Here is a 57671-nt window from a genome sequence, read left to right on the forward strand (position 1 = left end):
AGTTGATCCGGCGACGCGCCCGCTGATTTGCATCATGGACTTCAATGCGCGAGACAACATCTGACAGGAGGCAACATGCCACCGGAACACATGTTTCCGCGTTCTTTTTGCTGCTGCGCCATCAGCGTAAGGCGGCTCGCAGTTACTCGTCTTTCTGCAAGTCATGACATTGCCGAGGCATTTTCGGTCCGAATCAGCATGGCGCCAATCAACGAATCGCTAAAGAAAATTCGCGTTTTACCGAAATCCAATAAGAACGTTTTTTATCGATGCGGAAATTCATGAACTTGCGATTGAAATCCTGGCTACTGGCCCTCGCACTGAGCGCTGCCTGTGCCGGTATCGTGGCCTACGTCAATCTCATGCTCGTCAACCCAGGGCATGCCCAGCCGCTATGGCTGATGCAGCTGCATATAGTTTGTGCGTTCGTCGGGGCACTAACCGGTACCCGTTTCGTGCAAGGGGCGCCAGCCGCACTGCAGGGACCCACCTCGCGAGCCACGATCGCGCAGGGCGTCGTCGCCGATAACAGAACAGTTACCGTGAATTTCATCGTCCCCGGAAAGAGTGCCTTCTTCTCGACGGGCCGCTGCTTCATGATTCTCTGCTTTGTACTGTGCTTCATGGTGCAGTTCGTCACCGTCGGTGAGCCGTCCGACGACGCGCTGCGCTCGCCGACCGCCCCGGGTCAGCAAATGCGGAAGCTGAGCACGTGAGGCCGATTGGTAAGCCGCGCGAGGAATTGCCGGCGGCAACGGCGGACGTTCCCCGCAGGTCCCGGCTTCAAACGCTCGCTGTCTCCTTGCTCGCATTGGGCATCGCGTCGATCTGCTTCGGACTCTTCGGCCTGATCCAGGCGTTCGACGTTTTTGACGTTGCGATTGCGTTCAAGGTGTGGTTTTTGCGCGCCGTTGTCGCGCTTGTAATCGGCGTGATTGCCGTGCATTTCGGCGGTAAGTGTGTGGAAGCGCTTTAGGGGTGAGCTTAGCGAGCCGCTAGTTCTACTACGTTGAACGACTAGAACACCGCCAAGTCATCCGGTCGAAGTTTGCTCCGTTCTCGGAGTTGGAAAGAGACTCCAACGTTGAGCGATGTACTCCTGGCCGCCACCACTCCCGCAAACACTACCTACCGGCAATTCCAACTCCCCACACGCCATCCACTCACCTCGCCCGCAACGCATCCACAACATTCATCCGGGACGCGCGCAACGCGGGCAAAAAGCCGCCGACCAACCCCATCGTCACCGAGAACGCCAATGTCTTCCCGACAATCGCGGGCGTCAGGATGAAGCGGAACGACAGGTCCGCGAAGGTCTGGAAGTTGGTTGTCGAGAACGACGCGAACTGCATGAACGCTGCGCAGCCAAGCCCCGCGAGGCCGCCGACGAGCCCCAGTAGCATCGCTTCGATGAGGAACGCCGCGAGCACGTTCGCGCGCTTGAAGCCGAGCGCGCGCAACGTGCCGATCTCCGCCACGCGATTCGCCACGGACGCATACATCGTGATCATCGCGCCGATCATCGCGGCAATCGAAAAAATGGCCGACAGCGTGAAGCCGAGTATGTTGAGGAACGTCGACAGCGCCTTCGACTGGTCGCTGTAAAAAGTTCGCTCGCGTTTCGCGTCGTCGGCGAGGCGCGGGTCGACGTCGATATCGCTCCTGAAGCGCTCGAACTGATCGCTCTCTGAAAGCCGCACGACCATCGACGAATAACTCGTCCGGCGAAACGCCTGCATCAGCTGATCGGCATCGCCCCAGATCTCCGAATCGAAGCCGCTGCCGCCTGCGTCGAAGGTGCCGACCACGGTCCACTCGCGCTGCGCGAAACGCAAGTGCTCGCCGGGCTGCGTGCGCGCGAAGCCCTTCGCAATGCTGCTGCCGACCACGATCTCCGACGATCCCGGCGTGAAGAAGCGCCCCGATGCGAGCCGCACCTGCGGCCGCAAGCCGATGCCCGCCTGCGACACACCGCGTATCACCACGTTCGACGGTTTGCCCGAGCCGATTTTCGCGAGCGAGATCAGCACGACCGACTCTTTCGACGCGAGCCTTCGTCCGTCGCCGCCGATCGCGACGGCCGGATGCATCTCGATCACGTTGGCCTGATTGCGGTCGATCGCGCTCTGCACTTCCGTCTCCGCGCCCTTGCGGATCACGACGACGTTGTCCTCTTCGCCCGTCGAGACGAGCGTTTTCTTCAGGCCCGCGTCGAGCATCAGCACCGTCGAGAACACAAATACGACGAGCGCGAGTCCGCCCGCCGTGAGCGCCGTCGTCAGCCGGCGGGTCCACAGGTTGCGAGCGATATATGAAAGCGGAATGGCCACGATGCGCTACCCGATCGCCCGCAGGCCTTCGACGATCCGCACGCGCGCCGCCTGGATCGCCGGAATGATCGCCGCCGCCACGCCGACGACACCCGCACACGCCGCCTGCAACAGCACGGTGTCACGTGACACGTGGAAGACGGGGAATACACCGCCCGTCGCCTGCCGGAAGATACTGGCGGCGGGCGGCGTCAGCAGCATGCCGAGCCCGCCGCCCGCGATGCACAGCGTCAACGACTCGCCGAACATCAGCAGCGCGAGAAAGCCCGGTCCGAAACCGAGCGCCTTCAGCGTCGCGTATTCGACGGTGCGCTCGCGAGCGCTCATCGCCATCGCATTCGCCATCACGGCCATGATGATGACGATCACCACATACGACACGACGCGGATCGCCGCGATGATCTGATTCGACATCGCGACGAAGCCGAGCTGGAACGCCTGCTCCGTTTCGGTCAGCGTTTCTGCGAGGGAGTTTTTGAACACGTCGTCGACGTTGCGCGAGATCGCGGCGGCCTCCTCGGGAACAGCAATGCCCAGCACGTAGACACCGACCTGATCCGCGCGCCGCCCCGGCATTTTGCGCACCGATTCGTTCAGATAGTCCCAATGAAAAATGAGTTGCCGCGTGATCGTCGATTCGTCGCGGCCATCCATGATGCCGCGCACGACAAACTCCCAGGTGCCCGGATAGATCGTGCCTTTGATCGGGATGACGTCGCCGACCTTGAAGCCGAACTGCGTCGCGAGTTGCCGGCCGACGAGACAGCCCTTGCGGTCGCGTACGTAATCGCTGCGCTGTTGAGCGGGCACGATCAACTCGGGATAGAGGTCCAGATAGTTGTCCGACACGGCGAACTGCGCGAAGAAGTTCTTCGGCTCGCGATACACGCCGCCGAACCAGCTCGAGCGCGCAACCAGCGTCACGCCTTCCACGCCGCGAATGCGGTTCTCGTAGCTGAGCGGCAGCGAGAACGTCAGCGAAATGGCATTGCGCGTGACGAGGCGCGCGTTCGATGCGGCCGCGGCGCCCGCATACCACGCATCGACTACCGTATTGAGGAGCCCGTATGCGAGCACCGCGATGGTGAGCCCGAGCACCGTCAACGCAGTGCGCAGCTTGTGGCGCAGCGCGTTGCGCGTAATCAGCTTCAGCGCGTGCATGACAGGCTGCCGTCGCGCCGATCAGCGTGTGTCGCCATCGGTCAGCTCCCCTTTGTCCAGATGCACGAGCGCATTCGCGGCGCCTGCGGCATGCGCGTCGTGCGTGACCATGATGATGGTCTTGCCCAGTTCGCGGTTCAGACGTTGCAGCATCGCGAGGACTTCTTCCGCCGATGTGCGATCGAGGTCGCCGGTTGGTTCGTCGGCGACGATCAGCGTCGGATCGGTGATGACTGCGCGGGCAATCGCGACGCGCTGCTGCTGTCCGCCCGACAGCTCCGACGGATAGTGATGCGCGCGGTTCGCGAGATTGACCATCTCGAGCACCAGCTCGACGCGCTCGCGCCGCTCCTTGCGCGTGAGTCTCGTGAGCATCAGCGGCAACTCGATGTTCTCGAACGCCGTCAGCACCGGCATCAGGTTGTAGAACTGGAAGATAAAGCCGACGTTGGCCGCGCGCCAGTCGGCCAGCGCCGCTTCCGACAGTTGCGTGATATCGAGCCCGCCCACGCGCAGCACGCCGCCATCGGGCCGGTCGATGCCCGCAATCAGGTTGAGCAGCGTGCTCTTGCCTGAGCCCGACGGCCCCATCAATGCGATGAAGTCGCCTTCTTCGATCGAAAGCGTGATGTTCGACAGCACCGGCACCGTCTGCACGCCGCGCCGGTACGACTTCACGAGTTGCGATATCTCGACGAGCGGCGCAGCGCCATTCGCTCGGTTCATAGCTGGCTGCCCGCTCATGTTATGGCTTCGCCACGTTGACTTTCGCGCCGTCCGTCAACTGCGCGTCGGGCGCACGCACCAGCACGTCTCCTGCACGCACGCCGTCGAGCGCGATCAGATCGCCGAGTTTCGCGCCCGTCGTGACGGGCACCTGATGCACGGTCTCGTCCTTGATGACGAAGACGATGCTGCGTCCGTCGCGCTGAACGACGGCAGCCGGCTGCGCGGCGACGACGGGCCGCCGGTCCTGCGGCGGCACCGGCTTTGACAGGAAAGCGATCTTTGCGCTCATGTCCGGCAGCACGCGTGGGTCGCGATCGACGAAGCGCACCTTGACGAGCACCGTCGCCTTCGAGCGGTCGACGGTCGGCACGATGCGCGATACGCGGCCTGCGAGACGCAGTTCGGGGAGCGCGTCGAGCTGGATCTCGCAAGGCGCGTCGACGGCGATCTTCGCGATGTTCGATTCCGCGACATCCGCCTCGACTTCGAGCGTGTCCATGTCGGCGATGGTGACGACGGCCCCTTTGCTGTCGGACGCCTGAGAAAACGGCGTGATGTTGTCGCCGACGTTCGCATGCTTCTCGATCACCACGCCGTTGAACGGCGCGCGAATCACCGTCTGATCGACAGCAACCTGTGCGGCCTGCGCGTTCGCCTGCGCCGACACGATGGCCGCGCGGCTGTTGTCGATAGACGCCTGCGCCTTGTCGTAGCGCGCGAGATCGGCGTCGTACTGCGTCGCGGGCATCGCGCCGCTCGGCACCAGAATCTTAGAGCGGCGCAGGTTGAGTTCAGCGTTTTTCAGTTCGGCGACCTGCAGCGCGAGGTTCGCTTGCGCGACCTTCACCTGCGCCCTCGCCTGCGCCAGCGACGCCTCGACGTCCGCACTTTCCAGCCTGGCGATGACTTCGTCCTTTTTCACATGCGTGCCTTCGAGCACCCCGAGCCATTCGAGCCGCCCTTGTGCCTTCGACGCCAGGGCCGCCTTGCGTTGCGGCACGACGTAGCCCGTCGCGTTCAGCAAGGTGTAGCTCTGCGACGGATAAGCGGAGACGACCGACGTGGTTTGCACGGTGCGCGGGCTGGCGAAGCGCAAGCCCACGACGAGCGCGCCCACGACGATAAGCGCGGCCACCCCGTAGCCGGTCCAGTTGCGCCGACGGCGCGCAGTCACCGGCGCGCGGTCGATTTTGAGTCGTTTGAGATCGTGTTCAGCCAATTTTTTATCGGTTCGCCGGGCAGCGCTCGTGCTGCCCCGGCTACTCGCGCTATGGACGGGGAGTCAGTATAGCGCTGCGTCTGGCGTGGAAGCCTGCGGGTGGGGGACGGCGGCTCAAAACGACGATGCGCTGCGCGGCGGAGAAAGACTACGCGCCGCATTTCCCCTTCGGATGGCCGCTGCCTATCATTCTTTAGAAGGCCGAAGTGGCGGCATTGCCTCGCGGATAACGTCGGAAGAATCTGCGCCCGATGCAGGCTCTCACGCGCCGCATCCTGCGGCGCCTGCTGCGATGACGGCTTGCCACTGGCCGGCATCGTCGCGAGTCAAGTGGAGGTCCGCAATGAAATTCATTGTGCAGTGGAAGGGGCTACCGACGGCACAGCAATCGGCGATCGAACGTTTCATGAAGACGGGAGGCGCGCTGCCGCCCGATGGCATCACGATGCTCGGCCGTTGGCACGCAATCGGCGAGTTGAGCGGGTGCGCGATCGTCGAGGCCGACAGCACGGCCCCCCTGGCGGCGTGGGTGCTGCAGTTTGGCGATATCTTTACGTTCACCATTTCGCCCGCTGTCACCGACGAGGAACTCGGGAAGGCGTTGGCGGCGTTTCAGGCGGGGAGGTAAGGCCGGCAGACAGGGGCGTTAATCAGAATACCGATGCGCTTCTGTTTTTGTGTTCCAGGCTAGGGTCGGGCGCTGCCGATCGTCGTGCCCTCCACTCCACTCGGCCGTAGAATTGCTTAGCCCCTGCAGCGAGGGGTGCAAGGCGCTGATTTGGGCCGACTTGACCCAGTCACGCAAAGCCGCTGCTCATCCAGCACGCATCGACAGTGACCAGTCACCCTGTGCAATGTCTCCCCCAACCAAACTTCCACCGCTAACCGTCGGCTACCGAACGACACTTTCCCGCTCTCCGCACTGGCATACAACCCCACGCAGCCGCCGATAAAGGCACACCGTTCCATGGCACGGTCGATGCATAAACGACGCGGTCAAGAGTCGTCTATTGACCAACATCGGGCCGTACGAGGTGCGTCATGTCCAGTGCTCAGCAACAAGCCAGTCGCGGAACCCACCACGGCTTGCACGTCTTCTCCTGGCTGCGCGCCTTAAGGCTGATTTTCGGCGCGCCCAAAGCGTATTTGCCTTACGTGCTTCCGTGGCTGCTGGGAAGTCTCACTGTCGCGTTCTGCTATCTCGTCGTGCAAGGCGTGCTCAGGCAACAACTGCTGGTGCCGCCCGTGGCCACGCCGCCGTCTCTCGCCGAACGCGGCTACACATCCAGTTTCCTCGCCGAAAAGATCATGTCCGAGATGCGGGTGATCGGGCGCGATGCCGGTTCCATTCCCCACGACGCGCTGACCGCGAGCGAAGCGCAGCCCGACATCCAGATTCCCGGTCAGGACCTGTCCTATGCGACGACCGTGCGCTTTCTAAAAGAGGTCGTCGACCGGAAGGATGTGGTCGTTCATATCGGCATCACAAAGCTCGGCGATGCCGCGGATTCCTACATGGCTCACGTGCAGATCGAAGGCGGCGTGTTTCAGTCGCGCCAGGCCGAGGTGACGTTCGCGGGACGCGACATCGACAGGTTTGTGCGCGATATTGCCACTCAGGCGATGCGGCTTGCCGAGCCGAACATACTGGCCAGCCATCTGTTCACCGAAGTGCAGAAAACGAAATGCTCGCTTGCGCAATGCAATTACAGCGAGATCGTCGGCATCTACGATGAAGTGCTTGGGCTGCCCGCTTCGAAGCAGAGCGAATGGGCGGAGGCCGGCAAGGCGTGGCTGCTCGTGAGCCAGGGCCTCGCGAAAGACGCCGAAGCGCAGAGCCGCGAGGCGCTGCGCCGCTATGAAGGCTCGGCGATTCTGCGGGCCAGTCTTGGGATTGCGCTCGAGCAGCAGCACCGAATCGACGACGCGCTGGAACAACTCCAGGCCGGCGCAAAGAAATCATCGCGCACCGCCGAGAACTTGCGTCTCTTGGGCGACGTCATGTTGCACGCGCATCGTTATCCGGAAGCACTGAAGGCTTTCAGGGAAGCCGATCGTATGCAGCCGGACTCGGTCAACACATTGCACGACTGGGGTGAGGCGCTTATCGCGGTCGGGCGTCACAACGATGCGATTGCGAAGTTCTCTCAGGCCGTATCGCTTCGGCCGGATCTCGCGCCGTCGTATGCGGGATGGGGCCGTGCGCTCGAGCTAAGTGGCGAGATGAGCGAAGCGGCGCGCCGGTATGCGCAGGCATCGAAACTCGACAAGGATGTGCTCTCGCCGCACGAAGACCGTATCGCGCGGCTTAGCAAGGAGTATCAGGCGATCACGCGTTCCGACACGCCGGCTCCGGATGCGACGAGCCGCCCACGTTTAAATCAGCCCGCAAGACGTCAGCTCGAGGCAACGCAAAACCCGATCGCGATGCTGACGGCTTAGTGCAAAGGCATCCTCTTCAGCAATATCACGTAGCAGGCACGGAGACAGTAGATGAACAGCTTCGACGATGCGTTCAGGGCTCTGATCGGAAGCGAAGGAGGATATTCCTTCCATCCCGCGGACCCGGGCGGCGAAACGATGTGGGGCGTGACGGCACGCGTGGCGCGTAGCTCCGGTTATGCCGGCGCGATGAAGGACCTGCCGCTTGAAACCGCCAGGCAGATCGCCAAGGAAAAATACTGGGACCCGCTGCATCTGGATGAACTCGATCCACGGGTCGCCTTCCAGATATTCGATGCGAACTATAACGGCGGTCTCGTCGTGTTGTTGATGCAGAAGGCGTCCGGCGCTCAGGAAGACGGCAAGTTCGGCCCGGACACGCTGGACGCCGTCAAGAGCGCGGACCCGATGAGGTTTGTCCTGCGATTCGTGGCGTATCGGCTGCGGTATCTGCGAAACCTGCATACGTGGCCCACTTTCAGCCGCGGATGGACGGACCGTATGGCAACCAACCTTCTCCTTGGAGCAGCATGATGGACTGGTCAGAAGTAGCGTCGAGCATCGGCAGCACGGCCCCTTTGCTTGCGGGCCTGATAGGCGGCCCGAGAGGGTTGGGCGTGACTGCCGCCGCCGCCATCATCTCGCATACGCTTGGCATACCCAACGATCCGCACGCGATCGAAACCGCGCTAAACGACCCGACGGCACTCGACAAGCTCAGACAGGCCGAGCGCGCCAACGCGGTGCAGTTGCAGCAGTTGATGGTGACTGCGGCGCAGGCTCATCTTGCGCATGAGACCGACATGGCACGCATCCAGGCCGGCGATCGGGCCGACGCGCGCGCGATGGGCATTGCCAACAAGGATTGGGTGCCCAAGGCGCTCGCGATGGTGGTGACCGGCGGCTTCTTCGGCATCCTGCTGCTGATGGCCTTGAGGGAATTGCCTCACGAAAACCGCGATCTGGTGAACGTGGTGATCGGCGCGCTCGGCACGGCGTGGATCAGCATCATCGGCTATTACTTCGGTACGTCGGCGGGTTCGATGAGAAAGACCGAACTGCTCGCGAAGCCGAGTGTGCCAATCACCGCGGATAGTGCTGTTATGTTGAGGGAACCGGCGGCGGCGCCTCATCCGCATGCTGGGGGGAGTGCGCGGCATGTCGAGATGTTTCCGGCGTTTGTGCCGGGGGGACAGGGGCCGGTTTTTACTGGTGGAGCGTGAGGCGAAGGTGCGATGGTTGGTGTGTGCGGTTAGGAGTTGCGCTGGCGCGTGCGGTGAGACGGGAGTTGATATTCGCGGTTATCGCGATGTGCGAATGGCGGGCAAGCAATGTGTAGGCGGCTGGCTAACGACAATGCGCGGATGTGGGCAAAGGCAAAGATGGTGCCGGCCGCCGTGGGTTCATCGGTGCACGGCAGTTGAAGTTTGGAAGCCGCCGTTGATGTGCTGCGGGGTCCAACGGAGGTTGAGGAGCGTACGGAGCAGAGCGCGTTCGACGCAGGTCGGCCATCAAGCGACGTTCGCCCGCATCGGCACTTGGACATTCAGACGTCGAATCCGCCCTGCAAGCGGCCATTCAGCGCGCGGTCACACCTTGCTCCATCGGCGGTTGCGGTCATTTGTGGTGAGCGGCGAGGTCTACTTCCACGGCAGTAGCGACCGGGGTTAGACTTCGGTGCGCATTTATCGTGATTACTCTCGGGGAGCCTTGGTGGACCTACTGACTTTCACGCGGTGAGATCTGGTACCACGCAGACCAGCTGTCTGCGGCCGAAGCGAAGGCAATGGGTACTGAGCACGGTGCCGCCACGTAGCGACTTATATGTTCGGTGGCCCGGGATGTTCCCTGTGAAAGCGTATATGCTCTGCGCCGCTCATCTTGGGGTTCCCTTCCTTAAAGAATTTCCAAAGCGACTCGCAGGTATGCCCGGGCCACAGAAAATTGATCAAATGGATGTGGGGGCCACCTACCCGGAAGTGGTTTTCAAAAGGTGTGAGATCCCGGTTGTCGAAATAGAAGAAGTGCCAGTTTGAATGGTCCGCCGTATAGAACATATGGCCTACGAGGTAACGCCGATCCTGCAAGAGTTGGTGCCACTTCCGCCATGCTTTCATCGCAATTCGTGTCAGTGGACCTACAGTCGTGTGTCCAAGCGACTGACTATCTTCGTCGGTGTATTTGAGATTTGGCGGAAGAAAATCGCGATACGAGATCTGATGCCGCCACGGCAACTGACCAGCATCGCACGACGAAATAAGTGCGCCGAGTGCGTCCTCTGTGATGATCGCTGCTTTGCACAGCTTGCTCAAATCGCTTCTTTTATTGGCAACCAGGATTGCTAGGAGAGGCTCGATCTCCGTCATCGTCTGCTTTTGAAGGTCCATAACCCGCATCCAAAAACGCAATGCGTGCATTTTCGCATGGGCAGCATCGTCATCAGCATCGGACCGTGATCGGCCAGGAAGATACGTTGGACGGACCCGGAAGGATTATCGACAATCCACTCTCGCCTGCGGCGGCTACCATATGAATAGCCAAATCAGTCGCAATGATTGTTGAACGAAGGACAAATAGATGGCGCAATCTCACTCGACCACATACCCGCACGTAATTGAAATGAAGAACCTCACGCGGGATATTGATGGCCATTGGGAAACCATTGAGCCGCAGATTCAACAGTTTTGGCACAAGGTCCCAAAGGAATTGCGCCGTCGCGAATATGAACACGACGGATGCTCCGTTAGTGTGGATATCAATTGGCAACCGTTGGCGACCCGTCTTCGTCGTGATAACGAGCTTGTGCGGCCATTGAGAGAGAACCGGCCGCCAGTCAAAGATTGGCAGAAGAAGTTGTTACAGCCGACCCGGATCCGTGCAGAAGTCACCGTGAGCGGTGCCAACAAGGTTTGCTCCCACGATTGGTATCCAACTTTCTTTCTGGACACGTTCGTCCACGAAATATTCCTCATCGCTAATCTTTCCGTGCCCGGCTCGGCAGACTTTTACAGCGCGTCAATTGCTCGGCCGAACCAGCGCCATTCAACGGAAGTAAGACTGTCGGCGTTCGCATTTGATTGCGGCTGGACCGACTCACTGGATGGCGAGTGGCCCAGCCTGCAGGCGTTGCCACGCGAAGACGTCTGCAGATGGTTTGAAGCTTTGAACATCGGGTATAAGCAGCGAGCGGAAACGGGAATCGAAAGGGCGCTCTACGTGCTACTCCATTTGGCCCGCGACGATACACGAATCGACTCTGTGACGTGGCTCTTTCACGGACTTGAAGCATTAGTGTCAACAAAGGTTGGGGAAAGCGTCTCCGGGTTAGTGAGGCGCCTTGCAGCAGTTCTCGATCTCGACGAACTCAGCCAAAAGCGACTGAACAAGCGGTTACGCCAACTGTACGACTGGCGCAGTTCTTTCGTACACGGTGGTTACGCAGTGCCACATCCAGCCAGCAGCGAAGTGATTGACCGACGTCTGGACGCTCATCTGATGGAACTTCACAATCTCAGGCAGTTCGGTGCGTCTTTGCTCATCGCAACGCTTCAGGCTTTGATAAAAAAACGGATCGTTGAATTGCGTTTCGATGAACAGCTCGTGACCACGACCATTGGGGCTCGGATGGACGACAGATCAAAAACTTGATTTTGGATCCCGTCGGATTTGCTACAAAGTTAGGAGCCACTGGTTGACGAGCATCCCAGAGCGAAGAAAGCCCGCTTTTCTGTACGGCTAACTGCTTTCATAAGTGAACAAGACATCCGGAGCGTGGTGCATCCTCCTCGGTGAACGACCGCTTTTGAAAGATATGAGCATCTGCTCCGGGTCGATCTCGCCCCCTCACTGCCCCCCCATTTAACATTCCGAAGCATTCCCCCAACTCCCCCAAATTCAAGACAGTCCCACTCCCCTATAATCACCAAGTCGCCGGGAGACACCCAGCGACCAGGTTTAGCAGCCTGACGTTCCAACCGCACATCCGCCCAGGCGGGTGTGCGTCTACTGCTGCACGTCTATACTTTCTATGGGCGGGCTGTGGTGGGGGAGCCGCGAGGCTCGCCGGATTGTTGGAACGCCGGTCTGCTAACCCCGCCACGTGCCCGCTCACCCTTCCTCAAAAAAGCGCGTGTCCGGGCGATCCAAAGCAGCATCAGGGAGATCGCACCATGACCAAGCCCATCAAGAATCCCAAGCCTTCGCGCCCACCCGTCGACGCACTCCAGTACGAAAAACTCGCTCTATCCGCGTTCGATCTCTGCGACCGGCAGGTAGCGCAACTGGACACCTTGATCACACTTGCGTCGTCGATAGTTAGAAATCCTGCCGTTTCACGCGACGAAAGGCACCGCCGTCAAAAGCTCATCGAACTGTTGCTCGACACAGCAGAGCAGTATCAGCAGGAACTCGAATGCGACCGCGAGTTGTTCCAGGTGATCGCACTCGATGCGAAGGGCGTCCCGCGCAGCCGCATCACCGCGCAGCATGCGACGAAGCTGCTCACCGAAGCATCGCAGAGAGCAAAAGCCTCTTCGACCGCCGCGGACGGAAGCGCATCGCGCGGAAAAAAGGCGTCCACGAAACGCGCCGCCTCCGTGACCGCAAACATCACGCAACCACCCGCAGCCGCACCACACTAAGTAACGGCCGCAACCCGCGCAAACTACAAACCAACCGCACAAGCAACAAAAAGCAAAATGCCAAAAAAATGGCCGCAGCACCCGCTGCGGCCATCATCCAAAAACCCAAAACCCAACTCAAACAATATTCATAGCCAACGCACTTTCCCGATAATGCAGGCTCGCCTTCTCCGCATCGCCAAGCTGCTCATGCAAGCGAGCCAACGCGCGATGCGACCGGATCTTCAGCGTCTCGTTATCGGCCAGCTTCAGCGCGCGCTCCAGGAACGACTGCGCCTTGCCCCACAACTGCTGATGCAGACACAAGCGCCCCAACGCGAACAACAAGTCGGCATCGTCGGGACGATCCTTCTGCCAGCCCTCGGCCTTCTGAATCAGCGGCAACGCGTCGCCGCCCGCCGTATCCGGATAACGACGCAACAAGCGCGCGTCCCAATTCTGCGCGAGCGCTTCCTCGACAATCTTGCGCGCTTCCTGCGGACGATTCAGCGCCACCAGCAGTTCGGCGGCGAGATCGGCGAGACGCGGCGAATGGCGCTCGGTCGGCGTCAGCGAATTCCATAGTTCGAGCAGCGCATCGGCGTTATGCCGACGATCGCGCAGCAGATTCTCCGCCGCGAGTTGCCGCAAACGGACGGCCACCGCCGGATGAATCGCCTCGCGCTTTTCCAGCGTCTTGACGAGCTTGAGCACTTCGCCCCAGTTCTTCAATTGCTGTTGCGCGCGCAACATGATCTGCTGCGCGTGAATGCGCCGCCCGCCCTGCGATTGCATTTCCTTGAGCGCGGCCAACGCGCCGTCGGCGTCGCGGCCGTCGGCGCGCATGTCGGCGGTGGCCATCAGACGCGCGTCCTGCCAGTCGGCCTCGTCGATCTGCGCGAGCCATTCGTCGCGCCGCGCATATTCATGCATGCGATGCGCCGCCGCCGCCGCGATCAGGCCAGCCGCGCCCTTGTTGTCGCCATTCGCGAGCGCGTCTTTCGCGGCCTTTTCCGCGCGCGAAAAACGCCCCGCGTACAGATTGCCGATCGCGTCACGCAGCGCGGCGTGCGCCTTCGCGACACGCGAGCGCGCGCGATACGCGGCCACGCGCTGCGGCATGCGCCAGATATTGCGCACGATGCGCAACAACGCATACAGCAGAATGAACAGCACCACGAGCCCGACCACGAACAGATTCAGCGACATGTCGACGCGGTACGGCGGATACACCAGCAGCACCTGTCCCATGTCGAAGCGTCCGACCACCGCCAGCACGACCGCGATGGTGAACAGCAACGCGAGCCATAGAAGTCCCCGGATCGCCATGATTAACCTCGGCTCCGGTATTGATTGACCGCCTGCAGGCTCGTATTCAGATTCGGCAATTCGACGGCGGCCGAACCGGCTTCCACCTGCTTGACGAGATCGGCCACGTTTTGCGTTTTCTTCGACGACGCATCGAAGTAGCGCGTCAGCGCCGTTTGCGCCGCCTGCAGGTCGGACTTGAGCGTGGTCTGGTTGCGCGACAACAGCGCGAGCCGCGCGGACAACAGACGCAGCTTCACGTTCTCACGCACGAAGTAGCCTTGATCGGGCGCGACCATCATCGCGTCCGCGTTGTCGATGCGGCGCACCTGCACGAGACTCGTCAACTGCTGGCCGATGCCGGTCGTCACCTCGCGCCACCACACTTTCCAGCGCGGCTCGCCAGTGGCCGCCGCGACCTTTGCCGTGTCGGCCCACGTCGCCGCTTGCGGCGTCGCGTGCGCGATCGGCGCCTCGCCCGAAAGCGGCAGACTGTCGATCTGATCGACCGCGTTGTCGAGCTTGATCGCGAGACCCGTGAGGTCGGTGGAAGGCGCGGCCTTCAGCTTGTCGATGTCCTGCGCAATCGCCTTGCGCACCGCAACCGCCTGCGTGCTGTCCGACGCGGCGAGCCGCGTGTCGGCGCTTTGCAGCGCGAAGAGCGCAAGCTGCGTGTTGCCGGTCAACTGCAACTGCTGACTCGCGGCCGACAGCATCTGACCCACTTCGGCGAGCGTCCAGTCGTCGCGATTGCGCGCGAGATCCGCGTATTGCTGTTGCAGCGCCTGCTGCCCGGCCTGCGCGTCGGCGAGCTTGCCTTCGAGCTGCGCGACCTGCGAGTCGGACTGGCGCACCGTGGCGAGCGCCTGCTCGGTCTTGATGCGCAATTCGTTGGCTTGCGTGTCGTTCGCCTGCTGACGTTGCGTAAGCTGCTGCTCGGTGCGCTCCAGCTTGCGGTTGAGCGCATAGCCGCCCACGCCCGCGGCGCAAGCCAGAATCACGACGACAAACCACAACAGCGGTCCGCTCGCGCTGCGGCGCTTTTGCGCTTCGTAGGGCGTGAAGGGTTGGTTCGGCGGCAAGCTTGCGGTCGCGGCCGGCTGGGGTGAAGCGTTCGTGGATGCGTTCGTTTCAGTCATGCGTGATTGAGCCGGTGAATGAGCCGGATTGGACGATACCGGTTGAACTACGGTCGGCAGGGCGGCGAGCAAGGCTTGGGCGATGCGCTCGTCGCCCGCGCCGGACACCGTAATCCTATCAAAACCCAATGCCCGCGCGGTCTGCGCGATACGGGGATGCGGCGCGACGATCGGCGCGCGCTTGAGCTGCGCGATTTCGTCGGCGGTGAGATGTTCTTGCGCGAGTTCGTGCAGGTTGCGCACGCCTTCGGAACTCGTCAGAAGCCATGCGTGCGGTTCGCCCGCCAGCAGTCGATGCACGCGCGCCCACGCCGCGATGGACGGCTCGGGCACGAGGCGCCGATACGCGGCGACCGTTTCGACTTCGGCACCGGCTTCGCGCAGGCGGTCGGCGAGCCATTCGCGGCCGCCGTCGCCGCGCACGATCAGCACGCGCTTGCCTTCGAGATTCGCCTCGCCGAGCGCCGCGTCGATCGCGGCGAAGAGGCCTTCGGAATCAAAGCGGCCGTTGTCTTCGTCGGCGTCCGACGCCGGGCTGATGACCTGGTGCGCCGGCGCATTCACGCCGTGACGCGCGAGCGCGCGCACGCTGCCGGGCCCGACCACGCCGACCGGCAATGCATGCGGCCAGATCGCGCCGCTCTGGGCGAACGCGTGATCGATTGCGTTCGGCGACACGAATACGACGAGCGCATAACGTTCGAGCGAGCCGAGCGCGGCGCGCAACGGCGCATCGTCGTCGACGGGGGCGATGTCGATCAGCGGAAAGTCGAGCGTGACGGCACCGGCCGCGGCAAGCCGCTCAATCAGTTCGTTCGACTGACCGGCCGGTCGCGTAATGACGACCGTGAACGCCGCCTTGCCGGCAGCCGGCGATAATGCCGACGCGTTGCCCGATGTGTCGGTATGGGCGGCCATCAGTCGCCGGATACCGCGCTGTTCGCCGCGCCGTTGCCGGACGATGCCGCGGCGCCATCCATGGCGCTCGCCGTACTCAACGCGCGGACGATGTCCATCGCGCCTTGCTGTTCGAGCGCGCTCGCCACTTCGCGGCCCAATGCGATGGCGCGCTCGGTGGTCGGCGCGGGGGCCGACGCCTGCGCACTCAGCACGCGTTGACCGTCGGGCGTGGCGACGATGCCGCGCAGATGCAGCGCGCCGTCATGCCATGTCGCGTACGCAGCGAGCGGCACTTCGCAACTGCCGCCGAGCACGCGCGACACCATGCGCTCCGCCTCGACGGCCGCCGCCGTATGTTCGTGATGCAGCGGCGCGAGCCACGCCGCGAGTTCCGCGCGGTCGGCGCGAATCTCGATGCCGAGTGCGCCCTGCCCGGCGGCGGGCAAGCTGTCTTCCGGATCGAGCAGCGCACGGATGCGGCCTTCGAGACCGAGGCGCTTCAACCCCGCCGCCGCGAGAATGATCGCCGCGTAATCGCCGCGGTCGAGCTTGGCGAGACGCGTGTCCAGATTGCCGCGCAGCGGCCGCACTTCGAGATGCGGATAGCGCATGCGCAACATCGCTTCGCGGCGCAGGCTCGAGGTGCCGACCACGGCGCCGGCCGGCAGCGCGGCGAGCGAGTCGTAATCGTTCGAGACGAGCGCATCGCGCGGGTCTTCACGCTCCATGATCGTGGATAGTGCAAAGCCCGCGGGCAATTCCATCGGCACGTCTTTCAGCGAATGCACGGCGAGGTCGGCGCGGCCATCGGCGAGCGCGGCTTCCAGTTCCTTGACGAAGAGACCCTTACCACCCACCTTCGACAGCGTACGATCGAGAATCTGATCGCCACGTGTCGTCATTCCGAGGATTTTTACGTCGCAAGATGGATATAATTTGTGCAGCGCACATCGCACATGCTCCGCCTGCCACATCGCAAGGCGGCTCTCTCGCGAAGCAATCACAAGCGTGTGGGGTGGCGCGGCAAACGTCTCGGTGTTCATTAGCTTGTCGATTGAATGACGGGATGGAATAACAAGGAATGTTAGCACGCGCTCCTGCGTTCTCCCCCTCGGTTCGCCCGCCTGCCGCCCTTACGGATCAAGGCTCGAGTAGAGGTCGAAGGGGCGCCGTGCCGACGCGGTATCGATGGAGGAGACGGGCGTCGCGCCATGCGCGGCTGCCCAGGACGTTGTGCGTGCGAAATACGGGCGACTTGCGGCTGTGGTGCGTTTGACTTTGCAGCAAGCTCTTCACGCACGGTCGTTCGCGCATCGCGGCGCCGCATGCGCGATGATTCAATGCGGCGCAACATGCGCCGTATGCGGACCTCGTCACGCGCGGCCATCCTCTCCGGCGTATCGCCATCGGTGCATACCGCTTCATGCAGTTCACGTTGCCGTTTCAGTGCAGTTCGAGTTCCGCAGTAGCAGTTCATCACTTAACAGACCCTGGCTTCCCTGAGGAAACCCATCGTGACGTCTTCCGGATCGGCGCGCTCCGCCCGCCGCAACACTGCATCGCCCAACGCTTCCACTGCCGACGTCGACGCGTCGACGGCTTCCGCCTCGTCCGCCGCGGACGCACACGCCACGCAGCCGGCCAAAGCCAAACGCGCGACGGCTGGCGCGAAGCCTGCGAAAGCCGCGAAGGCCGCCACCGCCGCGAACGCCGCCAAAGCCATCAAGGCCGAGAAAACCTCCGTGCCCGTCAAAGCGGAAAAGACCGTGAAGACATCGAAGGCGGGCAAAGCGAGCGAGGCCGCCTCCGCGATGAAGAACGGCAAAGCGAACGCGAAGGCGAAGACGAAGAGCAAAGCCGAAGACAACGCGGCGAACCTGCAAGCCGTGTCCTCGGAAAGCATCGTCATCGCCGCGCCCAAAACGAACGGCCGCACGCGCGACGACAAGGATCATCCGCTCTTCCAGGACATCCGCTATCTCGGCCGCCTGCTCGGCGACGTGCTGCGCGAACAGGAAGGCGACGCGGTGTTCGACGTCGTCGAAACGATCCGGCAGACGGCCGTGCGTTTTCGTCGCGAGGACGACAACGCCGCCGCGCAAACGCTCGACAAGAAACTGCGCTCGCTGAGCCCTGAGCAAACGGTGAGCGTGGTGCGCGCGTTCAGCTACTTCTCGCACCTCGCGAATATCGCCGAGGACCGTCACCGCAACCGCCGCCATCGTATTCACGCGCTGGCGGGCTCGGCTCCGCAGCCGGGCAGCATCGCCTATGCGCTGGAGCGGCTCGTCGAAGCGGGCGCCGCGGCAACGCCGGTGTTGCAGCAGTTTTTCAACAACGCGCTGATCGTGCCCGTGCTCACCGCGCACCCGACTGAAGTGCAGCGCAAGAGCATTCTCGATGCGGAGCACGACGTCGCGCGCCTGCTCGCCGAACGCGACCAGCAGTTGACCGACCGCGAACGCGCGCAGAACGAAACGATGTTGCGCGCGCGCGTCACGTCGCTGTGGCAAACGCGCATGCTGCGCGACTCGCGGCTGACCGTCGCGGACGAAATCGAGAACGCGCTGTCGTACTACCGCGCGACCTTCCTCGAGGAAATTCCCGCGCTCTACGCCGATGTCGAAGAAGCGCTGAAGGAGCACGGTCTCGAAGCGCGCCTGCCGCCGTTCTTCCAGATGGGTAGCTGGATCGGCGGCGACCGCGACGGCAATCCGAACGTCACCGCCGAAACGCTCGAGCACGCGATCTCGCGCCAGGCCGAGGTCATCTTCGAACACTATCTGGAGCAGGTGCACAAGCTAGGCGCGGAATTGTCGGTGTCGAATCTGCTGGCCGGCGCAAGCGATGAACTCAAAGCGCTGGCGGAAAGCTCGCCGGACCGTTCGCCGCATCGCACGGACGAACCGTACCGGCGCGCGCTGATCGGCATGTACACGCGGCTCGCGGCAAGCGCGCGCGTGCGTCTCGGCGAAGGCAGCGTGCCGCTGCGCAGCGCGGGACGCGGCGCGGCGCCGATTCGCGCCACGCCTTATGATGACGCCGCCGAATTCGCGCGCGACCTGCATGTGCTGATCGATTCGCTCGCCGAACATCACGGTGCGCCGCTCGCCGCGCCGCGTCTCGCGCCGCTGGCGCGCGCGGCCGAAGTGTTCGGCTTCCACCTTGCGAGCATCGACTTGCGTCAGAGTTCGGACATCCACGAAGCAGTGATCGCGGAGCTGTTCAAGCGCGCGGGCGTCCACGACGACTACGCGGCGCTCGAAGAAAGCGAGAAGCTCGACGTGCTGCTCGCCGAACTCGCGCAGCCGCGTCCGTTGCGCCTGCCGTATGCCGACTACTCGGACCTCGTGAAAAGCGAACTCGGCGTGCTGGAGCAAGCCCGCGTCACGCGCGAGAAATTCGGCGCGCGCGCGGTGCGCAACTACATCATTTCGCACACGGAGACGGTCAGCGATCTCGTCGAAGTGATGCTGCTGCAAAAAGAAACCGGCCTGCTGCAAGGGCGGCTCGGTGACGCGAACGATCCGGCCAAAGCGGCGCTGATGGTGATTCCGCTCTTCGAGACGATTCCCGACTTGCGCAACGCGCCGCACATCATGCGCGATCTGCTTGCGCTGCCGGGCGTCGATTCGATCATCGAACATCAGGGCAACGAGCAGGAAGTGATGCTCGGCTATTCGGACAGCAACAAGGACGGCGGCTTTCTCACGTCGAACTGGGAGTTGTACCGCGCCGAACTCGCGCTCGTGTCGCTCTTTAACGAACGCGGCATCACGCTGCGCCTTTTCCACGGACGCGGCGGCACCGTCGGCCGCGGCGGCGGCCCGACCTATCAGGCGATTCTGTCGCAGCCGCCTGGCACCGTCGACGGCCAGATCCGTTTGACGGAGCAAGGCGAAGTGATCGCGAGCAAGTTCGGCAACCCGGACATCGGCCGGCGCAATCTGGAAACGGTAGTGGCGGCGACGCTCGAAGCGTCGCTGCTGCCGCACGGCAATGCGCCCGCCGAACTGCCTGCATTCGAGCAAACGATGCAGCAGTTGTCCGACGCGGCGATGGCGTCGTATCGTGCGCTCGTGTACGAAACGCCCGGCTTCAAGGAGTATTTCTTCGAGTCGACGCCGATCTCGGAGATCGCGGAGCTGAACATCGGCAGCCGTCCGGCGTCGCGCAAATTGCAAGACCCGAAGCAACGCAAGATCGAAGATTTGCGCGCGATTCCGTGGGGGTTTTCGTGGGGCCAATGCCGGCTGCTGCTGACGGGCTGGTACGGCTTCGGCAGCGCGGTCGCCGCCTTTCTCGACGGCGCGCCGAGCGACGCCGAACGTGGGCGCCGTCTTGCGCTGCTCAAGAAGATGCACAAGAGCTGGCCGTTCTTCTCGACGCTGCTGTCGAACATGGACATGGTGCTCGCCAAGACCGACCTCGCGGTGGCCTCGCGCTACGCGGCGCTCGTCTCCGACAAGAAGCTGCGCAAGCACGTGTTCGAGCGGATCGTCGCGGAATGGGAGCGCACCTCGAAGGTGTTGTCGGAGATCACCGGCAAGAGCGAGCGGCTCGCGGAAAATCCGCTGCTCGCGCGCTCGATCAAGAACCGTTTTCCGTATCTCGATCCGCTCAATCACTTGCAGGTGGAATTGCTCAAACGCCATCGCTCGGGCGATACCAACGCGCGCGTGCGGCGCGGGATTCATTTGACGATCAACGGGATTGCGGCGGGCTTGCGGAATACGGGTTAACGGTGTGCGGCGGCGTTTGAGAATTGGGAACGTTGCTGCCGTGCGGTTGAAATAAAGCCGGGCGTCGGCCGATTGCGGTCGCGTCCGGCTTTAGTTTTTTCAGCAAGCGGTCGTGCCGCGTTTAACTCGCGTCGATCATCAACGCGTCGAGCTTGAACGACCCATCTTCCTTCACGTCGAAATACTGCCGCACCTCATCCGGCGAACCGCGCCACAGCGACTGAATCGCCACGACGCGCGGCTCCGGCGTGCGCATGCGCGCGATCCACGAACTGAATTCGAGGTCGATACGCCAGCGCTCGCGAATCGACGCCTTGAAGCCCGCGGCTTCGAACATCGCGATCCATTCGTCCGCACGGTAATCGCGAATGTGCGAACCGTCGCGCAACAGTTCGATTGCCTGAATGTGCGTATCGAGCAGCGGATGATCGATGCCCGCAATGTCGATGAACAGCACCCTGCCGCCCGGCTTCAGCACGCGCCGCACTTCGGCAAGCGCGGGCGCCACGTCGTGCCAGTGATGCGCGCTCATGCGGCTCACGACCCAGTCGAAGGTGTGATCGCCGAACGGCAGTTTTTCGGCGGCGCCTTGCTGCGTGCGGATATTCGCGAGGCCGCGCTCCTTCGCCGCGCTTTCGACGATGGCGAGCATCGGCGCGGCAATGTCATACGCGACCACCTCTTGCGCATGCGGCGCGACGGCGAAGCTCGCGTGGCCCGCGCCGCAACCCATGTCCAGCACCGTCGCGCCCGGCGTCGCGGCGACCGCTTCGGCCAGCGTGCGCAGATCGGCGCCGGTGGCATGCGTCGGACTCGTCAAATAAGCGGCGGCGGTCGAGCCAAAGGCGTCGGCGACCTGATCGTGATGCTTCATGGATAGCTCCGTTGTCAGCGTGGGATGTCGTGTCGTGTGAATCCGCATGTAGCGCGCGGGCAGCGCGGCCTGCCGTTCGAGTCGCTACGCCGCTACAATAGAGCCCGCCGTGTACCGGTACAAGTTAAGCAATTATTCTGGTATCTATAACACCACCCCGCCACCCTCCTCACGCTCAGCAAGAACCGAATGACCCCGCCCTCTTCCGCCGACCAGCCGCCGCCGCTCGACGCCACGCCCGCCCGCGCGCTCGGCGACTTTATCCGCGCGCATCGCGAACGGCTGTCGCCGCAAGCGGTCGGCCTGCCGCCCGGCCCGCGCCGCCGCACGCCGGGCTTGCGCCGCGAGGAAGTCGCGCAACTGTGCGGCGTGAGTCCGACCTGGTACACGTGGATCGAGCAAGGCCGTCCGGTTTCCGCTTCCGCCGATGCGCTCGCGCGCATCGCCGTCGCGTTGCAACTGTCGCGCGCCGAGCGCGCGTATCTGTTCGAACTGGCGGCGCAGCGCGATCCGGCCGAACCCGATCCGGCCGCCGCCGACGCGCCCGCCACGCTGCTCGAAACCGTGCAACTGGTAAACGCGCCGGCCTACGTGCTGGACCGTCAATGGAATGCGCTGGCCTGGAACGAGCATGCGGCGGGGCTTTTTGTCGGCTGGCTCGACGGCGCGCACGACCGCAATCTGCTGCGCTACACGTTCACGGAAGCGGCGGCGCGCGAGCTGATCGTCGATTGGGAAACGCGCGCGCGGCGGCTTGCGGCTGAGTTTCGAGCGGATTCGATCCGTCATCTGAACGATGCGCCCACGCGCGCGCTGATCGATTCGCTGACCGCCGCAAGCGACGCGTTCGCGCGCTTCTGGGCGTCGCAGGACGTCGGCGGCCGCGAAGGTGGACGGCGCGAATTCAACCATCCGCGCGACGGGCGGCTCGTCTACGATCAGATCACGTTCAAGCCTGCGCATCGTGAGGATTTGAAGCTGGTGGTGCTGGTGCGGGAGTGAGCGGTTGTGGTTGCGTCGCGTTGCGTTGCGGGAGCTTCCGCTCGGATGAAATGGCAAGCGCCCGGCCGTTCGATCGTCGGCCAGGCCTCGCGCCAGTGTTAAAATCGCTGTCTTTCTTCGCTTCGGCGACGCTGCGCGCGGTCATGCCGCGTGCACTGCGCCGTCAGCCTTATCGCCGCTCGCTCAACCGCCAGGTAAGCCCCGACTAAGCGCCACTTTAACCGCCGCATAACTGCCCAACACCATGACGTCCCAACTGCACAAAAAAGGCGAAGCCTGGTCGGCTCGCTTCTCGGAGCCGATGTCGGAGCTCGTCAAACGCTACACGTCGTCGGTTTTCTTCGACAAGCGTCTGGCGCTCGTCGACATCGAAGGGTCGCTTGCGCACGCCTCGATGCTGGCCGCGCAAAAGATCATCGCCGCCGACGACCTCGCCGCGATCCAACGCGGCATGGCGCAGATCAAGGGCGAAATCGAGCGCGGCGAGTTCGAGTGGCAACTCGACCTGGAAGACGTCCACCTGAACATCGAGGCGCGTCTGACCGCTCTCATCGGCGACGCCGGCAAGCGCCTGCACACGGGCCGCTCGCGTAACGACCAGGTCGCGACCGACATCCGCCTGTGGCTGCGCGGCGAGATCGACCGCATCGGCGGATTGCTGACGGAACTGCGCACCGCGCTGCTCGACATGGCGGAGAAGAACGCGTCGACCATCATGCCCGGCTTCACGCACTTGCAGGTCGCGCAGCCGGTCACGTTCGGCCATCATCTGCTCGCCTACGTCGAAATGTTTTCGCGCGACGCCGAGCGCATGCTCGACTGCCGCAAGCGCGTGAACCGCCTGCCGCTCGGCGCGGCGGCGCTCGCGGGCACGAGCTATCCGATCGACCGTCACGCGGTCGCGAAAACGCTCGGCTTCGACGGCATCTGCGCGAACTCGCTCGACGCCGTCTCCGACCGCGACTTCGCGATCGAATTCACGGCGGCGTCGGCGCTCGTGATGACGCACATTTCGCGCTTCTCAGAAGAACTCGTGCTGTGGATGAGCCCGCGCGTCGGCTTCATCGATCTGGCCGACCGCTTCTGCACCGGTTCGTCGATCATGCCGCAGAAGAAGAACCCGGACGTCCCCGAACTCGCGCGCGGCAAGACCGGCCGCGTGAACGGCCATCTGATGGCGCTGCTCACGCTGATGAAAGGCCAGCCGCTCGCGTACAACAAGGACAATCAGGAAGACAAGGAACCGCTGTTCGATACCGTCGACACAGTGGCCGACACGCTGCGCATCTTCGCTGAAATGGTCGCGGGCATTTCAGTGAAGCCGCAAGCGATGCGCGACGCCGCGTTGCAAGGCTTCTCGACGGCAACCGATCTGGCCGACTATCTGGTCAAGCGCGGCCTGGCGTTTCGCGACGCGCACGAAGCCGTTGCGCTCGCCGTGCGGATCTGCGCGGATCGCGGCATCGACCTCGCAGACCTGACGCTCGATGAAATGCGCGCGGAGCTGCCGAACGTCGCGCATCTGATCGGCGACGACGTGTTCTCGTATCTCACGCTCGAAGGCTCGGTCGCGAGCCGCAATCATCCGGGCGGCACGGCGCCCGACCAGGTGCTGGTGGCGGTTCAGGCGGCACGGCAAGCGTTGAAGTAAAACGCGGAGCGCGCCGTTCTCCGGCGTGCAAATGCATGGCAGATCGCGAAGGCGAACTCGTTAGCGAGTTCGCCTTTTTTATGCGCGCGCGTGCGTGCTCAGCAAGGGCGAACGCGGATTGAAACCGCGCGGTTTTTGACTACCATCGAAACAGGTTCCGCTCTCTTTCGTGGTTCATCATGCTTACCCGCACGCGCTTCCTTCATCTTCTGACTGAATGCGGCGCTTGCCGCGGTTCGTCATCATGGCCAACGCGGCGCGGCACGGCGCTCGCGGCGTTGCTCGCGCTCGCCGCCGCCGGCTGCACGATCACGCCGCCGCCCCGCGCGGTCGTCCCGACGCCGCCCGCCGCGGTCAACAGCGCGACGCTCGATCAATACCGCGAGGCCGTCGCGCGGCGCATCGTCGAGCGCAATCCTTCGTATGTGCTGCGCGGCAAGCCTCAGGCGATGCTGCGCTCGCTCGTCGTGGTGTCGTTCACGGTCGACCGCAATGGACATGTGGTGGACTCGTCGGTGTATCGCACGAATGGCGACGACGAAGCCGAAGGCACCGCGCTCGCCAGCTTGCGGCGCGCGTCGCCGCTGCCCTTGCCGCCGGGCAAGCTGCTGAACGGCCGCGGCCAGCTCGAACTGTTCGAAGACTGGCTTTTCAACGACGACGGCAAGTTCCAGTTGCGCGAGCTCGCCTCGCCGCAGGCGCTGACCATCGACTGAACGCGGCCTGGCCGATCGGCCAGCCGCCTTGCTGCGCAAGCGCCGCGCTCGCTATAATTTTCCGATTCCCGCGCCGGAGCACTCCGGCACGGCTCAGGCCGCCTGCTCATCCGCGGGCGTGCTAGCTGCCGATCCTGGCGGCGCCGCGCCATCCGCGCGCGCCGTGCAAGCGCTTTGTGCTTGATGTCGTGGCGTGCTGTGGCGTGTGTTGCACGCGGCGCGGCGCGAGCCTCTATCATCGACACGAGCGCGCCACCACCTCAACAAAGATGCCGACTGATCTTGCCGCTGTCCGCGACTGACCGCGGTCGACCGCGCCGCTACCAGGCGCACGCAAGCCGGCATCACGAAACATGGAGACCCTGCATGTCCACATCGCCGATTTCCGCGGCCAAGCCCAATGCGGCCGGGCAGACCAACAGCGCGCGGATCATCTTCGCGAGCTTCATCGGCACCGCGATCGAGTTCTACGATTTCTATGTCTATGCGACCGCCGCGGCGCTCGTCATCGGCCCGGTGTTTTTCCCGCACGGCTCGGCGACGGCGCAGGCGTTGTCCGCCTTCGTCACGTTCGGCATTGCCTTCGTCGCGAGGCCAATCGGCTCGTTCCTGTTCGGGCATTTCGGCGACCGCATCGGCCGCAAGTCGACGCTCGTCGCCTCGCTGCTCGTGATGGGCGTGTCCACGACGCTGATCGGCTTCGTGCCGGGCTACGACTCGATCGGCAGCCTTGCGCCGATCCTGCTGTGCATCTTGCGCTTTGGCCAGGGCATCGGCCTCGGCGGAGAATGGGGCGGCGCGGCGCTGCTCGCCACCGAAAACGCGCCGGCCGGCAAGCGCGGCTGGTTCGGCATGTTCCCGCAACTCGGGCCGTCGATCGGCTTTCTCGCGTCCAATGGCCTCTTCTTCGCGCTCGCGATGTCGCTCACCGACGAGCAGTTCCGTAGCTGGGGCTGGCGCGTGCCGTTCCTCGTCAGCGCGGTGCTGGTCGCGCTCGGCCTTTACGTGCGTCTGAAGATCGCCGAGACGCCGGCCTTCCAGGCCGCCATCGAACGGCAGGAGCGCGTGAAGGTGCCGATCGCCACGCTGCTGTCGCGGCATTGGCTGCCCACGTTGCTCGGCGCGCTCGCGATGGTGGTCTGCTACACGCTGTTCTACAACGCGACGACGTTCTCGCTGTCGTATGGCGTGTCGGTGCTGCACATTCCGCGGCAGACGTTCCTCGGGCTGCTGTGCGTCGCCGTCGTGTTCATGGCGCTCGCCACGCCGCTGTCGGCATGGGCAAGCGACCGCTATGGCCGCAAGCCGGTGCTGATCGTCGGCATCGTCGCGGCTGTGCTGTCGGGCTTTACGATGGCGCCGCTTCTCGGCAGCGGACAAACGTCGCTCGTGCTGCTGTTCCTCGTGATCGAACTGTTCCTGATGGGCGTGACCTTCGCGCCGATGGGCGCGCTCCTGCCCGAGCTTTTCCCGACCAACGTGCGTTATACCGGCGCGGGCGTGTCGTATAACCTCGGCGGGATTCTGGGCGCGTCGGTGGCGCCGTATATCGCGCAAATGCTGGCCGCGCGCGGCGGCTTGCCGTGGGTCGGCGCGTATGTGTCGATTGCCGCGGCCGTCAGCATGATCGGCGTGCTGTGCATGCGCGAAACGCGCGACTCCCGGATGATGTGACGCGAGCGGTCCGCGAAGCGGCGCGCTTGAGCGGCTGATCGCTCAGGCGGCTGCCTCGCGGCGCTTTGCCTCGCTTCGCTGGGTGGTTCCTCTGTCTTGCGCGTCTTTTTGACTTGCCTATACTCGAATTCAAATAACTCCATCGCAAGCAGGGAGGCCCGCATGAATTTCCATCTTCACAATGCGGATGTCGTGATGATCATCGCGCTCGCGCTTCTGTGTTCGTTGCTGCTCGCGCTGCGCTTCAAGCCGGCCAGTTGGAAAGGCATTGTCGTCGAGGCGCTGGCGGCGAACGCGGCTGCCATTACGGCCGTGCTCGCGTTCGAAATGCTAATTGCCTGACGGTCCGCCGCGCTCTTGCCTGAGGGTGCTTCGCGACGGGCCGCCCGTTGAGTCGGCTCAACTGTCTTAGCGGTAGTAATAGCCGTGATGGTGGTAATAGCCGCCACCGCCACCACCACCGCCGTAGTAATAGCCCGGCGCCGGAGCGACGATGCAGCCGCCCAGCATGCTTGCGAGCACGGTGCCGGCGATCAGGGTGAGGATCAAGCGTTTCATGTCGTTCTCCGTCGAATCAGATTATTCGAGCTCAAGCCCCGAATGACTCGATTGAACACGACGCGCGCCTGCTTGAACGTTGCCAGTTGTAAGGGAAGATCACGCCGGTGTTACAGGTTCGCCGACGCCGGCGGGCTTTGCGAAGCGCTTTCCACCAAGCGCCGACATTCTCGAAACAACCGACGAAAACACCGCCTATACTGACTTGCATGTGCCAAGCGCCGACGCCGCCTTGCAGGCGTTGCGCCGCGGCGTGGCAAAGATGAGAGCGAGCCCGCCGCCACACGGCTGGCAACCGGCCCATGTGGGCGCATTGGTGGCACAAACCGGCACGAACCGGCGCGAGCCCCACGCGCAACCGGCGTGACGGCCAACGAAAAGCGACAGATTTAACAACCGTGTAATGCGGCAACACGGCGTGTAATCCGCATCCTCTTCGCCCGACGTTCCCCGACGCGGGCGTTTCAGGGCGTCACGTGACAGGGCCGGTTCGCATAGGCACTCTGCGCGTGACGCCCTTTTCTTTTGAGCAAACGATTGCGCGGCCAAAGCCAACCGCGCTCAAGCCGCCGCCGAGCCCTGCTGTGCGGCGAGAGTCTGCGTTGGCCGCGAATGGAATAGTCTTTGCTGAACCGGGGAAAGGCCGTCCAGCGGATTAACAACGGCGTCCTGCAGCGCTCGCCTTACAACATGCCTTTTCACTCTATTTCAGCAGGCTTTCATACGTTTTAGAGCCATCCGCGGGCTTTATACTTTCCCCTTTGCTTCCCAGATACTCATGCCACGAGCGCAACCTTTTCTTTCTTCCGGGATTCTGCGTCGAGGCAAGCGCCTTTGGCGTCAATACGGCATTTTCTGGCTCGGCGCGATCGCGGTCGGATTCGTCGCGGTGCTTTACGCGCGGCTGATCGACTGGGGTTATGACGAATTCCGCGCGGTGCAGCGCGAGCATGTGTGGGCGCCGCTCATCATCACGCCCGCCGTGGCCGCGCTCGCCGTGTGGCTGACGCGCAAGTTTTTCCGCGGCGCCGAGGGTAGCGGCATCCCGCAGGTGATCGCCACGCTTCATGCGAAGCCCGGCGAATATGGCGCGCGGCTGCTGTCGTTTCGCATCCTGCTCGGCAAGATCGCCGTGTCGTTTCTGGCGATTCTCGGCGGCTTCACGATCGGCCGCGAAGGTCCGACGGTGCAAGTGGGCGCGGCGCTCATGTTCAATCTGCGCAGGCTTTATCCGCGCTCGAATGCGCTGATCGAGCGGCAACTGGTGCTGGCCGGCGCGGCAGCGGGTTTGTCGGCGGCTTTCAACACGCCGCTTGCGGGCATCGTGTTCGCCATCGAGGAACTGACGCGCAGTTTCGAAGCGCGCGCGAGCGGCGTGCTGATTACGGCGATCATCATCGCCGGCGTGATCGCGCTCGGCCTGAACGGCAACTACACGTACTTCGGCACGATTCAGATCGGCGCGCACTTTCCGAATCTGCTCGCGCTCGCGGTGCTGCTGACGGCCATCGTCACCGGCATTGCGGGCGGCGTGTTCGGCTGGCTGCTGCTGAACACCGCGCGCTGGATTCCCGCGCCGCTGCGCCGGCTGCACGGCGAGCGGCCCGTCGTGTTTGCGGCGTTGTGCGGCCTGGTAATAGCGGTGGTCGGCATCGTGTCGGGCGGCACCACGTTCGGCAGCGGCTACGCGGAAGCGCGCGGCCTGCTCGACGGACATGAACAGCTCTCCGTGTTCTATCCGTTTCTCAAGATGATCTCGATGGTCGGCTCGTACCTGCCCGGCATCCCGGGCGGGATCTTCGCGCCGTCGCTGTCGATCGGCGCGGGCTTCGGCAATCTGCTGCACATGGTGTTCGGCTCGATGCAACTGCCGATGCTGATCGCGCTTGCGATGGTCGGCTATCTCGCGGCCGTCACGCAATCGCCGATCACGTCGTTTGTCATCGTGATGGAGATGATCAACGGTCACGCGCTCGTGATTTCGCTGATGGCGACCGCGCTGATCGCGAGCCGCGTGTCGCGCATGTTCGCCCCAGCGCTTTACGAAGCGCTCTCCGAGCGCTATCTGGCGCCGCTGCCACGTCCGGCGCCCGCTCCGGTGCCGGAAGTGCCGGAAGTCGATGCGCCGGAGGCGGCGGAGGCGAGCGCTGCTGAATCTTCCGGTGAGGCGCCGGGGAATGCGCCGGCTGATGTGTCGGCTGATGCGTCGACTAATGCACCCAGTGAGGCGCCCGGCAAACACACCCACTAAAGACGGCTCGGCCACGAATCGTCGGTAAGCGGCGTTCGCGCGTCGCTTCATTCGCGACGCGCGTCGACATGCGCGCCGCCAGAAAATCCTGTCACGCCACGCAAAGACCGACGACCCGATCGGCCCCCCGCACCACGCGTCTGCCGCCAGGAATTCAGCGATCCCGAGATTGACGCCACCGCCGCGCCCTACCACCTTCGCGCAATCTCCATCTTGATCCAGAGCAACCAAAGTCTGTCGCCAGCTAACAAGCTGACGTCGCGTCCTCACGTCCGCTCGTCAGAAACACGACCCCTTAGACGCCCGCTTGCAAGTTTGCAAACTATGCACTGACTTTTAGGACTGGTCCGATAAATCAGTCTACCTAATTACTTAATAATCTGTCCGCCCTTACGGGAAGCTTAGCGACTCAACCTCGGGATTCGGCAGCCAAGACCGAAAAATCGCCGGCGCCGGCGCGTGTTCCGGTTCGGTGCGCTATGTGTCGTTCATCAACCTACCTCGGTCAACACCCTGGAGTACATCTCAATGAAAAAAATCGCATTCCCCCTGATCGTCGCGGCAATGGGTCTCGTTGCTTCAGCAGCGCACGCTGCACCTGCCAGCAACGGCGGCGTCCTGACCATCACCGGCCAGTTGACGGCGAACACCTGCACGGTGAGCGGCAATGGTCAGGGCAACAACTTCGCGGTCACGCTGCCGACGCTGTCTGCCGCGACGCTGTCCGCCGCGGGTTCGACGGCAGGCTCGACGGGTTTTAACATCGCTCTGAGCGCCTGCACGCCGTCGACGGGCACCGTCCACACGTTCTGGGAATACGGCGCGAACACGCTGGCCGACGGCAACCTGCGCAACAACGGCACCGCCGCGAACGTGGAAGTGCAACTGGTCGACTACAACGGCACGCAAAAGGTCCTCGACGTCAGCAAGGCCGACGGCGCGCAGAACGCACAAACCGCCACGATCACGGGCGGCAGCGCAAACCTGCAATATGCGGCGCAATACGTGTCCCCGGCCGGCGGCGCCACCGCTGGCAGCGTGACGACCAATGTCACGTACTCGATGATCTATCAGTAATCAACATGCTCTGAACGACAACTTCGCGTTACGTCGTTTTTTAGTATGACTAAGCACATGCGGCGTTATCCGCGCCGCGTGTCGCTACAGCCGATGAGGCCTGTATGCGATTGCTTATCTGTCCTTTCAGGCATTGACTCGCTGTGGGAGCGCCGATGTCCTGGCGCGCGGCGCCGCGCAATCTTCGCGGCGCCATTTCACCGAAGTCCGTTTTTCAGGTTGAGCGTTATGAATATCCGCAAACTCCTTGGCAGCGCAATGACCGCTAGCGTGCTCGCACTGGGCGCACTGCTGCCCTTCTCGGCGCATGCTTCTGTCGTCATTGCCGGTACGCGTGTCGTCTATAACGCGACGGACAGCGAAGTCACGCTGAAGCTCTCGAATGTCGGTAAGTCCCCCGCCCTTGCGCAGGTGTGGCTCGACAAGGGCGACCCGAAAGTCGACCCGAGCAAACTCGACCTCCCGTTCGTGCTGACGCCGCCGCTGGCTCGCATCGATCCGGACAAGTCGCAGACCCTCCGCATTGCCTATACCGGTGAAGCGATGCCTAGCGACCGCGAAACCCTTCTGTGGTTCAACTTGCTGGAAGTCCCACCCAAGCCCGCAGCGGCAGAGGTTGGAGCGAACTATGTGCAGCTCGCGTTCCGTTCGCGCCTGAAATTCTTCTTCCGGCCGGCCGGCCTGCAAGGCAAGGCCGACGACGCACCGGCCAAGCTCGTATGGCGCCTCGGCACGCATGACGGCAAGCCGGCCCTGCTGGTCTCGAATCCCACGCCGTTTCACGTCACGATCATCGAGGCCCTCGTCGGCGAAGGCCCGAATCCGGCGAAGTTCGACGAAGGCGGCATGGTCGATCCTGGCGGCGAGCTTGCACTGCCGCTGTCGGCTACCCCTGCTGCCGGCAAGGTCTCATTCACGACGCTCAACGACTACGGCGGTCCCATGAAACACGAGGCGACGCTGCAATAAAGCCGTGGCCTGCCAGAGCGCGGGTGAAACGGATCGACGCTGCGAAGGAATCCGAACTTTCGTCAGCCGGACGGGGTGCGTCGGGTCGAAATGACCCTGGCGCGCAAACAGGATCAATTGTCGCGGTCAGCGGGTGCGTGCCGATGTGTTGACAGTCGGCCGGGCGCCCTGTTGCCCGCGATTCCGGCACCACCATGAACAATAGCAATTCGAAATCCAGTTCCCGGCGCGCTCAGGCCGAGCCGTTATCCTTGAGCCGGGCTAGCATGGCCGTTCTGCTGGCATTCACCGCCGCACGCGCGCATGCCGATGGCCTGTCAATCGGAAAGACCCCTCCGTCGATGGCGTCCCTGCTTCCCGCGGAAGCCGGGCGCACGCCGCAATCGCTGCCCGACCCCACGATGACTCCCGCGCCGGACTCCGCGGATGCCGCAGCGAGCGCCGTGAACGTCGCGCAAGCCGGGGCATCGTCGGACATGCAGGCGGGCCGTCACCCCGCTTCGCCCGATAGCCAGGCCGTCAACACCGCGCATGCGGCGATGGCCTCGCGGCTCGCGCCCAGCGAGATCACCGCTTCCACTTCCACTTCCGCCGCCGCGCCCCAGACCGTCGAGTTCAACTCGCAGTTCCTGACCGGCAGCGGCGCGGCGAACGTCGATATTTCGCGGTTCGACCAGGGCAACGTCGCCTTGCCGGGACACTACCGGGCGGCGCTCTATGTGAACGGCGTCTGGATTGGCGTAGCGGATGTTAACCTGCGTGAACTGAACGGCCAGAAGCGCAACGTCCAGCCGACGTTCGACCGCGACCTGCTTACGCGCGCGGGCGTGGACCTGACGCGTCTCACCGACGCTGCACGCGCGAAGCTCGACAGCGCAGCGAATCAAGGCGCCGCGGCGCTGCTGCCGGACCTCATCCCGCAAGCGACGGCGAGTTTCGACGCGGGCGAGCAGCGCCTCGACGTGACCATTCCGCAGGCCATGATGAGCCGCAACGCACGCGGCTGGGTCGACCCCAAGTTCTGGGACGACGGCGTGCCGGCCGCGACGCTTCAGTACAACGCCAACCTGTATCACACGAACGGCAGCGGCCTGTCGACCACGCAGGGCTACCTCGGCATCAACGCGGGCGTGAACGTCGGCGCGTGGCGCTTCCGCTATAACGGCAACGTCACGAGCGGCAACATGTCGGGCACGCATCTGCAAAGCATGCAGACGTACCTGCAACGCTCGTTCGAACCCATCAAGAGCCAGTTGACGATCGGCGATTCGTACACCGACGGTACGATCTTCGACAGCTTCGGTGTGCGCGGCGTCCAGCTCACCACCGACGACCGCATGTATCCCGAGTCGCAGCGCGGCTATGCGCCGACTGTGCGCGGCATCGCGAACAGCAATGCGAAGGTCGAGGTCAAGCAGAACGGCAACATCATCTACACGACCACGGTCGCGCCGGGGCCGTTCGAGATCAACGATCTTTATCCCACTGGCTATGGCGGCGACCTCCAGGTCGTCGTGACGGAAGCCGATGGCAGCCAGCATGCGTCGGCAGTTCCGTATGCGGCGCCGGTGAACGCGCTGCGCGAGGGTCGCTGGCGCTATAGCACGGCGCTCGGACAGTACCGCAACACGAGTCTGCGGAACCATCCGGTTGTGTTCGAGGCCGGTGTGCAGCATGGCCTGAACAATTTCGTCACGTTGTATGGCGGGACGATCGTCGCGGAGAATTACGTCTCCGGCGCGATTGGTGCGGCACTGGATACGCCGATCGGCGCGTTCGCGGCCGACCTGACCCAGGCCAACTCGAACTTCAGGAACATTCCGGGCCGCAACGGACAAAGTTTGCGGATTTCGTATTCGCGCGTCATCGCGCCTACGGACACGAGCGTCACGCTCGCCGCTTATCGCTACTCGACCAACGGCTTCCTGAGCGTGCAGGACGCGATGAATCTGCGCGACCTGGCGCTGCGCGGCATCCCCAATACGAACGGCGGCATCCAGAAAGGACGGCTTCAGCTCACGCTGAACCAGAACCTGAAGTCCTGGGGCTCCATCTACGCTTCCGGCTTCACGCAGAACTACTGGAACAAGCCGAATCGCGATACGTCGTTCCAGGTTGGCTACAACACGAACGTCGGGCGGGTGGGCGTGGGCGTGTCGGCGTCGCGGGAACTCGACATCAACACCACGCGCTGGAACAACCGCGTGATGCTGAACCTCAACATTCCGCTCGACATCGGTTCGAAAGTAGCCAACACGACGACGAGCTTCGCCCACGACTCGCGCGACAACAGCAATCAGATTCAGGAAGCGTTCACGGGCGCAGCCGGCGTCGACAACGAGTTCAATTATGGCGTCTCGACGGGCTACGACTCGGCGAGCGGCAACGGCGGCAGCATCAACGCGAATGCGGGCTATCTGAGCCGGTACACGCAGGTGCGCGGCAACGCCGGCTATTCAGGCGGCTACACCCAGGCCGGCGCAGGACTCTCCGGCACGATCGTCGCCTATCCGGGCGGCGTGGTGCTCTCGCCGCAGACGGGCGACACACTCGCGGTCATCGAAGCGAAGGACGCCGTGGGCGCGCGGGTCGCCACCGCGCCAGGTGTGCGCGTCGATGACAACGGACTCGCTGTCGTGGCCGGCATGCAGCCGTACTCGCTGAACACGGTCGAGATCGACACCAAGGGCCTGCCGATGGGCGTCGATCTGAAGAGCACCGAACAGCACTTCGCGCCGACAGCGGGTGCCGTCGTGCGCGTGAAGTTCGACACCGAGAATCGCGGCCAGGCGACGTTGCTGCGCCTCAGCCGCCCGAATGGCGATCCGGTGCCGTTCGGCGCCGACGTGCTTGACGACAAGGGCAGCAACGTCGGCACCGTTACGCAGGGTAGCCGCGCGATGTTCTACACGAAGGCAGTGACGGGCGAGTTGCTCGTCAAGTGGGGCCAGGGCGTTGGGCAGTCGTGCAAGATCAGCTACGGACTGCCCGTCGCGCAGAAAGACAAGCCGGCGGCAACGGTGTTCTCGGACGCGAGCTGCAATTGAACGAACGCGAACAATCGACGGCCTGGCGAAAGCCCGCTCGGAGCGATGACAGTGTCATCGCGACCGACGCGGCTTGCCATTGAGCGACCATAGACAAGGTATTGTATGAACGCTTTTAAGAGATTCCTTTCCCGATCCAGACGCTTGCATCTGACGATGTCGTGTCTGATGGGACTTCTGTGCGGCGCAGTAACGCCGCTGGCCCACGCCGATAGTTGTTCAGGAGGCGGGCAGACTATCACCCTGCCATTCCCGTCCACTCTGACCGCACCCAGGGATGCCGTGGTCGGCGCCGTCATCTCGCCGTGGGTGTCCACGCCGTGGCAAACCTTCTCGTGCAGTTCGACGAAGATCCAGGCCGCTACCTTTATTACGGCGTCGTTGCTGATGTCGTCGAACACCGGTTATTCGGTGTCGTACTCTGGTTACACATTTCCGGTGTATGCCACCAACTATCCGGGCATTGGCATTGCGGTCGGTTGGCAGGACATGCAGGGAGGATCCGTTGTAACCAACGACGGGCCCATCAACCCAAGCGTAAATAACGGCTATGGCTACAACGGCAGTACATCGGTGCGAGGCCTGATATACGCCGCCTTCGTCAAGACCGGCCCGATCAGCGGGGGAACGCTCGCCGGGCAATCGGTCGGGCAACTGACACCGGGTACGTGGTCCTACGTGACGACGCCTCCGACTAATGTGTCGGTTATGTACTCTCAGTCTGACACGGCCGTATTCCCGACGCTTAACGTGGTGAACGCCTCGTGCACCACCCCGGACGTCTCCATACCGCTCGGCACGTTTCCCACGACAGGCTTCACTGCGATCGGCCGAACGACCACTACCGCCAACTTCAGCATCAGTCTGAACAACTGCCCCGCCGGCATGAATTCGATCAAATACCGGATCGATCCGACGACGACCGTGCTGAACAGTTCGCAGTCGGTGGTGGCGCTCGACAGCACTTCGTCGGCCACAGGCGTCGGCGTGCAACTGCTCAACAGCGCCGGCTCGGCCGCGTTCCCGCTCAGCAGTCTGCAGACGTTCAGCGGCTATAGCTCGAGCACGGGCGGCAGCTATACGATTCCGCTGGCCGCACGTTACTACCAGACGAGCGCCACGGTCACGCCTGGTCCGGCCAATACGTCAATGACCGTGACCATGCAATATCAGTGATTCCGCAGGCAGACAGGCGCGGCAACGCCGACGCAACGAACCGGACCTATGCAACGGTCCGGCTCATTGCACGTTTTGCAGCGACTCGACGCCCCGCAGGGCCGCATTTGCCAAACGACGCAGCGGCCCCTTCCATCCTCAAATTGAACAACCCGACCATGCGAAAGATTTTGATGCTCCTGGCCGCTTCCGCCGTGATCGCCGCGATGGGCGCGGGGTCCGCCGGGTCCGCCCTCGCGGCGGACGCGAACCTGAACTTCACCGGTCTGATCACGCAGCCGTCCTGCACCGTGGATAGCTCGACGGCCAATCAGACCATCAGTCTGGGCAGCGCGCCGATCATGAATTTTCCGGCGATCGGAAGCACCGGCAACCCGACCGCATTCAGTCTGAACCTGCTGAATTGCTCGCCGGGCACGGCGGTGACGATGTCGGTGGCGGGAACGATAGATACGGTTGCGAGCGTGTTGCAGAACACCGGTACTGCCACGCAGGTGGGCGTGCAGATTCTGAAGGCGGCCACTGTGGGCGCGACGACGGGCACGCCCGTCACGCTCAACAGTACGAGTTCGCTCGGCACGGTCGACAACACCAATACGATGACCGTTCCGTTCGTCGCGCAGTTCTACCGGCTCGGTACTTTGACGGCCGGCTCGGTGACGACAACCGCAACGGTCAACTTCACGTACAACTGATCGGCTGGGGTCAGTCGATCAGGTCGATCAGATGGATCAGCAGACGCCGCATCGACCGGCGCCGCTCTGCCTTGTGAATATCGGCCGGATGGCGCGCGAGCCGCGCGCCAGTTCCTGCGAGCCCGTCAGGTCTGCGGGATCTCGATCTTGACCTCGAGCACCTCGAGGTCGTCCTGACGCTCGAGGCTCACGCGGATGTCGTCATCCGAGATCCTCACGTACTTCGAAATCACGGCCACCAGTTCGCGTTGCAACGCAGGCAGATAATCGGCGGGAGCATGACCGCCGGCGCGCTCGTGCGCGATGATCAACTGCAGGCGTTCCTTCGCTACCGACGCGGATTTCTTCTTCTCGCCCAGCAAAAACGAAAGAATCGACATAACGTGCGCTCCCCTTACTTGGTGCCGAAGAGGCGCTGCAGCAGCCCGGGCTTCTGGTAATCGGTAAAGCGAAGCGATTTCTGCTCGCCGAGAAAACGCGATACGACGTCTTTGTAGGCTTCCGCCACGTCGGTGCCGTCGAGGTGCACGGCCGGCAGGCCCTGGTTCGACGCGTGCAGCACCGCTTCCGATTCCGGAATCACGCCGATCAGGTCAATACGCAAGATTTCCTGGATGTCCGTCAACGACAGCATCTCGCCTTCGCTCACACGCTTCGGGTTGTAGCGCGTGATGAGGAGATGCTCCTTGATCGGCTCCTTGCCTTCAATTGCACGCTTGGTTTTCGACGACAGAATGCCGAGGATGCGGTCCGAGTCACGCACCGACGACACTTCCGGGTTCGTCACGATCAGCGCTTCGTCGGCGAAATGCATGGCGAGCAGCGCGCCCGATTCGATACCGGCCGGCGAGTCGCACACGATGAATTCGAAGTCCATCGCGATCAGATCGTTGATGACCTTCTCGACGCCTTCCATGGTCAGCGCGTCTTTGTCACGCGTCTGCGAAGCCGGCAGGATGAACAGGTTCTCGCACTTCTTGTCCTTGATCAGCGCCTGGTTCAGATTCGCTTCGCCCTGAATCACGTTGATCAGGTCGTACACGACGCGGCGCTCGCAGCCCATGATGAGATCGAGATTGCGCAGGCCGACGTCGAAGTCGATCACGGCGGTCTTGCTGCCCCGCAACGCGAGGGCCGATGCAAAACTCGCGCTCGTGGTCGTCTTGCCCACGCCACCCTTGCCCGATGTCACCACAATGATTTTTGCCATTACCCTTACCTTGTGTTCGTCAAATTCGTCAAATTATGTGCGGCCATATTTCGAGCAGAACGCCGCGCGCCGCAAAGCTCCAGGACGGCGCGATTCACAGCGTGCTTTCCGCGCTCAAGTGAGCCGCAATGGTTCGATCATCAACTTTTCTTCTTCGAGCCAGATCTGCACCGGTTTGCCGAGTACATCGGCCGGCAGCGGGTTCTCGGTCGTTCGATAGATGCCCGCGATCGAGATCAGTTCCGGTTCGAGACACGTACAGAAAATGCGCGCGTCGTGGTTGCCCTGCACGCCGGCGAGCGCGCGGCCGCGCAACGGCGCATAGATATGGATATTGCCTTCCGCGATGACTTCCGCGCCGTAGCTGACCAGCCCGAGCACGACGAGATCGCCCTTTGCGTAGATGCGCTGGCCGGAACGCAGCGGCTTTTCGACCACCATCGTTTGCGAAGACGTGGCAAGACGCACCGGCTCGGCGGCGGGCGCAGGTTCGAGCGATGCGCTTGCCGTCGCGCCCGATGCTGCGTTCGTGGCTGCCGTGCTTGCTGCGCTTGCTGCGTTTACCGTGCTTGCTGCGCCGTTCGCGGCTTCGCCCGAATCCGCCGTGGACGTGCTCGCCGATTCTTCGTCAGCGGGCTTCGCGGCCGCGCCGCGGCGGTCGCGCGCTTCGAGGAGCGGCAACGCCGATTCCGTCGCCCACGACTGCTGCGTGTCAGCGACCACGCCGACCGGACGCATGCGCACGCTGTCGAGCAGTTGCGCGATCTCGGCGAGCGGCACGCGCTCGTTCTCCGCGAGACGGCGCACGTCGATCGCGACGACGTCGTTAGCGAAAAATTCGGGGGTCGCCTCGAAGCGCCGGGTCAGCTCGGCACGCATGGCATCGAGGTCGGTTGTCTTGACCACAAAGAGGAGCGTGTCGACGGAACCGCTGCGGAGTTCGAAAAAGGGCGATTTCTTGGGCGACATAGCGTTCGGCAAAAAATTTTGCGTATTTTACAGGCGTCCACGCGTGCGGCGAGATTTTTTGCCCGCGCGCGCGGCGATATGCGCGTGTTGTGCATGTTGCGCGAGCAGGAACGATCACGCCGCGCCGCGCAAGAACGGGCGAGGCAGGACATCTGTGGAGATACGGCTGCGGATGCGAGCAGGGAAGCAACAGAAACGCGCAACGGAAACGCACAACAGAACCGCGCAAGAGATCCGGAACGGGCGGCAAACTGCTGCGCCGCTCGGCGGATCACGAGTCAACTGCGGGTGACGTGGACGGCACGTGGCGAACCAGCAGGCTTTCGACCTGTTCCGGCGCGCGCGTGACGCGCCGATGTTCGCCGGTCGGTCCGAAACCGAGCGCTTCGTAAAAGCGCATGGCGGTGCGATTCGAATCGGCGACCCATGCGTAGATTTCGGCGGCGCCTTCGTTGGCGAGCCAGCCGCTAGCGGTGTCGACCAGCAACTCTCCGCCACGCAGATGACGAACCGCCGGCGCCACCCACAACTCGCAAACGAATGCGCGGCGCTCGGGGGTCTCTTCGAAATGCGCTTCGATGAGTCCCGCCGGATGACCCTCGGTATAGAGAATAAAAGTGCTGACGGTAAGAGAAACCGCGTGCTTCGCGGCGATGACGTCAAAGCTGGCGGCGTCCGCGGACAAGGCGTCCTCTAGCGTCGCGCCGAAGGCATAAGGCGCCTCTCGCAGCGACGCAGTACGGAGTTCGCGAAAAACAGCGCCCTGATCAGCGGCGATACGGCGAACGGTCAATGACGGACTCATGCAGACGAAAACCCCTTGAAGCCTTAAGGCGTAGCTTTAACCGAACCGGCGCGCGAGTCAAATCATTCTTTGCCGGGGGATCTTATCGCGTGAGCCGGTTCTGGCAAAGCGCGCATCGAGTTCTCAGCATTTGCCGCGCCCGGTGTCTCTGAGCTCGGCCCACTCGCGATGGAAGCGTTTCGGGCTAAGGCGCCTCGTAGCTGCCGGTGCCGTCCGGCCAGGGCGTGAGGAGTTCGTAGCCGTCGTCGGTGACGGCGATCATGTGTTCCCATTGCGCCGACAGCGAGCGGTCTTTCGTGACCACCGTCCAGCCATCGCGCAAGACGGTGGTGCCGGCGCGGCCTGCGTTGATCATCGGCTCGATCGTGAAGACCATGCCGGGCTTCAGACGCACGCCCTGCCCCGGCTGACCGTAATGCAGAACCTGCGGGTCCTCGTGATAGACCTTGCCGATGCCGTGGCCGCAATAGTCGCGCACGATCGAAAAGCCGTCGCGCTGCGCGACCTTCTGAATCGCATGGCCGATGTCGCCGAGCGTCGCGCCCGGCTTCACTTCGCGGATGCCCGCGAGCATCGCTTCATACGTCGTGTCGATCAGTTGACGCGCGACCGTGCTTGGCTCGCCGACGCAATACATGCGGCTCGTGTCGCCGAAGTAGCCGTCCTTGATGATCGCGACGTCGATGTTGATGATGTCGCCGTCCTTGAGCACTTCGTTGCGGCTCGGAATGCCGTGGCAGACAACCTGATTGACCGATGTGCACACCGTCTTCGGAAAACCCAGATAGCCGACGTTCGCCGGAATCGACTTTTGCGTATTGACGATGTAGTCGTTGCACAGTGCGTCCAGCTCGTCGGTGGAGACACCGGCCTTCACGTGCTCGCCGATCATGGCCAGCACGTCGGCCGCGAGGCGGCCTGAAATACGCAGCCTGGCGATGTCTTCGGGAGTCTTGTAGGTAATGGCCATGAATTCGGTCGATGGGTTCGAAGGTAGGTCGATATTCAATCGAACGGCCAATTGTACAGAGGATCGCGGAGGGGTCGGGGGAATGGGGGTGCGGGGGGGATGGCGTGCCCATCGCGCACGTTTGTGTAATTCAACTTTTCTGTTTTTTGCTGGCCACGGAAGCAAGGAGAAAGGTAGGCTGGAGCCACGCCCGAACTTCCCACTTCGCCCCTAGCGATATTCGTCGATCTCGATGGTCCCGCCCATCATTTCCATCATTGCGCGAATGTCATCCGCCACGTCCGGCATGCGGTGATCGGTCTCGTTTTTCCAGTAGCAGAAAAAGCGCATTTTTGCGCCGACGCGCTCGACCATCTCGCGAAGATCGGCTCGCGGAAGCGCCAGCTGCTCGATCAGGTAGCGCAAATGAGGTTCGAGCAAATCGCTCTGAATAACGGCTTTGCTTCGCACGCTCCATACGCCGGTCCGTCCGGGCGCGCTGCTGATACGGCCGGCCGGGGTTATGAATGGCTCGTTCTTAGTGACGGCAATATCGGGGTCGACGCCAAAATAACGGGTCCAAACGTGAGGCGTTACCTCGTCGCCGTAAATCGAAAACGACGCATGTGCCAGTTGACGGGATTTCATATCGACGTTCTCAATAGTCGTGCATGTTACCGATGACCTTGCCCTTGAACTCGATCTTGCCGTCGTCGTGCCAGATAACGTTATCGGCCCCGCCGAGCCCAAGACCGTCTTTCATATCGTGGATCATGTCGCCGAACGTATCCCGGTCATAACCGAGCATTTTGGCTGCATAGTCCGGATTAGTTGTCCTGGCCGCTAGCTCATCGACGTCACCGCTCACCGCATCGGGGGTGTAGTCAAACAGCTGCGCATCGCCAAACGGCGTAACAGTTCCGGCGACATCGCCTGCCTAGTCGGCGAGTGACGACGAGGCCACATTGGGCACACGGGCTGCCCTTGCGTTGACCCTGTCCACCATATCGTTGTACCAGTCGATATAGTCGGTCGCAGCGTCGTACGACATGCCCTGCCCGGTCATCAACGACTCGCGGAAGGTGGGCAGCTTTTGCGCTCGGGGCGCGGTACTGTAGCTCGCGCCGGCCGTGCGCGACTGCTCGGCAACCAGTACAACGCTCTCTCCGCGGATCATGGATTGCAACGTCTGTACGACCTCAAGGTCGGCGCCCTGCGTCGACAAGCGCTGATGCCAATAGAAGTTCTGTCCCAGGAACGAACGCACACGCCGTACAAGCGCAGGATCGCGAGCCCATATATCGGCGTACGCGCGTTGCGCAAACTTCTTGCCTTCCTCGACCGCTTGCTTCTGCTCGGCGGTAACGAAGATGCGCCCACTTTCGTAGGCGTCCCTCTTGTACATCATCCACCGCTGCTGCGAATCAGTTTTGAGTTCAGTGCCGTCCATTGCCCGTTCTTGTCGCCTGTGACCGCGTGACGCTAACAGATGGCTGCGGTTCTATGTTTTTGGGATGTGGCAAAAAGGCCGGGGTGATGTGGAAGCCGTCGAGTCTTCCCGCGGTGCGGCACGTACACAAACCGGAGAAGCGTTGACAACCAGCCAGAAAACAAAAAACCCGCAAGCCTTTCAGCTTGCGGGTTTTTCTAAATCTGGCGGAAAGGGTGAGATTCGAACTCACGGTACCCCTAAAGGTACACCGGATTTCGAGTCCGGCGCATTCGACCACTCTGCCACCTTTCCGGGTTTTCTAACTAGCCGCTGCCGTATGACGCTGGCGCGGTTTTGTCAGATCCAAGCGGGTCGCTGCTTGGGAGAGAAAGATTATAGAACAGTGAATCTGGATTTCCAAGTCCCTCGCCGAAAAAATTTCAGAGGGACGTACGTGAATCGTACAACACGACTCAAGCGGCCGGCACTTCCAGCCGCTCCACACCGCCGAGGTACGGGCGCAGTGCAGCCGGCACCGTCACCGAGCCGTCGGCGTTCTGGAAATTCTCCAGCACCGCCACGAGCGTGCGGCCGACCGCGAGCCCCGAGCCGTTCAACGTATGCACGAGTTCCGGCTTGCCTTGCGCGTTCCGATAACGCGCCTGCATCCGGCGAGCCTGGAACGACTCGGTGTTCGAGCAGCTCGAGATCTCGCGATAGGTGTTTTGCGCCGGCAGCCACACCTCGAGGTCGTAAGTCTTGGTGGCCGAAAAGCCCATGTCGCCGGTGCACAACGTGATCACGCGATACGGCAGCTCGAGCTTCTGCAGAATCGTCTCCGCGTGGCCGACCATCTGTTCCAGCGCGTCATAAGACGTTTCCGGCGCCACGATCTGCACCATCTCCACCTTGTCGAACTGATGCTGGCGGATCATGCCGCGCGTATCGCGCCCATACGAGCCCGCTTCCGAACGGAAGCACGGCGAATGCGCAGTCAGCTTGATCGGCAGCGCATTACCTTCGACGATGCTGTCGCGCACCGTGTTCGTCAGCGAAATTTCCGACGTCGAAATCAGATATTGCGTGACCGTGTTTTCGCCGCCGCCCTTCTCGACGCGGAACATGTCGTCCGCGAATTTGGGCAACTGCCCGGTGCCGTACAGAATCTCCGGATTCACGATGTACGGCGTGTAAATCTCCGTATAACCGTGCTGCTGCGTATGCGTGTCGATCATGAACTGCGCAAGCGCGCGATGCAGCCGCGCTATCTGCCCACGCAGCATCGTGAAGCGCGCGCCCGAGAGCTTCGCCCCGGTCTCGAAATCGAGGCCGAGCGGCGCGCCCACATCCACGTGATCCTTCACTTCGAAATCGAACTGACGCGGCGTGCCCCAGCGGCGCACTTCGACGTTCTCCGCCTCGTCGCGGCCAACGGGCACGCTCTCATGCGGAAGATTCGGCACGCCGAGCAGAAGATCCGACAGGCGCTTCTGAATGTCGTCCAGCTTTGCCGCCGACGCCTTCATCTCGTCGCCGATGCCGCCGACTTCCGCCATCACCGCCGACGTGTCCTCGCCCCGCCCTTTCATCGCGCCGATCTGCTTGGACAGGCTGTTGCGGCGCGCCTGCATTTCTTCGGTGCGGGTCTGGGTATCGCGGCGTTCCGCTTCGAGCGCGGTGAACGCCGCGACGTCGAGGCTATAGCCGCGGTCGGCGAGGCGTTTCGCGACGCCGTCGAGGTCTTTGCGCAGCAACTGGATGTCGAGCATGGGATGGGGCGGGTATTCGTTGTATGAAGGTGGGATTTTAGCGCACCGGCGCGCCGCGCCGGAGACTCTCAGCCCTTCTTCGGCTTGTTCTCGCTGCGCCATTGCGCGTCGAGTTCGGCAAGACGCGCCATCTTGTCGCCGATCTTGCCTTCCAGACCGCGCGGCGTCGGCGTGTACCAGTGCGGATCGCGCATGTTCTCGGGCAGATAGGTCTCTCCGGCCGCATAGGCATCCGGCTCGTCGTGCGCGTAGCGATACTCGTGGCCGTAGCCGAGTTCCTTCATCAGCTTGGTCGGCGCATTGCGCAGATGCACGGGCACGCCGCGCGACTTGTCCTTGCTGACGAAGCGCCGCGCCTCGTTATACGCGTTGTAGCCCGCATTCGACTTCGGCGCGACCGCCAGATAGATGATGGCCTGCGCAAGCGCAAGCTCGCCCTCGGGCGTGCCCAGGCGCTCGTAGGTTTCGGCGGCGTCGAGCGCGATGCGCGCGGCGCGCGGGTCGGCGAGACCGATGTCCTCCCACGCCATGCGCACGATGCGCCGCGCCAGATAACGCGGGTCCGCGCCGCCGTCGAGCATCCGGCAGAACCAGTAGAGCGCGCCGTCCGGACTGCTGCCGCGCACCGACTTATGCAGCGCGCTGATCTGGTCGTAAAACGCGTCGCCGCCCTTGTCGAAGCGGCGCAAATTTTCGGCGAGCGCGCTGCCGAGCAACGCGCCGTCAATCTCCGTCGTCTTCTGCTGCGCAGCGGCGCGCGCGACGATTTCCAGGTTGTTCAACAGCTTGCGGCCGTCGCCGTCGGCGGAACCGATCAGCGCGTTGCGCGCTTCGTCGGTGAACGTGAGGCCGCCGAGTTCGCGCTGCGCCCGCTCGAGCAGTTCGCGCAACTCGTCCTCGTCGAGACTCTTGAGCACATAGACCGCGGCGCGCGACAGCAACGCGCTGTTCACCTCGAACGAGGGATTCTCCGTCGTCGCGCCGACAAACACGAACAGCCCCGACTCGACATGCGGCAAGAACGCGTCTTGCTGACTCTTGTTAAAGCGATGCACCTCGTCGACGAACACCAGCGTCTGGTGCCCGTTCGCGCGATGAATCTGCGCCGTCTCGACCGCCTCGCGAATGTCCTTCACGCCCGAGAGCACCGCCGACAGCGCGATGAACTGCGCGTGAAACGCGTCCGCCATGAGCCGCGCAAGCGTGGTCTTGCCGACGCCCGGCGGGCCCCAGAGGATCATCGAATGCGCCTCGCCGGATTCGAACGCGACCCGCAGCGGCTTGTTCGGACCGAGCAGATGCTTCTGACCGATCACTTCGTCGATATTGCGAGGCCGCAGGCGTTCGGCGAGCGGGACATTGGCACGGGTTTCTTCGAACATGACGTTTTGGGGATAATCTCGGCTTTTCCGGACGCGGTTCGCGCGACGGTATCTGCGATGGTCGGAAGGCGGCGTGCTGCCGGACAAGCGCAAAGCCTGCACGAGAAACGCGCGGGCAACGTCCTGCATTATGACAGTGACGGAGCGTCGGCGAGCGCGGCGTGTCGTCTACCGAATGCGAACACGAGCGCGAACGCGCAGGCAAACCAAAGCAACAGACACACACTCACGGACAACACCCGATGGCACAAGACCCGCTCACCGGCGACGCCGGTTCCACCTACGCACCGCTCACGCCGGTGCCCGACGCGCGCCGCGCATTCCGCACCGGCGACGCCTTCGCGCTCTGGTTCTCGCTCGGCATCGGCCTGCTGGTCGCGCAAGCCGGCGCGCTGCTCGTGCCGGGCTTGTCGCTGCCGCACGCGCTCCTGGCGATTGTGATCGGCAGCGCGATCGGCGTGGTGCTCCTCGCGCTCGCGGGCGTGATCGGCACGGACACGGGGCTCGCCGCGATGTCGTCGCTGCGTCCGACGCTCGGTGTGCGCGGCGCGTCGGTGCCCGCGGTGCTGAACGCGGTGCAACTGGTCGGCTGGGGCGCGTTCGAAGTGATCGTGATGCGCGATTCCGCCGACGCCCTCGCGAAGCAGGCGTTCGGCTTCTCGATGCCGCTCGTCTGGACCGTCGTGTTCGGCTTGCTCGCGACGCTGCTTGCGATCAGCGGGCCGCTGTCGTTCGTGCGGCGCTTTTTGCGCACGTGGGGCATCTGGCTGCTGCTCGCGGGCGCGGCGTGGCTCACATGGAATCTGCTCGCTCAGCACGACTTGAGCGCGATGATGCGCCGCCCCGGCACGGGCGAAATGCCGTTCGGCGGCGCCATCGATCTGGTGGTCGCGATGCCGCTCTCATGGCTGCCGCTGATCGCCGATTACACGCGCTTTGGCCGCCGCGCCGGCGACACGTTTCGCGGCACGCTGCTCGGCTACGGCATCGCGAACATATGGTTCTATGCGCTGGGCGCGATCTACGGTCTCGCCGCGGGCGGCGGCGATGCGCTGCTCACAAGCGCACTCGCGCAAGCCGGCGGCGGCCTCGCGCTCTTGCTGATCCTGATCGACGAAGTGGACAACGCATTCGCCGACATTCATTCGGCAGCCGTGTCGACCGGTACGTTCTGGGCGCGCGGCAGCGTGCCGATGCTCTCGGCGGCGTTCGGCGCGCTCTGCACGTTGATCGCGCTGCTCGTGCCGATGGCGAAATACCAGAACTTCCTGTTGCTGATCGGCTCGGTGTTCGCGCCGCTCTTCGGCGTGGTGCTGGTCGATCACTTCATCGTGCGCAAGCGCCGGATTGAAGCCGCCGTGCTCGCCGACGTGCGCGGCCGCTACGGCTTTTCGGGCGGCTGGCATCTGAGCGCGTTCATCGCGTGGGCGATCGGCATTGCCTCCTATCAGGCGATCAATCAGTGGCTGCCGAACCTTGGCGCGACGTTGCCCTCGCTGGTGATCGGCGCGGCGTGTTATCTCGCGTTCGTGTCGACGCGCAAGACTGCTTACGCGTAAGCGCTCGCTGCACTTCTAAATGCAGAAAAGGCCCACAAATGCAGGCCTTTTCGTTGCTGACGGCGCGCCGCAAGAGCTACGTGGCGAACGGATTCACCGAGCCGCGGCAGTCCGGTATTCGACGCCCGGCAGCACGCACAGCAACTCGAACGCGAGGTTCGCGCCGAGCAGCGCCGTGGTGCCGAACGGATCATACGGCGGCGCCACCTCCACAAGATCGCAACCGACGATATTCAGGCCGTGTGCGCCGCGAATGATTTCGAGCGCCTGCGGCACCGTCAGCCCCGCGATTTCAGGCGTGCCGGTGCCGGGTGCAAAGGCCGGATCGATCCCGTCGATGTCGAACGTGATGTACACCGGACCATCGCCCATGCGTTCGCGCACGCGCGCCATCAGCGGCGCAAGCGACTGGTTCCAGCACGCTTCCGCCTGCACGACCTCGAAGCCCTGATCGCGGCACCAGTCGAAATCTTCCGCCGCGTAACCGGTGCCGCGCAGACCGATCTGCACGACACGCTCGCAATCGAGCAGGCCCTCTTCGACCGCGCGGCGAAACGGCGTGCCGTGCGCGATTTTCTCGCCCATCATCGTGTCGTTGACGTCGGCGTGAGCATCGACGTGAATCAGCCCGACCTTGCCGTGCTTGCGATGGATCGCGCGCAGGATCGGCAACGCGATCGTGTGATCGCCGCCGAGCGTGATCGGCTTGCAATCGTGCTGAAGGATCTCGTCGTAGGCGGTTTCGATCCGCGCGATCGAGTCGTGCAGGTTGTACGGATTGATCGCGACGTCGCCGAGATCGGCGACTCGCAGCGAATCGAACGGCGCGGCGCGCGTCGCCATGTTGTACGGGCGCAGCAGCACGGATTCGCTGCGGATCTGGCGCGGCCCGAAACGCGCGCCCGTGCGGTTGGACGTGCCGAGATCGAACGGCACGCCGACGAAGCAGGCGTCGAATCCCGCCGCCGAGCCGACGTTCGGCAGGCGCATCATTGTCGCGATTCCGCCGCAGCGCGGCATCGCATTGCCGGACAGCGGCTGCGGCCGCTCGCCGGCTTCGGGAGAAATGAAGGAGGAAGTATTCATCGTGGCTCGGCAATGAAAAGTCCCGGCGGGCGGGAATCGGCGAAACCGGCACGGAACAGGTGTCTGGCAAGCGGCCAGAAGCTATTCAAGCCGGGCGAACTTACATTCTTGAGCAGTTCGGGTGAACGTCCAATAGCTGCTCAAAAACCTTCGCATTGATCCCGAGCGATGTATCCTGACGCATGTTCTCCCAACTCACCGACCTCGACCTGCGGCTCATCCGCGTCTTTCTCGCGATCGTCGATGCGGGCGGCGTCTCGCCGGCGCAAGCCACGCTCAACGTCGGTCAGTCGACCATCAGCACGCAACTGGCCACGCTCGAAACGCGCCTCGGCTACCGGCTATGCGAACGCGGCCGCAGCGGCTTTCGCCTGAGCGCGCGCGGCGCGCAATTCGTCGATGCCGCTCGCGCGCTGCTCGATGCCGTCGACAGCTTCGGCATGCAGGCGCGCAACGTCGGCCGCAAGCTGGTCGGCACGCTCGACATCGGCATGATCGGGCACACGCCGGTATCGGCCAGCGCGCGCATCAGCGAGGCGATTGGCCGCTTTCGTTCGCGCGATCAGTCGGTGCGGTTTTCGATTCTCGTGCGCTCGCCTGGCGAACTCGAAGAGTTGCTGCTCAACGGGCGAATTCAGATCGGCATCGGCTATTTCTGGCATCGCGTGCCGTCGCTCGAATACACCGAAGTGTTCGCTGAAGACCAGTTCGCCTACTGCGCAAAAGAGCATCCGCTCTTTGCTCGCGCGGGTGAAGTCACGCCCGCGCAGGCCGCCGCGCATGAATGGGCGTGGCGCAGCTATCCGTTGCCGGAGGCTGAAAGTTCGACGGCCGGGCGCAACGTCACCGCCGTCGCCGACAACATGGAAGCGGTCGCGATGCTCGTGCTCTCGGGGCATCACCTCGGCTATTTACCGGGACATTTCGCGGCGCCGTTCGTCGAACAAGGGCTGCTCGCCGCGCTGAATCCGGCCGTCATGCGCTATCGCGTCGCGTTTCATATGGTCACGCGCGCACGGCAGCATCGAACGGATATTGTCGAAGCGTTTCTCGAGGACATGAAGGCCGCGCATGCAATCGAAGCCGAGAAATAGCGCGGCCCGTTTTGCATCGGCGATAAAAAAGCCGCGCATTCAGCGCGGCTTTCTTCGTCAACATTGAACGTGCAGCTTGAACGTGCAGCGGCAATTTAGCCGTTGATCACGTCCGCGCCCTTCGGCACGGTGAACTTGAACGCGTCAGCAGGCAGCGGCGGATTCTTCTGGATGTTCGAGAACGTCAGCAAGGTCACGTTCCCGAACACATCGTGCAATTCCATCGCTTGCAGATTGCCGTCCTTGAAGCCGATGCCCACGCGCTGGAATTGCGTGTCCTTTGCTTTCGGCGTGAGTTCGAGCCAGTCGATGCCGGCCTTCACGCCCGCATCGCGCAGCGTGAAGTTCTTGTCGAGATCGTTGCTGCCGAACAGGATCGCCGCCGGGCTCGCGCCAAGCGCGCCGCCCAGGCTTCGCACCGTCACCTGGTTCAGGTCTTTGTCGTAGACGTAAAGCTTGTCGCCGTCCGCTTGCAGCAGTTGTGCGTAGGGCTTTTCGTATTGCCAGATGAACTTGCCGGGACGCGCGAACGTGAATGTCCCACTCGACGTGCTGTTCTTGCTGCCGCCCGTGGTGGAGAGCACGCCGCTTGCGCCGCTCCCGCCACTCCCGCCGCTCGCCCCTTGCGCCTTGCCCGGCGCGCGCACTTCCTGCTGGACGAAGGTGCCGCGCGCCGAGTGAACCTGCGAGACGAACGCCTTCAACTGTTCGGTGCCGCTCGCGAACGCCTGCGAAGCGACCAGCACGGATGCGCCGATCGCCACCGTGCCCGCAGTGCGCGCAAGCGCGCGAGCCAAATGCGCAAAGCGGCCGACGCGGCCGGATTGTGCATGCTGCTGTGCGAATAGCTGCATATGTTTTTCTCCCTTGATCTGAATTCGTTGAGCGGCCGCGATGTTGGCGGCGCATCGTCATGAGCGGTGTTGCCGCGCAAGACTGCGGTTTTGCGCGAAGCTTAGGCAGGCAGCCTTAAGCGAGTCTTAGGAGCGAACCTTTGGAAACGAACGTTACAAGCGGTGAACAAGCGGTGAACAAGCGGCGAAGAAAGCGAAAAAGACCGAGCGGTAAAGGCAGCCGACAAAAACCCAACGCCTCACCGCAGCATGCCTTAATCAGCTTCACTTGGCCTCACTCCGCCTCGCGCGCCGGCGCGAGAATCTCGCGATTGCCGTTCGACGACATCGCCGACACCACGCCGGAGTTTTCCATTTGCTCCAGCAGGCGCGCCGCCCGGTTATAGCCGATGCGCAAATGCCGCTGCACCAGCGAGATCGACGCGCGCTTGTTCTTCAGCACGACGTCCACCGCCTGATCGTAAAGCGGGTCCGACTCGCCGTCGCCCGATCCGCTTCCTCCGGCGCCCGCCGAGCCTTCGTCGCCCTCGCCCGTCACGCCGCCTTCGAGAATGCCCTCGATATAGTTCGGCTCGCCCTGCTCCTTGAGCTTGTCGACAACGCGATGCACTTCCTCGTCCGACACAAACGCGCCGTGCACCCGCACCGGCAAGCCGCTGCCGGGCGGCAGATAAAGCATGTCGCCCATGCCGAGCAGCGATTCCGCGCCCTGCTGATCGAGAATCGTGCGCGAGTCGATTTTCGACGACACCTGGAACGCCATGCGCGTCGGCACGTTGGCCTTGATGAGGCCGGTGATCACGTCGACCGACGGACGCTGCGTGGCGAGAATCAGATGGATGCCGGCCGCGCGCGCCTTCTGCGCGATTCGCGCGATCAGTTCCTCGACCTTCTTGCCGACCACCATCATCAGGTCAGCGAGTTCGTCGATCACGACGACGATGTTGGGCAGACGCGTGAGCGGTTCCGGCTCGTCCGGCGTGAGGCTGAACGGGTTCGGCAGCTTCTCGTCACGCTTCGCCGCTTCGTCGATCTTGTTGTTGTAGCCGGCGAGGTTACGCACGCCGAGCTTGCTCATCAGCTTGTAGCGCCGCTCCATTTCGGCGACCGCCCAGTTGAGCGCGTGGCCGGCCTGGCGCATGTCCGTCACGACCGGACACAGCAGATGCGGAATGCCTTCGTAGACGCTCATTTCGAGCATCTTCGGATCGATCAGGATCATGCGGACCTGGTCGGCGCTCGCCTTGTAGAGCAGCGACAAAATCATCGCGTTGATACCGACCGACTTGCCCGAACCGGTCGTACCGGCCACCAGCAAGTGCGGCATTTTCGCGAGGTCCGCGCAAACGGGCTTGCCGCCGATGTCCTTGCCGAGACCCATGGTGAGCGGCGACGCGGCATCCGCATAAACCGCCGAGCCGAGAATCTCGGACAGGCTCACGGTCTGGCGGCGCTGGTTCGGCAACTCGAGCGCCATGAAGTTCTTGCCCGGAATCGTTTCGACCACGCGAATTGACACGAGCGACAGCGAACGCGCGAGGTCTTTCGCCAGATTCACGATCTGGCTGCCCTTCACGCCGGTGGCCGGCTCGATCTCGTAACGCGTGACGACCGGGCCCGGATAGGCGGCGACCACGCTCACTTCAACGCCGAAGTCCTTGAGCTTTTTCTCGATCAGACGCGAAGTGAATTCGAGCGTATCGGCCGAAATGGTTTCCTGCGCGGCGGGCGCGGGATCGAGCAGCGAAATGGGCGGCAACGTGGAATCGCCCGGCAGATCGGTGAAAAGCGGCACCTGCCGTTCCTTCTCGACGCGCTCCGACTTGGCCGGCGTGACGACCGGCGGCACGATCACGACCGGCTCATGTTCCTCGATGCGCACTCGCCCCTTCTCGACCTTGCCCTCGCGCTTGACCGCGGCAGCTTCGCCGAGCTTGCGGTCGCGCCCGGCCTCGCGGCGCAGCTTCGCAAAAGTCACGGCGGAGATAATCGATTCGCCGACTTTCTCCGACACCGACAGCCACGAGAAACGGAAATACAGCGACAAGCCGATGCCCAGCACGATCAGCAGCGCGAGCGTGCCGCCCGTGAAGCCGAGCGCATGCGACACGCCGCGCGCGACCGCCTCGCCGATCACGCCGCCCGGCGCGCGCGGGAGTTGAACCTTGAGCGACCACATGCGCAGCGCCTCGATGCCGTCGCAGGCGAGCAGCACGAGCATGAACGCGAAGGCGTCCGCGAGCCAGGTCGTGTCGCGCGGCGCGTCTTCGTCCGGTTCGTCCTGACGGGTAATGCGCTTGTAGTTCGCGGAAATGTGCCGGCCGAGCAGCACGATCCACCAGTACGCGGAGAGGCCGAACAGCAGCAGCAGAATGTCCGAGGTCCACGCGCCCACGCGGCCCGCCCAGTTGGCGATGTGATCGACCTGCGCGGCGTGCGTCCAGCTCGGATCGCGGCGGCTGTAGCTGACGAGCGCCATCAGCAGGAACACGCCGAGCGCGACCTGCAGAATCCAGCGGATTTCGGTGAAGAGGCGCGACATGCGGTGCGGTAGTGCCTGCGCGCTCGCGGAATAAGGAGCTTTTGCCATTGATCCTGTTGCTTGTGTGGCCGATGCGTGGCCGATGCGTGTTGCCAATTCTATTGCCGGGCCTCGGGTCGAAGCCGTTCGGCGCGGCAGAGAGCCCGGCGCCGTCGACCCGAAAGACCCGAAACTTCGATCCGGCCTATTGTAAACGCAGTGCCCCGCATGAGGCTGTAAATGACGGTAACCTGGCCGATCGGCCACGCGCGCTGATCGCTTAGGCCCCGCGCCGGGCTATCGCCGCGATCGGAAAGCTTCATGGAGCAGGCCGCGGCCCCGCCCTTTATAATGCCCGACTGATACCCATCTACAGTTTCAGCCAAGTCGCGTTGCCCGCATGGGCGGGCAGCGCGCCGTAAAAGGATTCGATCATGCCCGCAACTTCCACGAAACACGCCAAGGTTCTGATTCTCGGTTCCGGCCCTGCCGGCTACACGGCAGCGGTCTACGCGGCGCGCGCCAACCTCGCGCCGGTGCTCGTCACGGGTCTCGCGCAAGGCGGCCAGTTGATGACCACGACCGACGTCGAAAACTGGCCCGCCGACGCCAACGGCGTGCAAGGCCCGGAACTGATGGCGCGCTTCCTGGAGCACGCTGAGCGCTTCAACACCGAAATCATCTTCGACCACATTCACACGGCGAAGCTCGACGAAAAGCCGATCCGCCTGATCGGCGATTCGGGCGAATACACGTGCGATTCGCTGATCATCTCGACGGGCGCGTCGGCGCAATATCTCGGCCTGCCGTCGGAAGAAGCGTTCATGGGCAAGGGCGTGTCGGCCTGCGCAACCTGCGACGGCTTCTTCTACAAGCAGCAGCATGTGGCCGTGGTCGGCGGCGGCAATACCGCGGTCGAAGAAGCGCTCTATCTGTCGGGCATCGCGAAGAAGGTCACGGTGATCCATCGCCGCGACAAGTTCCGCGCCGAGCCGATCCTGATCGACCGCCTGCTCGCGAAAGAGAAGGAAGGCGTGGTCGAGATCAAGTGGAACCATACGCTCGACGAAGTGACGGGCGACCAGTCCGGCGTGACCGGTGTGCGCATCAAGCACACGCAAACCGGCGAGACGACCGACATCGCGCTGCAGGGCCTGTTCGTCGCGATCGGCCACAAGCCGAACACGGACATCTTCGAAGGCCAACTGGAGATGAAGAACGGCTACATCATCACGAAGGGCGGCCTGAACGGCTTTGCCACCGCCACCAGCGTGCCGGGCGTGTTCGCGGCCGGCGACGTGCAGGACCACGTGTACCGTCAGGCAATCACGAGCGCAGGCACCGGCTGTATGGCCGCGCTCGACGCGCAGCGCTATCTGGAAACCATCAACGAGATGGCGGGCGAGCACGCGATGAGCCAGGAAGCCGAGCGTTGATCGGCAGCGCTTTCGTGCGAACGCAACGGTAAAATAGCGGCTGGGCGTTGCCCGGCCGCTCGTTGGATCAAAGGCCGCGGCTCATGAGCCGGCGGCCTTTTTTATTCGAAGCCGCACCAGGATCGCGCGAGGCGCCGCGCGACCGAATCGTTATCCGCGTCTACTACCGCCATGCCGAAGAACCACCCTCATCCGAACGAGCCGAAGCGCGTCCGCGCCCCGGCTGCAACGCCCGCGCGCGAACCGGCTGCGCCCGCCGCGACGCCGAAGATCGAGCCGGCCGCGGGCCTAGCCGGCCTCGGCGCATTGCGCGACACGTTGAAGGTCGACGCGCAAAAGCGCGAGCGCGAACGCGCCGCCGCGACGGCTGCACGGCGCGAAGCCGCGGCGGACGCCGATCTGTTTCGCCGCGAAATCGGCGAAGTCGCGCCGCTCGCCGTGCCGCCGCGCGCATCGTTGCCGCGCAATCCTCCGCCGCCGCTGCCCGTGCAAACCCTGCTCGATGAAGAAGCCGTGCTGCACGAAGCGATCTCCGACGAATTCGATCCCGAGGTGCTGCTCGAAACCGACGAAACGCTCTCCTATTGCCGCCCCGGCGTGAGCCAGGAAGTCGTGCGAAAACTGCGGCGCGGCGACTGGATCGTGCAGGCGCAAATCGATCTGCACGGCATGCGGCGCGAGGAAGCCCGCGAGGCCCTGGCGGAATTCATCCGCGAGTCGGTCAAGCGCGGCTTGCGCTGCCTGCGCGTGATTCACGGCAAAGGCCTGGGATCGATCGGCAAGGAACCGGTGCTCAAGGGCAAAGTGCGCGCGTGGCTCGTGCAGAAGAACGAAGTGATCGCGTTCTGCCAGGCGCGGCCGCACGACGGCGGCGCGGGCGCGGTCGTCGTGCTGCTTCAGCCGGGCGCCGCGCCGGCTCACGCCAGGCCGCTGACGGAGCCGCAGTGATCCATCCGAGACTCACACTCGCGCTCTCCCTCATGGAGGCGCTGGCCATCTTTGCCTACGCGATTTCCGGTTTCATCGAAGCGAGGACGCGCCGCCTCGACGCGGTCGGCACGTTCCTCGTCGCCATCGCCACGGCCTTCGGCGGCGGCACGTTGCGCGACGTGCTGCTCGAGCGCCGGCCGTTCTACTGGGTCGAGCATCAGGGCTATCTGATCGCGATCTTCGTGATGTCGCTGTTCGCGCCGACCTTGCTGAAAATGACCTCGCGCCTGCTGTCCGAGCGCGTGCTGCTGGTCGCCGATGCGATCGGCCTTGGCCTCTTCAGCATCGCGGGGACCTCGATTGCGCACGACGCGCAAATGCCCTGGTTCACGTCCGTGATGATGGGCGTGGCGACGGGCGTGTTCGGCGGCGTGATCCGCGACGTGCTGTGCAACGAGGTGCCCCTGATCCTGCGCGATTCGCGGCCTTACGCGACGTGCGCTTTCGTCGGCTGCTGGCTGTATGTGCTGCTGGACTACGTGAATTTCGACACCGTGTATAGCGTGCTGTTCGCCACGGGGTTCATTCTGCTGGCGCGGCTCGCGACGTTCCGCTTCAACGTGCGCCTGCCGCATTAGCGGTTTCTGGCGCGGCGTCAGCATGGCTCCAATAGGCGGCGGCGTGTCGATTTGCGCCGCGCTCGCTCGTCGTGATCTGAACGGCCTTGGGGGGCCGTAACAACCGTACAACCGTCGAAGGCGATCACGATGAAGCTCAAGCTCTACGCACACCCTTTCTCCTCGTACTGCCAGAAGGCGCTCATCGCGCTGTACGAGAACAGCACGCCGTTCGAATTCCGCCTGCTCGCGCACGACGACCCGCAAATCATGGCCGAATTCGCCGAACTGTGGCCGATCAGGCGATTTCCCGTATTGGTCGACGGCGAGCGCACGGTGACGGAGGCGAGCATCATCATCGAATATCTCGGCCTGTACTATCCGGGGCCGGTGGCGCTCGTGCCCGCCGACGCCCGCGCGGCGCTCGACGTGCGCAGCATGGACCGCTTCTTCGACAACTATATTTCGACGCCGCAACAGAAGATCGTGTTCGACAGCCTGCGTCCTGACGCCGAGCGCGACGCGCGCGGCGTGACGGAAGCGCGCGCGATGCTCGATACGGCCTACGCGTGGCTCGACAAAACAATGGCGGCGCGCGAATGGGCCGCGGGCGACACCTTCAGCCTCGCCGATTGCGCGGCGGCGCCGGCGCTCTTTTACGCCGACTGGAGCCACGCGATCGACCCGGCGTTCGCCCATGTGCGCGCCTATCGCGAGCGCTTGCTGGCGCGTCCGTCTTTCGCTCGCGCAGTCCACGAAGCGCGGCCCTACCGCCCGCTGTTCCCGCTCGGCGCGCCGGATCGGGACTGAGCGGCGACGAGCGTGGAACGAGCGGAGACTGAGCCGGATCAGCGGAGTCGCGCGCCAACCCCTTGCGACAACATTATTCCGAGCCTATACACTTCACGTCGAAACCAATTTCCGCTCATTACACATAAGAAGGCCAAACATGGACCGTTTTGAAGCGATGGAGATCTTTACGCGTGTGGTCGAGGCGAACAGCTTCACGAAAGTATCCGAATCGCTCGACTTGCCGCGCGCGAAAGTGAGCCGCACGATTCAGGCGCTGGAAGAGCATGTCGGCGTGCGCCTCCTGAACCGCTCGACGCGCCAGGTCAGCGTCACCGAAGACGGCGCGCTCTTTTACGATCGCTGCGTGCGCATCCTCGCGGAAGTCGCCGACGCGGAATCGTCGCTGTCGAACAAGCGTGAGAATCCGGTGGGCACGATCCGCGTCGACACGTCGGGCACGCTCGCTCGCGCGCTGCTGCTGCCCGCGCTCGACGACTTCTACCGGCGCTACCCTGAAATCGACGTGCGTCTGGGTCTCGCCGACCGCAACATCGACCTGATTCAGGACGCCGTGGATTGCGTGATCCGCATGGGCACGCCGGAAGAATCGAGCCTCGTCGCAAGGCGCATCGGCCATGCGCGTATCGTCACCTGCGCTTCGCCCGCATATTTGGAGAAGTACGGCACGCCGAGCACGCTCGATCAATTGAGCGAGCACCGCGCGGTCAACTACGTGTCGGCGCGTACGGGCAAGACCTTTCCGTTCGAATACGAAGTCAACGGCGAGACCGTGAAAGTCGCGATGAAAAGCGTGCTCGCGGTCAACGACGGCTCGGTCTACATTCGCGCGGGCGAGCTCGGCCACGGCATCATTCAGCCGTCGCGCTTCATGGTCGCGCATCTGATCGAGCGCGGCGTGCTAAAGGAAATTCTCACTGACTACACGAGCCCCGGCACGCCGCTGTCGATCCTGTACGCGCATCGCCGCAATCTGAGCTCGCGGCTGCGCGCGTTCACCGAATGGGTAACGGAAGTCGTGCGCAATAATCCGGACCTGCGCATTCCGGAAGCCTGACTGGCGCCGCCGGCCCAGGCGAAGAAAAGAAAAGCCCCTTGCGTCGCGAGACGCAAGGGGCTTTCTCAATGAGGCAAGGCCAAGCGATCAGACCAAAAAATCAGGCGATGCGCTCTTCATTCGACGGATCGAACAACACCGCTTTCGACGTATCGAACAGCAGCGTCGTATTCGTCAGCGGCTGCGGATTCGACGCCGGGTGTACGCGGCTCACCACGCGCTTGCCGTTGACCTGCGCGAACACCAAAGTGTCCGGTCCGGTCGGCTCGATCACGTCGACCTTCACTTCGATCTGTTGCAGCTTCGCGTGATCGCCATGCGCGCCGCGAGCATCGGTAATGCGCTCGGGACGCAAGCCGAGAATCACTTCACGGCCCACGTGCGACTTGACCTTCGCCGAGTCGAACGGCAGATTCAGCGCCGTGCGCGCAATGCCCGTATCGAGTTCGAGACCCACGCCCGCGCCCTGCTCGACGAGCTTGCCCTGGATGAAGTTCATCGGCGGTGCGCCGATAAAGCCGGCCACGAACAGGTTCGACGGCGAGTCGTAAATCTCCTGCGGCGCGCCGAACTGCTGGACGATGCCGTCTTTCATCACGGCGATGCGGTCGCCGAGCGTCATCGCTTCGATCTGATCGTGCGTCACGTAGACGATCGTCGTGCCGAGGCGTTGATGCAGCAGCTTGATTTCCGAACGCATCTCGATACGCAGCTTGGCGTCGAGGTTCGACAGCGGTTCGTCGAACAGGAACATCACCGGGTCGCGCGCCAATGCGCGGCCCATTGCCACGCGCTGACGCTGGCCGCCGGACAGTTGACCCGGCTTGCGATCCAGCAGATGCGTGATTTGCAGCGTGTTCGACACGCGGTCGACAATCTGCGTCTGTTCCTGCTTCGGCACCTTGCGGATAT

Annotated in this window: 52 protein-coding genes and 1 tRNA gene (2 of these 53 cut by a window edge); 28 read left to right on the forward strand and 25 right to left on the reverse strand. The window is 63.4% G+C overall.

Features of this window, described 5'->3' with window-relative positions; all coding sequences use genetic code 11:
- The 3 genes from C8K18_RS07905 to C8K18_RS07915 all read left to right on the forward strand — a co-directional run.
- A protein-coding gene (locus C8K18_RS07905) for an MFS transporter (protein WP_107707172.1) crosses the window boundary here: on the forward strand, positions 1-26 show its final stretch. Its footprint begins 805 nt before the window's first position; 26 of the gene's 831 nt are visible here — the last part of the coding sequence; its start codon lies beyond the left edge, outside the window; the stop codon is at positions 24-26.
- Positions 27-281: 255 nt separating this feature from the next.
- Positions 282-716 carry a hypothetical protein gene (locus C8K18_RS07910; RefSeq protein WP_107707356.1) on the forward strand — a complete coding sequence of 145 codons (435 nt, stop codon included), beginning with the start codon at positions 282-284 and terminating at the stop codon, positions 714-716.
- Positions 713-976: a hypothetical protein gene (locus C8K18_RS07915; protein ID WP_258196082.1), complete on the forward strand. Its 264-nt coding sequence runs from the start codon at positions 713-715 to the stop codon at positions 974-976. Before C8K18_RS07910 ends, C8K18_RS07915 begins: the two co-directional genes overlap by 4 nt.
- 187 nt (positions 977-1163) lie before the next feature.
- Here the strand turns inward: C8K18_RS07915 and C8K18_RS07920 are convergent, their stop codons facing one another.
- From C8K18_RS07920 to C8K18_RS07935, 4 genes are read right to left on the reverse strand one after another with little or no spacing between them, the layout of a single operon-like run.
- Positions 1164-2330 (reverse strand): ABC transporter permease, encoded by a 1167-nt coding sequence (locus C8K18_RS07920; RefSeq protein ID WP_006048456.1) that lies wholly within the window; start codon positions 2328-2330, stop codon positions 1164-1166.
- Between the two features lie 6 nt (positions 2331-2336).
- On the reverse strand, positions 2337-3491 hold the full coding sequence (locus C8K18_RS07925; RefSeq protein ID WP_006048457.1) for an ABC transporter permease: 1155 nt from the start codon (positions 3489-3491) through the stop codon (positions 2337-2339).
- A 21-nt stretch (positions 3492-3512) separates the two neighbouring features.
- Positions 3513-4217 carry an ABC transporter ATP-binding protein gene (locus C8K18_RS07930; protein ID WP_107707173.1) on the reverse strand — a complete coding sequence of 235 codons (705 nt, stop codon included), beginning with the start codon at positions 4215-4217 and terminating at the stop codon, positions 3513-3515.
- 19 nt (positions 4218-4236) lie between these two features.
- Complete coding sequence (locus tag C8K18_RS07935; protein WP_107707174.1) at positions 4237-5439, reverse strand: efflux RND transporter periplasmic adaptor subunit; 1203 nt, start codon at positions 5437-5439, stop codon at positions 4237-4239.
- 343 nt (positions 5440-5782) lie between these two features.
- Here C8K18_RS07935 and C8K18_RS07940 point away from each other — a divergent pair, with 343 nt between their 5' ends.
- The 4 genes from C8K18_RS07940 (at position 5783) to C8K18_RS07955 (ending at position 9104) form a co-directional block, all read left to right on the forward strand.
- Positions 5783-6067, forward strand: a complete 285-nt coding sequence (locus tag C8K18_RS07940) for a DUF3303 domain-containing protein (RefSeq protein WP_053857709.1) — start codon at positions 5783-5785, stop codon at positions 6065-6067.
- Between the two features lie 413 nt (positions 6068-6480).
- Positions 6481-7881 (forward strand): tetratricopeptide repeat protein, encoded by a 1401-nt coding sequence (locus C8K18_RS07945; protein WP_107707175.1) that lies wholly within the window; start codon positions 6481-6483, stop codon positions 7879-7881.
- Between the two features lie 51 nt (positions 7882-7932).
- Positions 7933-8415, forward strand: a complete 483-nt coding sequence (locus C8K18_RS07950) for a glycoside hydrolase family 108 protein (RefSeq protein WP_107707176.1) — start codon at positions 7933-7935, stop codon at positions 8413-8415.
- Entirely contained in the window at positions 8415-9104 is a 690-nt protein-coding gene (locus C8K18_RS07955) for a hypothetical protein (protein WP_107707177.1), read from the forward strand. Before C8K18_RS07950 ends, C8K18_RS07955 begins: the two co-directional genes overlap by 1 nt.
- 597 nt (positions 9105-9701) lie before the next feature.
- Here C8K18_RS07955 and C8K18_RS07960 read toward each other — a convergent pair.
- Entirely contained in the window at positions 9702-10268 is a 567-nt protein-coding gene (locus C8K18_RS07960) for a hypothetical protein (RefSeq protein WP_132384548.1), read from the reverse strand.
- Between the two features lie 190 nt (positions 10269-10458).
- Between C8K18_RS07960 and C8K18_RS07965 the strand changes: the two genes are divergently transcribed.
- On the forward strand, positions 10459-11529 hold the full coding sequence (locus tag C8K18_RS07965) for a hypothetical protein (protein WP_107707179.1): 1071 nt from the start codon (positions 10459-10461) through the stop codon (positions 11527-11529).
- A gap of 521 nt (positions 11530-12050) precedes the next feature.
- Positions 12051-12521 (forward strand): hypothetical protein, encoded by a 471-nt coding sequence (locus C8K18_RS07970; protein ID WP_107707180.1) that lies wholly within the window; start codon positions 12051-12053, stop codon positions 12519-12521.
- Between the two features lie 117 nt (positions 12522-12638).
- Here the strand turns inward: C8K18_RS07970 and C8K18_RS07975 are convergent, their stop codons facing one another.
- Genes C8K18_RS07975 through hemC form a run of 3 tightly spaced genes read right to left on the reverse strand, consistent with a single transcriptional unit; the run spans position 12639 to position 16890 of the window.
- Positions 12639-13829, reverse strand: coding sequence for a heme biosynthesis protein HemY (locus C8K18_RS07975; protein ID WP_053857701.1), 1191 nt, complete (start codon positions 13827-13829; stop codon positions 12639-12641).
- 2 nt (positions 13830-13831) lie between these two features.
- Complete coding sequence (hemDX, locus tag C8K18_RS07980; RefSeq protein ID WP_107707181.1) at positions 13832-15865, reverse strand: fused uroporphyrinogen-III synthase HemD/membrane protein HemX; 2034 nt, start codon at positions 15863-15865, stop codon at positions 13832-13834.
- Entirely contained in the window at positions 15865-16890 is a 1026-nt protein-coding gene (gene hemC / locus C8K18_RS07985) for a hydroxymethylbilane synthase (RefSeq protein ID WP_107707182.1), read from the reverse strand. Before hemC ends, hemDX begins: the two co-directional genes overlap by 1 nt.
- Before the next feature lie 471 nt (positions 16891-17361).
- Between hemC and ppc the strand changes: the two genes are divergently transcribed.
- Positions 17362-20589: a phosphoenolpyruvate carboxylase gene (gene ppc, locus C8K18_RS07990; protein ID WP_107707183.1), complete on the forward strand. Its 3228-nt coding sequence runs from the start codon at positions 17362-17364 to the stop codon at positions 20587-20589.
- Between the two features lie 121 nt (positions 20590-20710).
- Here ppc and C8K18_RS07995 read toward each other — a convergent pair whose 3' ends face one another.
- On the reverse strand, positions 20711-21463 hold the full coding sequence (locus C8K18_RS07995; protein WP_006048476.1) for a class I SAM-dependent methyltransferase: 753 nt from the start codon (positions 21461-21463) through the stop codon (positions 20711-20713).
- Between the two features lie 189 nt (positions 21464-21652).
- On the opposite strand from C8K18_RS07995, the gene C8K18_RS08000 reads away from it, so the two are divergent.
- The 5 genes from C8K18_RS08000 (at position 21653) to C8K18_RS08020 (ending at position 26848) form a co-directional block, all read left to right on the forward strand.
- Positions 21653-22465 (forward strand): helix-turn-helix transcriptional regulator, encoded by an 813-nt coding sequence (locus tag C8K18_RS08000; RefSeq protein ID WP_107707184.1) that lies wholly within the window; start codon positions 21653-21655, stop codon positions 22463-22465.
- Positions 22466-22709: 244 nt separating this feature from the next.
- Positions 22710-24116 carry an argininosuccinate lyase gene (gene argH, locus C8K18_RS08005; RefSeq protein ID WP_107707185.1) on the forward strand — a complete coding sequence of 469 codons (1407 nt, stop codon included), beginning with the start codon at positions 22710-22712 and terminating at the stop codon, positions 24114-24116.
- A gap of 179 nt (positions 24117-24295) precedes the next feature.
- The gene (locus tag C8K18_RS08010; RefSeq protein WP_006048479.1) at positions 24296-24832 is read left to right on the forward strand and encodes an energy transducer TonB; all 537 of its coding nucleotides are present in this window, start codon (positions 24296-24298) and stop codon (positions 24830-24832) included.
- 366 nt (positions 24833-25198) lie between these two features.
- The gene (locus C8K18_RS08015; RefSeq protein WP_029971900.1) at positions 25199-26506 is read left to right on the forward strand and encodes an MFS transporter; all 1308 of its coding nucleotides are present in this window, start codon (positions 25199-25201) and stop codon (positions 26504-26506) included.
- A 162-nt stretch (positions 26507-26668) separates the two neighbouring features.
- The gene (locus tag C8K18_RS08020; RefSeq protein WP_006048481.1) at positions 26669-26848 is read left to right on the forward strand and encodes a hypothetical protein; all 180 of its coding nucleotides are present in this window, start codon (positions 26669-26671) and stop codon (positions 26846-26848) included.
- Between the two features lie 66 nt (positions 26849-26914).
- On the opposite strand, the gene C8K18_RS33245 is transcribed toward C8K18_RS08020, so the two are convergent.
- A complete protein-coding gene (locus C8K18_RS33245; protein WP_165919805.1) occupies positions 26915-27064 on the reverse strand; it encodes a hypothetical protein in 150 nt (49 codons plus the stop codon).
- 778 nt (positions 27065-27842) lie between these two features.
- Between C8K18_RS33245 and C8K18_RS08025 the strand changes: the two genes are divergently transcribed.
- The 6 genes from C8K18_RS08025 to C8K18_RS08050 all read left to right on the forward strand — a co-directional run bounded on the left by C8K18_RS08025 (position 27843) and on the right by C8K18_RS08050 (position 36279).
- Positions 27843-29315, forward strand: coding sequence for a chloride channel protein (locus tag C8K18_RS08025; protein ID WP_107707186.1), 1473 nt, complete (start codon positions 27843-27845; stop codon positions 29313-29315).
- A gap of 528 nt (positions 29316-29843) precedes the next feature.
- Positions 29844-30392, forward strand: coding sequence for a fimbrial protein (locus tag C8K18_RS08030; RefSeq protein ID WP_029971898.1), 549 nt, complete (start codon positions 29844-29846; stop codon positions 30390-30392).
- A gap of 228 nt (positions 30393-30620) precedes the next feature.
- Positions 30621-31361, forward strand: coding sequence for a fimbria/pilus periplasmic chaperone (locus C8K18_RS08035; RefSeq protein WP_107707187.1), 741 nt, complete (start codon positions 30621-30623; stop codon positions 31359-31361).
- Positions 31362-31702: 341 nt separating this feature from the next.
- Positions 31703-34408 carry a fimbria/pilus outer membrane usher protein gene (locus C8K18_RS08040; RefSeq protein WP_258196083.1) on the forward strand — a complete coding sequence of 902 codons (2706 nt, stop codon included), beginning with the start codon at positions 31703-31705 and terminating at the stop codon, positions 34406-34408.
- A gap of 144 nt (positions 34409-34552) precedes the next feature.
- Complete coding sequence (locus C8K18_RS33495; RefSeq protein ID WP_207909681.1) at positions 34553-35584, forward strand: fimbrial protein; 1032 nt, start codon at positions 34553-34555, stop codon at positions 35582-35584.
- 158 nt (positions 35585-35742) lie between these two features.
- Complete coding sequence (locus tag C8K18_RS08050) at positions 35743-36279, forward strand: fimbrial protein (RefSeq protein WP_216649247.1); 537 nt, start codon at positions 35743-35745, stop codon at positions 36277-36279.
- 125 nt (positions 36280-36404) lie between these two features.
- On the opposite strand, the gene minE is transcribed toward C8K18_RS08050, so the two are convergent.
- From minE to C8K18_RS08105, 11 genes are all read right to left on the reverse strand, one after another.
- Positions 36405-36659 carry a cell division topological specificity factor MinE gene (gene minE / locus C8K18_RS08055; RefSeq protein ID WP_006048489.1) on the reverse strand — a complete coding sequence of 85 codons (255 nt, stop codon included), beginning with the start codon at positions 36657-36659 and terminating at the stop codon, positions 36405-36407.
- A gap of 14 nt (positions 36660-36673) precedes the next feature.
- Positions 36674-37489 carry a septum site-determining protein MinD gene (gene minD / locus C8K18_RS08060; protein WP_006048490.1) on the reverse strand — a complete coding sequence of 272 codons (816 nt, stop codon included), beginning with the start codon at positions 37487-37489 and terminating at the stop codon, positions 36674-36676.
- 114 nt (positions 37490-37603) lie between these two features.
- Positions 37604-38458 carry a septum site-determining protein MinC gene (gene minC, locus C8K18_RS08065; protein WP_006048491.1) on the reverse strand — a complete coding sequence of 285 codons (855 nt, stop codon included), beginning with the start codon at positions 38456-38458 and terminating at the stop codon, positions 37604-37606.
- Between the two features lie 271 nt (positions 38459-38729).
- A complete protein-coding gene (locus C8K18_RS08070; RefSeq protein ID WP_006048492.1) occupies positions 38730-39263 on the reverse strand; it encodes a GNAT family N-acetyltransferase in 534 nt (177 codons plus the stop codon).
- 184 nt (positions 39264-39447) lie between these two features.
- Positions 39448-40233 (reverse strand): type I methionyl aminopeptidase, encoded by a 786-nt coding sequence (map, locus tag C8K18_RS08075; protein WP_029971892.1) that lies wholly within the window; start codon positions 40231-40233, stop codon positions 39448-39450.
- 210 nt (positions 40234-40443) lie between these two features.
- A complete protein-coding gene (locus tag C8K18_RS08080; protein ID WP_107707190.1) occupies positions 40444-40860 on the reverse strand; it encodes a DUF4279 domain-containing protein in 417 nt (138 codons plus the stop codon).
- Between the two features lie 10 nt (positions 40861-40870).
- Positions 40871-41020: a hypothetical protein gene (locus C8K18_RS08085; RefSeq protein ID WP_258196084.1), complete on the reverse strand. Its 150-nt coding sequence runs from the start codon at positions 41018-41020 to the stop codon at positions 40871-40873.
- A 129-nt stretch (positions 41021-41149) separates the two neighbouring features.
- Complete coding sequence (locus tag C8K18_RS08090) at positions 41150-41662, reverse strand: hypothetical protein (RefSeq protein WP_107707192.1); 513 nt, start codon at positions 41660-41662, stop codon at positions 41150-41152.
- A gap of 204 nt (positions 41663-41866) precedes the next feature.
- Positions 41867-41956, reverse strand: a tRNA-Ser gene (locus C8K18_RS08095).
- 161 nt (positions 41957-42117) lie between these two features.
- Complete coding sequence (gene serS, locus C8K18_RS08100) at positions 42118-43413, reverse strand: serine--tRNA ligase (RefSeq protein WP_029971890.1); 1296 nt, start codon at positions 43411-43413, stop codon at positions 42118-42120.
- Positions 43414-43481: 68 nt separating this feature from the next.
- Positions 43482-44795 (reverse strand): replication-associated recombination protein A, encoded by a 1314-nt coding sequence (locus C8K18_RS08105; RefSeq protein ID WP_107707357.1) that lies wholly within the window; start codon positions 44793-44795, stop codon positions 43482-43484.
- 242 nt (positions 44796-45037) lie between these two features.
- On the opposite strand from C8K18_RS08105, the gene cytX reads away from it, so the two are divergent.
- Positions 45038-46354: a putative hydroxymethylpyrimidine transporter CytX gene (gene cytX / locus C8K18_RS08110; RefSeq protein WP_107707193.1), complete on the forward strand. Its 1317-nt coding sequence runs from the start codon at positions 45038-45040 to the stop codon at positions 46352-46354.
- A 93-nt stretch (positions 46355-46447) separates the two neighbouring features.
- On the opposite strand, the gene speB is transcribed toward cytX, so the two are convergent.
- Positions 46448-47440, reverse strand: a complete 993-nt coding sequence (speB, locus tag C8K18_RS08115; RefSeq protein WP_029971887.1) for an agmatinase — start codon at positions 47438-47440, stop codon at positions 46448-46450.
- Positions 47441-47622: 182 nt separating this feature from the next.
- Between speB and C8K18_RS08120 the strand changes: the two genes are divergently transcribed.
- Positions 47623-48534 (forward strand): LysR family transcriptional regulator, encoded by a 912-nt coding sequence (locus tag C8K18_RS08120; RefSeq protein WP_006048498.1) that lies wholly within the window; start codon positions 47623-47625, stop codon positions 48532-48534.
- Between the two features lie 95 nt (positions 48535-48629).
- Here the strand turns inward: C8K18_RS08120 and lolA are convergent, their stop codons facing one another.
- Both lolA and C8K18_RS08130 read right to left on the reverse strand, forming a co-directional pair.
- Positions 48630-49388: an outer membrane lipoprotein chaperone LolA gene (gene lolA, locus C8K18_RS08125; RefSeq protein WP_006048499.1), complete on the reverse strand. Its 759-nt coding sequence runs from the start codon at positions 49386-49388 to the stop codon at positions 48630-48632.
- A gap of 274 nt (positions 49389-49662) precedes the next feature.
- Complete coding sequence (locus tag C8K18_RS08130) at positions 49663-51978, reverse strand: DNA translocase FtsK (RefSeq protein ID WP_029971885.1); 2316 nt, start codon at positions 51976-51978, stop codon at positions 49663-49665.
- A gap of 365 nt (positions 51979-52343) precedes the next feature.
- On the opposite strand from C8K18_RS08130, the gene trxB reads away from it, so the two are divergent.
- From trxB to C8K18_RS08155, 5 genes are all read left to right on the forward strand, one after another.
- Positions 52344-53345 carry a thioredoxin-disulfide reductase gene (gene trxB, locus C8K18_RS08135; RefSeq protein ID WP_006048502.1) on the forward strand — a complete coding sequence of 334 codons (1002 nt, stop codon included), beginning with the start codon at positions 52344-52346 and terminating at the stop codon, positions 53343-53345.
- Positions 53346-53516: 171 nt separating this feature from the next.
- Positions 53517-54293 carry a Smr/MutS family protein gene (locus C8K18_RS08140; protein WP_107707194.1) on the forward strand — a complete coding sequence of 259 codons (777 nt, stop codon included), beginning with the start codon at positions 53517-53519 and terminating at the stop codon, positions 54291-54293.
- Positions 54293-54913, forward strand: a complete 621-nt coding sequence (locus C8K18_RS08145) for a trimeric intracellular cation channel family protein (protein WP_029971883.1) — start codon at positions 54293-54295, stop codon at positions 54911-54913. The genes C8K18_RS08140 and C8K18_RS08145 overlap by 1 nt, the downstream gene beginning before the upstream one ends.
- Positions 54914-55042: 129 nt before the next feature.
- Positions 55043-55702 (forward strand): glutathione S-transferase family protein, encoded by a 660-nt coding sequence (locus tag C8K18_RS08150; RefSeq protein ID WP_107707195.1) that lies wholly within the window; start codon positions 55043-55045, stop codon positions 55700-55702.
- A gap of 139 nt (positions 55703-55841) precedes the next feature.
- Complete coding sequence (locus tag C8K18_RS08155; protein ID WP_029971881.1) at positions 55842-56759, forward strand: LysR family transcriptional regulator; 918 nt, start codon at positions 55842-55844, stop codon at positions 56757-56759.
- 100 nt (positions 56760-56859) lie between these two features.
- On the opposite strand, the gene C8K18_RS08160 is transcribed toward C8K18_RS08155, so the two are convergent.
- Positions 56860-57671 carry the 3' portion of an ABC transporter ATP-binding protein gene (locus C8K18_RS08160; RefSeq protein ID WP_006048507.1) on the reverse strand. The gene runs 304 nt beyond the window's last position, so the window shows 812 of its 1116 coding nt (coding positions 305-1116); the start codon falls outside the window, past its right edge; it ends in the stop codon at positions 56860-56862.

This window comes from Paraburkholderia sp. GV068 (genome assembly GCF_003058125.1).
Lineage (GTDB): Bacteria > Pseudomonadota > Gammaproteobacteria > Burkholderiales > Burkholderiaceae > Paraburkholderia > Paraburkholderia graminis.

Excerpts from the sequence above, each read along its gene's own strand:
- C8K18_RS07910 (WP_107707356.1), top strand. The coding sequence starts at position 282 with ATGAACTTGCGATTGAAATCCTGGCTACTGGCCCTCGCACTGAGCGCT.
- C8K18_RS07925 (WP_006048457.1), bottom strand. The coding sequence starts at position 3,491 with ATGCACGCGCTGAAGCTGATTACGCGCAACGCGCTGCGCCACAAGCTG.
- C8K18_RS07930 (WP_107707173.1), bottom strand. The coding sequence starts at position 4,217 with ATGAACCGAGCGAATGGCGCTGCGCCGCTCGTCGAGATATCGCAACTC.
- C8K18_RS07940 (WP_053857709.1), top strand. The coding sequence starts at position 5,783 with ATGAAATTCATTGTGCAGTGGAAGGGGCTACCGACGGCACAGCAATCG.
- C8K18_RS07945 (WP_107707175.1), top strand. The coding sequence starts at position 6,481 with ATGTCCAGTGCTCAGCAACAAGCCAGTCGCGGAACCCACCACGGCTTG.
- C8K18_RS07950 (WP_107707176.1), top strand. The coding sequence starts at position 7,933 with ATGAACAGCTTCGACGATGCGTTCAGGGCTCTGATCGGAAGCGAAGGA.
- C8K18_RS07955 (WP_107707177.1), top strand. The coding sequence starts at position 8,415 with ATGGACTGGTCAGAAGTAGCGTCGAGCATCGGCAGCACGGCCCCTTTG.
- C8K18_RS07960 (WP_132384548.1), bottom strand. The coding sequence starts at position 10,268 with ATGGACCTTCAAAAGCAGACGATGACGGAGATCGAGCCTCTCCTAGCA.
- C8K18_RS07965 (WP_107707179.1), top strand. The coding sequence starts at position 10,459 with ATGGCGCAATCTCACTCGACCACATACCCGCACGTAATTGAAATGAAG.
- C8K18_RS07970 (WP_107707180.1), top strand. The coding sequence starts at position 12,051 with ATGACCAAGCCCATCAAGAATCCCAAGCCTTCGCGCCCACCCGTCGAC.
- C8K18_RS07975 (WP_053857701.1), bottom strand. The coding sequence starts at position 13,829 with ATGGCGATCCGGGGACTTCTATGGCTCGCGTTGCTGTTCACCATCGCG.
- hemDX (WP_107707181.1), bottom strand. The coding sequence starts at position 15,865 with ATGGCCGCCCATACCGACACATCGGGCAACGCGTCGGCATTATCGCCG.
- hemC (WP_107707182.1), bottom strand. The coding sequence starts at position 16,890 with ATGAACACCGAGACGTTTGCCGCGCCACCCCACACGCTTGTGATTGCT.
- C8K18_RS07995 (WP_006048476.1), bottom strand. The coding sequence starts at position 21,463 with ATGAAGCATCACGATCAGGTCGCCGACGCCTTTGGCTCGACCGCCGCC.
- C8K18_RS08000 (WP_107707184.1), top strand. The coding sequence starts at position 21,653 with ATGACCCCGCCCTCTTCCGCCGACCAGCCGCCGCCGCTCGACGCCACG.
- argH (WP_107707185.1), top strand. The coding sequence starts at position 22,710 with ATGACGTCCCAACTGCACAAAAAAGGCGAAGCCTGGTCGGCTCGCTTC.
- C8K18_RS08010 (WP_006048479.1), top strand. The coding sequence starts at position 24,296 with ATGCTTACCCGCACGCGCTTCCTTCATCTTCTGACTGAATGCGGCGCT.
- C8K18_RS08015 (WP_029971900.1), top strand. The coding sequence starts at position 25,199 with ATGTCCACATCGCCGATTTCCGCGGCCAAGCCCAATGCGGCCGGGCAG.
- C8K18_RS08020 (WP_006048481.1), top strand. The coding sequence starts at position 26,669 with ATGAATTTCCATCTTCACAATGCGGATGTCGTGATGATCATCGCGCTC.
- C8K18_RS33245 (WP_165919805.1), bottom strand. The coding sequence starts at position 27,064 with ATGAAACGCTTGATCCTCACCCTGATCGCCGGCACCGTGCTCGCAAGC.
- C8K18_RS08025 (WP_107707186.1), top strand. The coding sequence starts at position 27,843 with ATGCCACGAGCGCAACCTTTTCTTTCTTCCGGGATTCTGCGTCGAGGC.
- C8K18_RS08030 (WP_029971898.1), top strand. The coding sequence starts at position 29,844 with ATGAAAAAAATCGCATTCCCCCTGATCGTCGCGGCAATGGGTCTCGTT.
- C8K18_RS08035 (WP_107707187.1), top strand. The coding sequence starts at position 30,621 with ATGAATATCCGCAAACTCCTTGGCAGCGCAATGACCGCTAGCGTGCTC.
- C8K18_RS08040 (WP_258196083.1), top strand. The coding sequence starts at position 31,703 with ATGGCGTCCCTGCTTCCCGCGGAAGCCGGGCGCACGCCGCAATCGCTG.
- C8K18_RS08050 (WP_216649247.1), top strand. The coding sequence starts at position 35,743 with ATGCGAAAGATTTTGATGCTCCTGGCCGCTTCCGCCGTGATCGCCGCG.
- minE (WP_006048489.1), bottom strand. The coding sequence starts at position 36,659 with ATGTCGATTCTTTCGTTTTTGCTGGGCGAGAAGAAGAAATCCGCGTCG.
- minD (WP_006048490.1), bottom strand. The coding sequence starts at position 37,489 with ATGGCAAAAATCATTGTGGTGACATCGGGCAAGGGTGGCGTGGGCAAG.
- minC (WP_006048491.1), bottom strand. The coding sequence starts at position 38,458 with ATGTCGCCCAAGAAATCGCCCTTTTTCGAACTCCGCAGCGGTTCCGTC.
- C8K18_RS08070 (WP_006048492.1), bottom strand. The coding sequence starts at position 39,263 with ATGAGTCCGTCATTGACCGTTCGCCGTATCGCCGCTGATCAGGGCGCT.
- map (WP_029971892.1), bottom strand. The coding sequence starts at position 40,233 with ATGGCCATTACCTACAAGACTCCCGAAGACATCGCCAGGCTGCGTATT.
- C8K18_RS08080 (WP_107707190.1), bottom strand. The coding sequence starts at position 40,860 with ATGAAATCCCGTCAACTGGCACATGCGTCGTTTTCGATTTACGGCGAC.
- C8K18_RS08085 (WP_258196084.1), bottom strand. The coding sequence starts at position 41,020 with ATGCTCGGTTATGACCGGGATACGTTCGGCGACATGATCCACGATATG.
- C8K18_RS08090 (WP_107707192.1), bottom strand. The coding sequence starts at position 41,662 with ATGGACGGCACTGAACTCAAAACTGATTCGCAGCAGCGGTGGATGATG.
- serS (WP_029971890.1), bottom strand. The coding sequence starts at position 43,413 with ATGCTCGACATCCAGTTGCTGCGCAAAGACCTCGACGGCGTCGCGAAA.
- C8K18_RS08105 (WP_107707357.1), bottom strand. The coding sequence starts at position 44,795 with ATGTTCGAAGAAACCCGTGCCAATGTCCCGCTCGCCGAACGCCTGCGG.
- cytX (WP_107707193.1), top strand. The coding sequence starts at position 45,038 with ATGGCACAAGACCCGCTCACCGGCGACGCCGGTTCCACCTACGCACCG.
- speB (WP_029971887.1), bottom strand. The coding sequence starts at position 47,440 with ATGAATACTTCCTCCTTCATTTCTCCCGAAGCCGGCGAGCGGCCGCAG.
- C8K18_RS08120 (WP_006048498.1), top strand. The coding sequence starts at position 47,623 with ATGTTCTCCCAACTCACCGACCTCGACCTGCGGCTCATCCGCGTCTTT.
- lolA (WP_006048499.1), bottom strand. The coding sequence starts at position 49,388 with ATGCAGCTATTCGCACAGCAGCATGCACAATCCGGCCGCGTCGGCCGC.
- C8K18_RS08130 (WP_029971885.1), bottom strand. The coding sequence starts at position 51,978 with ATGGCAAAAGCTCCTTATTCCGCGAGCGCGCAGGCACTACCGCACCGC.
- trxB (WP_006048502.1), top strand. The coding sequence starts at position 52,344 with ATGCCCGCAACTTCCACGAAACACGCCAAGGTTCTGATTCTCGGTTCC.
- C8K18_RS08140 (WP_107707194.1), top strand. The coding sequence starts at position 53,517 with ATGCCGAAGAACCACCCTCATCCGAACGAGCCGAAGCGCGTCCGCGCC.
- C8K18_RS08150 (WP_107707195.1), top strand. The coding sequence starts at position 55,043 with ATGAAGCTCAAGCTCTACGCACACCCTTTCTCCTCGTACTGCCAGAAG.
- C8K18_RS08155 (WP_029971881.1), top strand. The coding sequence starts at position 55,842 with ATGGACCGTTTTGAAGCGATGGAGATCTTTACGCGTGTGGTCGAGGCG.